Raw genomic sequence first — 57,671 nt, forward strand, 5'->3', positions numbered from 1 at the left:
ATTGACCGTGGACGGAAAAACGATCATCACATCCGATCACGCGATCGACATTCGTAAACTTCCGAAAAAGATGATCATCATCGGAGCCGGTGTGATCGGACTCGAGCTTGGTTCCGTTTGGTCTCGACTCGGAACCGCAGTTACCGTGGTGGAATTTCTTCCCGGACTCATTTCCAACGTGGATCGTCAGATGGGTTCTTTACTCGAACGTTCTTTGACTTCTCAAGGTATGGAATTCTTATTTGAACACAAGGTCAAAGGCGCCAGCGTTTCTAAGACCGGAGCGAAAGTCACGATCGAAGATTCTAAGGGAGAATCCAAAGAACTCGAAGCGGACGTCGTTCTTGTCGCGGTCGGTCGTCGTCCTTTTATCGAAGGTGTGGGTCTGGAAGAAGCGGGCGTTGCACTGACTCCGCGAAAACGGATTCAAATCGATAGTCATTATAGAACTTCTGTCCCTGGGATTTATGCGATTGGAGACGCGGTCGACGGACCGATGCTCGCGCACAAAGCGGAAGAAGAAGGTGTGGCTCTTGCGGAACTCATCGCGGGTCAATCCGGACACGTCAATTATGATGCGGTTCCTTACGTCATATATACTTGGCCCGAAATGGCCTGGGTCGGAAAGGGCGAAGAAGAACTCAAGGCCGCGGGAATCGAATACAAAACCGGAAAATCCTTATTCCGTCCGAACGCTCGCGCGAAAGCGATGAACGAAGCGGAAGGACAAGTTAAAATACTAGCGGATAAAAAAACAGATAAGATCCTCGGAGCCTTTGTATTTGGACCGAGAGCTTCCGATATGATCGCCGAGTTGGCGGTCGCTGTGGAATTCGGCGCGTCTGCAGAAGACGTTGCGAGAAGTTTTCACGCGCATCCAACCCTTGCGGAAGTAATCAAGGAAGCGGCGATGGCGGTGGATAAGTGGGCGATTCACGCGTGAATCGATTAGGTAGGTTTCAAGAATGAAAATAGAAAAACTCATGGCACTTTACGGAGAGAACGGCGCTCTCCTCGAAGAACTTTACGATCAATATAAGATCAATCCGGATTCGGTGGATAAAGAATGGAAACTCTTCTTTCAAGAAGTGGACACCACCGGATTCTCCAATGGAAACGGTTATGCAAACGGTAATGGAAATGGGAACGGTAAATCAGCGGTCGCAACATCCTTTACGGACGCCCAAGCCGGATCGATTCGAGAGATGGGGATCATCAACCTTCTCAACGCTTATAGAAGACAAGGTCACTTAGCCGCACAACTCGACCCACTTGGAATTCAAAAACCGAATCGTACTTTTATAGATTCTAAACTCCAAAGTATTTCTCGAGCGGATTTAGAAACCGTCGTGGACAGCGATACTCTGGGAAGAGTGAAACTTGCCGAGATCGTCGATCTATATGAGAAGGTCTATTGCAACACGATCGGTGCGGAACATTTCTACCTCGTCGACGACGTGGAAAGAGAATGGCTTCAGAAGAAGATGGAGTCTCCCGAATTCTTAGCTCCGATTCCGAAGAGCACCAAACTCAGATTGTACGAAAAATTATTCCAAGCGGATTATTTCGAAACCTTCCTCGCAAAAAAATACGTGGGTAAAAAAAGATTCTCTCTCGAGGGAGGAGAATCTTTTATTCCACTTTTAGACACGATCGTGGAAGAAGCCGGACATCATCAAATGGACGGACTTGTGATCGGAATGGCTCATAGAGGAAGACTCAACGTTCTCGTGAACATCATCGAGAAACCGGCTTCTCTCATCTTTGCGGAATTCGAAGAGAAGACCGATAAAGATAATCTGAGTTATGCGGACGTAAAATATCACCTCGGATATTCCAATAGCAGAATGACAAAAGCGGGAAAAGAAGTAAAACTTTCTCTCGCATTCAACCCGAGTCACTTAGAATGTGTGAATCCGGTCGTAACGGGATCCGTTCGCGCTCGTCAGGGTTTGATCGGAGACAAGGATCGTGCGAAGTATATGCCGATTCTCATCCACGGAGACGCGGCGTTCGCGGGTCAAGGTGTCGTCGCGGAAACGCTCAACCTGATGAACTTGGAAGGGTATACAACCGGAGGAAGTTTTCACGTCGTGGTTAACAACCAGATCGGATTTACAACCTTGCCTGACGAATCCAGATCCACGTTGTATGCAACCGATCTTGCCAAAGGTTTTCAGATTCCGATCATTCACGTAAACGGTGACGATCCGGAAGCGGTTTACAGAGTCGTAAAACTCGGGATGGAATACCGTCAGAAGTTCAAAAAAGATTTCATCATCGATCTCGTATGTTATAGAAGACTCGGCCACAACGAAACGGACGAGCCCGCATTCACACAACCGAAGATGTATTCCATCATTAAAAATCATCCTCCGACCGTGGTTCTTTACGAAAAGAAACTCATTGCAGAAGGTGAAATCGCTCAGGAAGACCTGGACTTTATCAAAAACGGTTCTATGCACGGATTGGAAGATTCTTTCCAAAGAGCAAAAGAACAGGACGTTAAGATCAGGGTAGATACCATGCAAGGAGTTTGGTCCAAGTTCTCCAAGGTTTCCTTGGATTCGGAACCTGCGACAAAACTTTTGAAAGAACAAATGCAAGGAATCGTTCAGGCCTTGACTTCCGTACCTCAAGGATTTACTCCGAATTCTAAACTTGTAAAACTTCTTCAGAGTAGAAAGGAGATGGCGGAAGGAAAAATTCCCGTGGACTGGGGTTTTGCGGAAGCTCTTTCTTTCGGTTCGATTTTGGAGAGTGGATTTAGAATCCGTCTTTCCGGACAAGATTCTCAGAGAGGAACGTTTTCACACCGTCACGCAGTGCTCGTGGACACGAACACAAACGAGAAATACATTCCTCTGAATCATATTTCCGCAAAACAAGCAAAGGCGGAGATCATCAATTCTTCCCTTTCCGAATTTTCGGTCTTGGGTTTTGAATACGGTTATTCTCTCGCGGATCCGAACGCTCTCGTAATGTGGGAAGCTCAGTTCGGAGATTTTGCGAACAGCGCGCAGGTGATCTTCGATCAGTTTATTTCCAGCTCGGAAGTAAAATGGCAGAGACTTTCCGGACTTACGATGCTCTTGCCTCACGGTTACGAAGGACAGGGACCGGAACATTCTTCCGCAAGATTGGAAAGATTTCTGCAACTCTGCGCGTTGAATAACATGCAGGTTTGTAATCTTACAACCGCGGCTCAGTATTTCCATTTGCTCCGGAGACAGATGCTCAGAAATTACCGCAAACCTCTCGTGATCGTAACTCCGAAAAGTTTGCTCCGTTTCCCTGCTTCTCTTTCTCCGGTGGAAGATATTCTACAAGGCGCGTTCAAAGAGATTCTTGTGGATGACAGCGGTTCCAAGGCCGACAAAATCGATAAGGTGATTTTCTCTGCCGGTAAAGTATATTATGATTTAATGAAATACCGAGACGAGAATAAAATCAAAAACGTAGCCTTAGTCCGTGTAGAACAGATTTATCCTTTCGCAAGTAAAGAAATCGAAAATGCGGTCGTGAAAACGTTCAAGAACGCGAAACAATTCGTATGGTGTCAGGAAGAACCGAAAAACCAGGGCGCCTGGTTCTTTGTAAGAGAAAGAATCGAAGACCTTCTTCCTTCCGGCATTCGACTTACATATGCGGGAAGACACGAATCACCGAGCCCCGCGGCCGGACATATGAAACTACATTTGCAAGAACAGGACCAACTCGTTCTGGATGCCTTTCAAGCGTAAGAAAGAATCAAAATTGAAAGAAGAATTTTGACGATTTTTTGAAAAAGCCCGAGAGTAAAAATCTCGGGCTTTTTTTTGAAACGTTTCGTGACCGTTTAATTTATTTTAGTACAATAGATTTCGAAATCGATCGCACCGATTACGGGAGAATTTCCGGGATTCAATTGTGCTACGACCGGGCAGTTTGAAAACCGAAGTCCGTAATTTTTTGAATCGTTTTTTGTGATCGTCGCCGCGCATTGAGTGGAAACTCTGTAAGTATCCGCCGGAAGGTTTACGTAGAAGTCGATTTGACCGGCTCCTCCCGGTCCTACGATCACTCCGGAATTCTTACTAAAATCAATCAAAGAGTTCCCCGTGTCCACGAGTAGGTTCGCGCCAGCGGAGGCCGCGATTCCGTTTTTACTGCAGAGCGTATTTCCCAGAGCATACGTCTGACCTTGCATTTTTAACTCCGCCGTATTCAGCGCTACTTTCGGTTCGACTATTTCTTTGTTAGGCGAAGATTGACCCGCCAAGGCGATCAAGAGCGAAAGATCATCATTGTTCTTCTTTCCATCGTCGCAGGATACAATCCAAAAAACGACTAAAATGAGGAACGTAAAAAATAGAATTCTCTGTGTTTGCATCGAATGTCCTCCGAAAAAGCATTCCTGCTTTTATTCTAGAAGAACATCCGCAACGGAGGGAATAGCCAAGGAATCGGAATAACCGTTCGCTGTTGATTCCGGTTATTTTACCGTTCGTTCTTTTGTGGGCAAAGGAACCTATTCATTGTTAGGCGAGTCGGCGTGAGGAGCGGAATCGGAATTCGGTTAACGTTTGTTTCTTCCGTCTCAGATTTCGAAAAACATTCTTTGTTTTAAAAGTTCTGTTCCCGGCTGAAGCCGTTGAAACACGGAAGATGTGTTTCTTTTGTCGTAACTTTTACTTTTTCTTTTCGAAGGAGGAGAGAAGGATAGAATTGATTCAAATGGCTCCAAACAATCAAAAACCGGAAGAGGTCGAACAAATCGGATTCGAAATAAGACCGTACGAAGAAAAATATCGAGAACAGATGATTTTACTCTGGGAGCGGTCGGTTCGTGCAACTCACGATTTTGTTTCCGGTGAAGACATAGAATATTTCAAATCATTGGTCCAGAATATCGATTTTAACTCGTTCCAAGTGTATTGTTGTCTTCAAAAGAATCAGATAGTCGTCGGTTTTATCGGAGTGGATGAGCATAGAATCGAAATGTTTTTTTTGGAACCGGATTTTATCGGAAAGGGAATCGGCAAACTCTTGATCGAATTCGCGCTTTCTGAATTGGGTGTCACCGAAGTAGACGTGAACGAACAGAATGTGAATGCGGTGAAATTTTATTCTAAATTCGGCTTTCGAACGTATGATAGAACTGAATTGGATCCGGAAGGAAAAAAGTATCCGATTCTGAAAATGAGACTTTCTCTTTTTTGAGGATGTTCCTTAAAACTCGGGGACGAGCGCGATTATTTTTGATCCACAGTATTCAAAATAAAAATTCATATCGAAAACGATTCATCGTTTTGTCTTTTCAAGAATTTCAATCTGAAATCGATTCCCGCAAGATTTTAAATCCGATTTCATTTTTGAGAACTGCTCCTCGTCGCTTGAAAGATCGTTTCAACGATTTCCGATTTATTCCCGAGGCTTTTGGCTTTTTTTGCGTATCGAGCGGCGGAGGACGAATTCCCTAACTTCCAGAAAATTTCAGCAATGTTCGCCGGATAAATGGATTCCTCCGGGGACAACTTCTCTGCTTTCTGAAAGAATTGGATTGATTCTTCCAGTTTTCCTGTTTCGTCTAACGCACAACCGATCAGGTTATAAAGCCTGCTTCTGCCTGCAGAATCACCTGAGGCGGCAAGGAGTAGGTTTTTTTCCGCACGTTTCATTCCCTCTTTCGGCGAACCGGATTTTAACCAATGAAGTCTCGCATCCAAAAAAAGCGCCTCCGCGTCTTCCGGATATTCCGAAAAGATTGAACTCAACATTTCCTCGACTTTCGAATATTCTTTTTTCTTAATAAGTTCCCAACCTTGAACAAGTCGGTCTACGATTTTTTGATGTCGTATTTTATGAATGTCTTGCTCAGAAAAAAATCCATCGGTCGACGAAAGGACAAATTCGTGGATCTGAATTACAAGTTTGGAAATTGTCTCCATCGCGTTTGGATTCTGTTTGAGTTTAGCCGAAAGAGGATCGTTGACTACGGTAAGAGCCCAATTTTTTGCGGTTTCGACGGAGCGTAAGACTCCGATCGTATATCTTTGTATTTTAGAAATTTCTAAAATAGACTCCCATTGATTCGGATGATAGAGCAGGAGGGCGGAGATCAGACTTGCACCGCCGGAATATTCCGGTTGCCTTTTATCCTTTTTCAGGAGATTCTGAAACGTTTTGAATCCGAAATCCGCTGAAACCCACGCGCAGATCTCCGCGGCCTCTCTTTCGTGATGAAAGGCGTCCTCGGGATAAAAATTTAGAATCCGTAGACATTTTTCTTTCCAGAGTTCTTCCTGGCTCGGATCCATTTTCCCCAGACGAAAATATACTTTTGCTAATGCGAAATACGCATGGTCTAAAGAGGAGACATTGGGATGATTGAGGATTCCCGTTTCATGCTTATTTAGAAATTCTGTAAGTTTTTCGTCGGAAATTTTATCTACTGTTTCCTTCAGGCCGTAGGTGATAAAATCAAAGGCATCCGAATATTCGTCAGGTCCTTCCAAGGTCGAACAGGCAATTTTATTTTCCCCTTTGTAACTTTCCCATTGTGCTTCGATAAAGGGGACTAAATCCGATTTCATACTTGTCCAAGTCTGATTCGGAAAAATATGAAGTTCATCGTGACTGGAGTCCCAGGTTCCATAGAGTTGCAAACGGGGAAGCCAGACGAGTATTTCGGGATCTTCGTCATAGGCTTCTGAAATTTTTATGAGACCCGCTGAGTTTGTGTAGTATTGACCGTCTTCTTCTTTTTTAAACGGTCCGATCCTTACGGAGCTAAAATGAATTTCCGGGACAGATGCAAGATCAAACCAACCTTGGGAATGAGTTTCGATTCTTCTTCCTACGCTCAAATCCTCTACGAGATCTTGTGGAAGATTTAAAAGATTTTGATTTTTTTTTTTCATAGAGAGTGTCTCCGATTCAATCGATCGGGTTCCTCTGTTCGCTGAGTACAATGATTTTTATTTTTCTTAGATTGTAGAATGGATTCTTTTGGGAGAATTATTTTCTTCTTTTATCTGAGGATATTTACGGATTCCCCGCGATAGCGATTGAAGCGGAAATTCATGCGGGTCGGAGATATGATCGGCTTTAATAGAGAATGAATCCCTTTTGTAAGATCTCGCGGCGTGAATTGGAGCGGAAAGCGCGGCCGCTCGCTTTTTTAATAGGAAATCCCCGAGCGGATCGCCCAAATTATATTTCGAATTTTGTATATTCTGAAATCTTACATTATCAGAACGAAATCCGAAGAGTCGTCGTAGTTCCGACAAGCTCTTCCGTGAAACGCGCGCGCCCCACCCTGATCTTGGGTGGAGGAGGCGGGTTCGCGGGAGAAAATCGAGCGACTTTTCTCTATCACAAAATCATAATTCTGGCAAGAATCTTTCCTGCCTTCGTTTTGTAGGAACTCCTACAAAACTGGCGAGACTTTCCTAAATCGTTTAAAGGAATTTTTGAGAGGAAACGGGGGAGGTTTTGAAAATCAAACTCGCTCTAAAGATTTAGATCGCAATTCTTAGAACGAGTTTTTCGAAATCTTAGAGAATTCCGGTCTTTCTTGCGATCGCGTAGAAGTTTACGCCGTATCCAAGGCCGAGGAAGTTTTTCGGCGGGAAAAGATCGTCCGTTTCCGGATTCCATACGTCTTTTACCAACGCTTCTACTGAAAAATCTTTTCCCACTGGGAGTCCAAGAATTCGATCGGGAAGTTGCGGAAATTCTGCCATGTTATACACCTTTTTTTGTAGTTTCAACGAGATCGTAAAATTTCTGAAAGAGATATCGGGAATCGTTCGGTCCTGGCGCGCTTTCCGGGTGATACTGCACCGTGAGTAAAGGATAACCTGATTTTAGAATTCCTTCCACTGTGTTGTCGTTTAGATTGAGAAAGGATACGGGTTCTTCCACATTGTGATCGTCGATCACCGCAAAACCGTGATTTTGCGATGTGATCTCCACTTTTCTTGTCGATAGATCCTGAACCGGTTGATTTCCGCCTCTGTGTCCGAACTTCATCTTCTCGGTTTTTTTTCCGAGAGAAAGTCCGATGATCTGATGACCGAGGCAGATCCCAAAAAGAGGATATCCTTTTTCCATGATCTTCTTCGTCGCTTCGATCGCATAATCCAAGGGTGCGGGATCTCCCGGACCGTTGGAAAGAAAGAATGCGTCCGTTCCTTCCTTCATAATATCCTCCGCTTTCGTTAGCGCAGGATAGACGGTCACCGCAAAGCCGCTCGCGTCGAGAAGGCGAAGAATATTGGTCTTCACTCCGTAGTCGTAGACCGCGAGTTTGTATTTTTTTCCCGTATGAGTTCCGAAGATATATTTGCTGGAAGTCGTTACGACCTTCGCAAGGTCGGCGTTGATGATTCCAGGAAAGGATTTAACCTTTTCCAAAAAGGAAGGAGAATATTCTGGTGCGATAAAAATTCCACCGTTCGGCGATCCGTTCGTTCTTATAAAACGGGTCAACTTTCTCGTATCGATTCCTTGGATTCCGGGAACCTTGTATTCTTTTAAGAATTGAGAGAGTGTTTTTTGGGATTTATAATTCGAAGGTCGATCGACGTATTCTTTTACGATCAAGCCGCTCGCCTGAATCTTGGAAGATTCCATATTGTCCGGATGAATTCCGTAATTTCCGATCATCGGATAGGTGAGGGTGATGATCTGATTGCAGTAGGATGGATCCGTTAGGATCTCTTGATAGCCCGCCAAGGAAGTGTTGAAGACAACCTCACCGACGGATTCCGCTTCATAACCGAAGGATTCTCCCTCGATGACCGTACCATTATCGAGAACCAAGAACGCTTTCATCTCTTACAGCGTCGATACGGGTTCGGGCATAGTCAAGGTTTTTCCCCCACAAATGCAAATCGGTTGAAAAATATGTCCGATTTTCGCGAATGGAAAAGGGGGAAACCTCAATTTAGTTCCTGGATAATAAAAGAATGTATAGGCTTACACTGCCCGATCAATCCGTTAAGGAAATCGCCGAAGGTTCTACCTTTCGTGACTTCATCGAAAAAGAATTACCGTTCTTAAAAAACAAAGCGCTCGCTGTACGACTGGGCGGCACGGATATCCAGGACTTATCCCGAACGGTAACAGCGGACGCAACGATCGAAGTATTGACTTATTCGGAAAAAGACGGATGGGAAACCTTTCAACATTCCGCCGCGCACTTATTAGGAATGGCGGTTCAGACTTTATATAAGAATGCGAAACTCACGGTCGGCCCCGTCATTGAGAGTGGTCCCGGATTTTTTTATTACGACATCGACTTCGGTGGAACCGTTCTTACTCCGGAAGACCTTCCTAAAATCGAAGCCGAGATGGAGAAGATCGTAAAAGCCGATCATACCGTTTGGAGAAAGGTCGTCTCGAAAAAAGAAGCCGTCGAAACGTTCGAAAAGCTCGGGGAAAACTATAAGATCGAACTCGTGGGACAAATTCCCGGAGAGAACGTTTCCATCTACGGAATGGGAGAATGGTTCGATCTTTGCCTTGGACCGCACGTTCCGAATTCGGGAGTATTGAAGTCGTTTAAACTGACCGCAATTTCGGGCGCGTATTGGAAGGCGAACAAAGACAATGCGATGCTCACTCGGATCTACGGGGTCGCATTTCCTTCCAAAAAAGAATTGGATCAGTATCTCTTTCAGATCGAAGAAGCGAAGAAGAGAGATCACAGAAAGATCGGAAAAGAGATGGATCTTTTTTCTTTTCAGAAAGAAGGCCCCGGATTTCCGTTCTGGCATCCGAAAGGAACGATTCTCTGGAACGCGCTTGCGGAATATCTCAGAGGAGAATGTAACAAAAGGGGTTATCAAGAAATCAAAACTCCCGCGGTTCTTTCCTCCGAGCTCTGGAAAAAATCGGGTCACTGGGATAACTTTCACGAGAACATGTATTTCACGGATATCGACGAGGAAGACTACGCTCTCAAGCCGATGAACTGTCCGGGATGTTCTCTCATCTACAAACACCATCTTCATTCTTATCGCGAACTTCCTCTTCGTTTTGCGGAATTCGGAAGTGTACATCGTCACGAGTTACACGGAGTTCTCCATGGACTTTTTAGAGTGAGGGCTTTCACACAAGACGATTCTCATATCTATGCGCCTCTCGAATTCTTAGAATCCGAAGTGATGGATATCATCGACTTTACGTTTACCGTATATAAGAAATTTGGATTTTCGGAATTTAAGACCTTCATCGCGACAAGACCCGAGAAGTCGCAAGGCAGAGACGAGGACTGGGAATATGCAACGAACAGCCTCAAAGCATCTTTAGAGAAAAAAGGAATTCCATACGCGATCAAAGAAGGAGAAGGCGCTTTTTACGGACCAAAAATCGAATTCAACATCAAGGATTCGATCGGAAGGCTCTGGCAGTGCGGAACGATCCAGGTCGATTTTTCCATGCCCGAACGATTCGATCTGGATTATACGGATAGCGACGGTCAGAAAAAAAGACCGGTTATGATTCACAGAGCGATCTACGGTTCTTTGGAAAGATTCATCGGGATTTTGATCGAACACTACGAAGGAAAATTTCCTCTCTGGATATCTCCAAACCAGGTAAGAATTTTGACGGTCACCGAAAAGGTAACCGACTACGCGAAAGAAGTCTATCGCGAGTTAGTCGATGCGGGGATCCGAGTGGAATTGGATACGAGAAACGAAAAGATCGGCGCTAAGATTCGAGATTCTATTCTGAAAAAGGCCAACTATCTTCTCGTCTTAGGAGAAAAAGAGTTGGAATCGGGAACGATCGCGGTTCGGAAACTTGGTCAGGAAGAAACCAAAACTCTAACCCGTTCCGGTTTTATTTCCAATCTCTTAGAGGAAATCAAGGCGAGCTGATTCGTAACAAGTTGTAAGGCAAGAAGTGGGGATTTCGTTTTATAGGAGATCCTCGTAATTCCGAAAGAAGTTCTTGCGATTCAGGTCATTTGGGATCGCAGAATGTTTCTGGAGAGAACAAGGATCGTTTTACAAAGCTTAGGTGGATCTTGGAAAGCGAGCTTCTAACAAAAGAATTTGCATTCAATCCATTGCAAAAAAGAAGAATGTTTTGGGACAGAGAATTCGAGAAGTCGGCCTTTCGCTGATTTTTCTAACAAAACATTTTGATGGAAGAATTCGGAGGCAGACGTTTCTAAGAATCCCTTGAATATCCGAACGGAATTCCTTTTCTAGAGAGGTTCTTACTTGAAACGGAAACGTGTGAGTTCCTACTTTTTCGTTTTCTTTTCCGTTTTGCGAGAGGAGATTCTTGGTGAAGAAAAAAGTAGGAACTCACACTTTCTAAAAGTTTCCTGCGGTCACCTCTGCCTCGAAATCGTTTCGACCCGAAGCCCGTGTGGGAACTCCCATTCTCCCAAATTACAAAGAGACAAACCTCTAAAAACTTTCCGAACGAATAAATCGGACTTCCCCAGGGGCAGTTTCCGCAGAACTCACAGGAGATCAGCCGGGAATTTTTCGTAGAATGCCTTCTTTTCGAAAATCTCCTTGAAATAAAGCCCAATTCACCCGAAATAGAGTCAAAAATCGCTTGAAAACAGGCCTAAGAATAAAATCTTGGAAATCTAGCCGGAGAATGAATGCAGAGGAAACCGAGTCAAAAGTCAGCAACTGATAAGCTTTTCAACCACAGGATCAATGAGAAGATCACTGGTGTATCCAGGGTCCGTTTGGTTTCGGATGACGGAGTCGAAATCGTCACTTTCGATGAGGCGCTTCGAAAAGCACGGGAAGAAAATTTAGATCTCGTGGAAGTTTCCGGAGATCAAGAAGTTCATGTTTGCAAGATCATCGACTACGGTAAGTATAAATTCGAGTTACTCAAAAAGAGTAAAGAAGCTAAGAAAAAACAACACGTAATCAACGTAAAAGAAATTAAGATTCGTCCTCGGATCGAAAGTCATGATTACGATATCAAAAAGAAACACGCACAAGAGTTTCTGAGCAAGGGAGACAAAGTAAAAGTAAGTCTCCGGTTTCGCGGAAGGGAGATGATGCACTCCGACCTCGGGATGAAAGTTGTTTATAGAATGGTAGAAGATCTGAAAGAATTCGGTTCCGCGGAAAGAGACCCGATTCAAGACGGTAAGCAGATCGTTGTAATTATTAATCCGAAATAATTTCCGGAAATAGGATCGAAGGTAGAGAAGATGCCCAAGTTGAAGACGAACAGAGCCGCCGCAAAGCGTTTCAAGTTCACAAAGAACAACAAAATCAAACGCAAGAGTATGAATACCCGTCACATCTTGACCAAAAAAGGACCGAAGAGAAGAAGACGTCTTCGCGGTTTGACCCTGGTCAACAATTCTGACTGGAAATCCATCGTCAGATTAATGCCTTACGGAGTAAGATAATGCCTAGAGCAGTCAACGGAACAATCCACAAAAATAGAAGAAGAAGAGTCCTGAAGGACGCCAAAGGATTCCGCGGAGCTCGTTCTAAACTTTACAGAACGGCAAAAAGTGCGGTAATGAAAGCGGGCCAGTGGGCCTATCGCGACCGCAAGGCGAAGAAAAGAGATTTTCGTAAACTCTGGATTATCAGAATTAACGCGGCCGCAAGAGAAAATGGTTTGTCTTATTCCGTATTCATGAATTCCCTTAAGAAACTGGGAATTGACATGAATCGCAAATCCCTTGCAGAGCTGGCTTTTAGCGACCGGGAAGTTTTTAACGCCCTGGTTGAGAAAATCAAAGTAGCCGGATAATCAATCCTGCTTGACCAGAATCGTCAGCCCTGTAAGTTTACAGGGCTTTTTCTGTTTTCAGAGAACGTTTTTTAAGGAGAATCAGGTATGCTCACTATTGAGACCATTGAAGAATTAGAAAGCAAGGTCATAAAGGCCCTAGAACTCATCAGTGATCTTCGTGCTGAGAATGGTCGCTTAGAATCCGAAAACGAAACTCTGCGTGCAGAAAATGACCAGATGAAACTGGCGATGGAAGAAAAGGAAAAAGAACTTTCCTCTCTCCGTGCACAACTTCAAAAAACTACCACAGAACTCAGCGAACTCAAAGAAAGAGAACAAAAACTCGAAGGAAAGATCAATCAACTCTTGGGCAGATTGGATTCCATTCCTGCGAGCGGGGGAGCGACCGCTTCTTCCTCATCGGCACCCTCTTCTTCCAGCGCGGCGCCAATTGCGGCCGCCACGACCGTAGCCGCGGCCACCGCCGCTACGGCGTCTAACGTCGTTAAGGAAAGCGCTTCCGCAGAAGACGAATTCGGCGAAGACGACGAAATCATTCTCCTCGATGAAGAAGACGACGATATTTCTCTGATTACGGAAGTTCCTGAAAAGGACGAAGACGTTATCGAAATTTCCGAAGACGACGAAGCCGTAGAGGATTTTTCTCCTCTTGCTTCCGGAGACGATGACGACGACATTATTATCGAAGATGATGACGACGCGATCAGCGTTTTTGACGCAGACGAAGACGATGACTTTCTGATCATCGAAGACGATCCTAAATCCTGAGTTGGTCCATGGAGCCCCGTAGGGTAAAAGTAAGAATCCTCGGTGAGGAATATACGATCCTCGGCGAAACGGGTGAAGACTATATCCAAAATCTTGCCGATCAGGTCGATCGCAAACTGAGAGAATTGGGAGCAGGGATGCCCGGTGCATCTCGGCAGAAATTAGCAATCTTAGCCGCACTCAATTTTGCGGATGAGCTCCAACAAGTGAAAGAAACCAAAAACGATTCCTCTTCTCCGCTTCCTACGGGGACGGGCGAAATCGAAGAGAAAACTCGCAAGCTGATTACGATGTTGGAAGAAGGAATCATCGGCGATCTTTGATTCTTCCCTCTTGGAAAATTGACCTTTTAGAAACTCTCCTTTGAAACTACAGTCCCGAAACGCACTTCGAACACTTCTTACCCTCATGGAAGAAAGGGAACAGAAAGATCGAGAAATCCTTCTGCTCTTGAAGGAAATCACCGCCGACGCAAAAAAGATCATCGCGTATTCTCCCGATAAATGGGAGGTCAAAGTGGATCCGAACGAGCTCGGATGGAATTCTCCGGATAAGGAAATTTATTTCCCGAAGATGATGGATCAAAAATTAGAGTTTCTTCTCCCGGAAACTTGGGAATCCGGTCCTTTCGGAATTTCTGAACCGAAGGGAACGAAAACATTGGATTTCCACGAAGCCGACTTAATTGTCGTACCGGCGTTAGGTTATGATGATCTCGGCTACCGTCTTGGACGTGGGGCGGGGTTTTATGACAGAACTCTTTACGAAGTGGATCCGAAAAAATTGATCGGACTTACCTACGAGGAACTCTTTCCGGCGCACTTTGAAAAGGAAGAGCACGACATAAGAGTGGGTCGCGTCATAACGGAGAAAAAAATCTATCAAATCGTCTGAAAAAACGGTAAAATACTGTCTATTTCCAAATACGGTGAAGAATTTTTAGGTTTAGAGATTTCATTCTTTCGAAATTTCTTGAAAAACAAATCGCAGTCTGTTTTATATATTGATCCTGGATTTTGCATGGAGAACCATCTGGTAAACAATCATGGCCTCATTTGATAACCGACAATACATAGAATCCTTGGAAGCGGAAAAAACCACGGAGACCCAAAAAGAATATTTAACGTTCAACGTGGAACAGGAGATTTTCGGAATCGATATTTTAAAGATTCACGAGATCTTAAAACCGGTTCCGATCACAAGAATTCCGAACGGGGAAGATTATATTTTGGGAGTGATTAATCTTAGGGGAGAGATCATTCCGATATTAGATCTGAAACAAGTTTTCGGAATCGGTTACAGTGAAATCATTCCTTCTACTCGGATCATCGTCGTCGTGCACGAAGAAAAACGCGCGGGAATTCTCGTAGATACTGTGAAACAAGTAGTGAAAATTCAACAGGAAAAAATCAGCCAAGCGACCGACGACTTGACTCTCAATTATAGTTCCTTGATCGAATCTGTCAGCCAGGCGGACAACACTCTGATCCTCAATTTGAACCTTTCCGTCCTGATCCACTTTGAACAGGAGGCAAACTAATGGCTGGAATTCTCGGTGAATACACGGAACTCTTCTTAGAGGAATCCGAAGATCAAATCGAAGAACTAAACGCGAATCTTCTCCGATTAGAAGCGGATCATAAGAATCTTTCGATCATCAACGATATTTTCCGCGCGGCCCATTCTTTGAAAAGTTCCGCCGCCTTCGTCGGTCTTTATAATCTTTCCGATCTTTCTCATAAAATGGAGAATCTTCTTCAACTTGCGAGAGACGGTAAAATAGACGTTAAACTTCCTCTCGTAAATCTTCTCTTTCAGTGTTTTGATTTGATCAAGTTCGTGATTCGTAACGTCGCGGAAGGAAAAAAAATCGATACTCCGTTTACGGAGATGATTCAAAAATTGGACGTCTACGAAAAAGATCCCGCGTCTTTCAATAGCGTTTCCAAACCACCGGCGACTCCTTCTCCGGTTGAAGAAACAAAACAACCGACTCCGGTTTCGGAAACTCCCGCTCCCGCAGTTGCTCCGACTTCGGCGCCCGTTGCGAAAGGAAATTCTCTCCATACTCTCGACATTCAGTTGGAGGCGGAAGAAGCCAGAGAACTCGAAGACGAGATTCGCAAATCGGGAAAATGTCTGAAGATTTCCGTATCCTTGGGAAAAGATTCTCCGATGAAAGGGCTTCGTTTTTCTTTGATTCTTCAGAACTTAAAAAATTTAGGAGTCGTCTACAAATCCGTTCCCGATTTAGAAGAATTGGAGAAAGGAATCGACGTTACTTCGATCGCAATTTTATTCTTAACCTCCGAATCGATCGAACAGGTCCGTCATGCGGCTAACGTCGATATGGTGGAATTCCTCGACGTTCAGGAATACGTTCCGGACGTTCAGGAAGAAACCGCGGTTTCTAGTTTCAAGATGGACGACGACATGGCGGCGTCCGAATCCAGAGTTACATTAAAAAGTATTAAGGTCTCTTCCGATAAACTGGATCAACTCATGAACAACGTAGGGGAGTTGATCATCACAAACTCCGGTTTTCAGAGGATCTACGACGACCTGGTTCGTATCTTCGGTGAAGATCAGTTGTTCAGCGATCTCAAATCCAGAATCGATCTGATCAATCGTATTTCCAAAGAACTTCAATCGGGAATCATGAACATTCGTATGGTTCAGATTTCGACCGTCTTCAGAAGATTCTCCAGACTCGTCAGGGATCTTTCTCTGGAGACCGGTAAAAAAGTGAACCTGGTTCTGAACGGAGAATCCACCGAACTCGACAAAAAAGTCATCGACGCGTTAGGCGAACCCTTGCTCCACCTTCTTCGTAATTCCGTGGATCATGGGATCGAAACTCCTGCGGAACGATTGGCCGCCGGTAAGTCCGAGGTCGGTACGGTGGAACTCAATGCCTACCAAGGTGGTAGCAATATTATGGTCGAGATCCGAGACGATGGACGCGGTCTGGACTCCGACAAAATTCTTCGCAAGGCGATCGAAAAAGGTCTGATCGGTGCCACCGAAGCCGGCAATCTTACGGAACAGGATATCTTTCAGTTCATCTTCCAAGCCGGATTCTCCACCGCCGATAAGATCACGGACATCTCCGGTCGCGGCGTCGGTATGAACGTCGTCAACAATCTCATTCAGGAATTCAAAGGTAAGATTCTTATCAACAGCGCGAAAGGACAGGGGACTTCCTTTGTTCTTTCTTTCCCGCAAGCGCTCGCGATCATTCCTTCCATCCTCGTTCTTATGGAAGAAGAAGTTTATGCGTTTCCTCTTTCGGAAGTCAACGAGACGATCAAGATTCACAACGATCAGATCACGACTCTCGAAGGAAACGAGATCATCAACCTTCGCGGTGAAGTCCTTCCGATTTACAGACTCAATCGAATCATCGGACTTCAGGATAAAACCGATCGTGAAGAATTTCCAGTGGTCATCGTTCAATACAAGGGAAGAAAGCTGGGCTTTATGGTCGATGAACTTGTCGGCAAACACGAGACCGTCATCAAATCCCTCGAGAAGAATTTTAAAAACGTCCACGGCCTTACGGGCGCTTCCATCATGGGTGACGGAACGATCATCATGGTCCTGGACATTCCTGGGATCGTGGAAATCGCTTCCGAACTCGAAGATTCGGACGCGGTCGTTCACTACCATCTCGAGACGATGCAAAGAATCAGTTCGATTCATTCCGCGGATCGGGAAGAAGAACTTTATATTCAAAAAACGACGAATCCTACGAACGTCTACAATCACAAACTTCACGAGATTACGAATCGGGAACGTCTGAAAAAGAAAAAGACCGAAAGATCGCGCGATACCAAACGTGTCGTCGTGGAAAAAGAAGAAGTCTATCGCGAAGAGAAAGAATTGGCCGCGGCTCTCAGCGTGGAAATGAAAGCCCCGATCGAAAGACAGATCCCGCCTTCGAGTAGTCCGGATTCTCCTTCGACTCCGACGCCACCTACGATCACTTCGTATTCTTCCGATCCTCCGTCCGCTCCGAAAAAACCGTTCGTTTCTTCGGAAGACGAATACCGTTCTCATATCACGGACATCGCCCTCGATCAGTCTGCGAGTGCGGAAGAACAAAAACGCGCAAAAGCGATCATCGACAGTTTTTTAACCCAGAAAAAGGAAAGAACGATGTCAGTCGCTCCTTCTAAAGATTTCAAGGGCGCACTTTCCAAAGAAGAACTCAAAAAATTGGAGAATGTGGTCAACACCGGAATGATGAATGCCGGTATGGTTCTTTCCCAACTTTTGAAAAAGAACATCGATCTTTTTATTCCGGAAATCAACATGAACGATCGGGACGGTCTCGCGGAAGAGATTCGTTTTTCAGAAGATCATTTCTACGGGTTAAAAATCCGCATGAACGGCGATCTCAACGGAAACCTTCTCATGATGTTCTCTCGTGAAAACGCGGGCAATCTCGCACGGGAACTCCTCGGTTCGGAACCGATTCCCGGCGAAGGTCTGAACGACGACGCAAAGTCTGTCTTGAGCGAAATCTCAAACATCGTCTGTTCTTCCGTCATGAACTCCATCTCGAACAAAGCGAAAGCAACGGTGATGCCTTCTGTTCCTGAATTCTTAGAAGGAACCTTTATGCAGGTTTTGGACGTCGTAAAACCGGAAAGAACAAAATTCTTAAGTATGCTTACCGAGTTCAATCACGAGGGGAATGATCTTTTGGGAGTTCTCCTCTTTCTTCCGGATTTCGACGAACTGATCGAGTTGCTTCCGAGGTTCTGATTCAAATGATACCCAGCCCGGTTCGCGCGGTCATTGTGGACGATTCTCTCTTAGTGAGAAATATCATCTCCGATCAGATCCAAAAAGATTCGAAGATTGCAGTCGTCGCCACCGGTAAGACCGGTGTGGATTGTATCGAACTCGCGGAAAAATTACATCCCGATATCATCATTCTTGATGTGGAAATGCCCGTCATGGACGGACTCACTGCTCTTAGCGAACTTCAAAAAAAGAAGATCGGTATTCCCGTGATCATGCTTTCGGTTCTGACTCAGAACGGAGCCGAGGCTACGTTCAAAGCATTGGAATACGGTGCAATCGACTTTGTTCCGAAACCTTCGAGCGCGTTTCAATTCGATCCGGAAGAAATCGGAAACATTCTCAAGGCGAAGATTCTCGCGTACTTCGAAAGTAAGGTTCAAATTCCTAGTCATGCAGGACTCAAAAAAGTTCCGATCTCAACGATTCCTTCCGGCGCTACCTCCGCAAAAAAATCTCCCGTCCACGCGATTTGCATCGGAACGTCCACAGGTGGTCCTCGCGCTCTTCAGGAAGTCTTTTCGAGAATTCCGGAGGACATTTCTCTTCCCATTCTTGTCGTTCAACATATGCCCGCGGGTTTTACAAAAGCATTTGCGATGAGACTCAACGATCACGCCAAGATCAAAGTGAAAGAAGCGGAAGATGGAGAACCGATCGAAGCGGGAACCGGTTACGTCGCACCGGGAGACTCGCATCTTTCGATTCAATCGCGCGCTGGGAGGAAATGGATTGCCCTGAACAGGGAAGCTCCTGTAAATGGACACAGACCTTCCATTGAAGTTCTCCTAAACAGCGCGGTTGAAGAATACAAGAGCGGCCTCATCGGTGTGATCATGACCGGAATGGGCAAGGACGGATCTGCGGCTATGGTAAAAGTCCGAGAAGCCGGAGGTTCTACGATCGCGCAGGACGAACAAACTTCCGTAATTTATGGAATGAACCGTCAGGCTGTTGAAATGGGAGGCGTCGAATATATCGAGCCTGTTACTGAAATCATCAATAGGATCCAAATCATTTTGAAAGAGAGAGGAATTTAATATGGCCAGAATTCTCGTTGTGGATGATGCCAAATTCATGAGAACCATGGTAAAGGATGCGCTCACCCAAACAGGTCACGAGATCGTTGGGGAAGCTGAAAACGGAAATATTGCAGTCGAGCAGTATAAGTCTTTGAAACCGGATTTAGTAACGATGGACATTACCATGCGTGAAAAAGACGGAATCGAAGCCGCTCAGGAAATATTCAAGTTGGATGCGAAAGCGAGAATCATCATGGTTACCGCACTCGGACAAGAAGACCTTTTAGCCAAAGCCATTAAGATGGGAGTAAAGGACTTCGTTGTAAAACCGTTTTCACCCGAAAGACTTCAACAGGCGGCGGACAAAGCTCTCAATTCCTAAGGAACTGTCTTTGAATGGAGAATGAAGAATCCGGTAAGTCCTTTGTAGTTCAATGGAACAATTCCGAGGGAGGCTTGTCAGAAGGTCCTCTGTCAGTCCTTTGGAATTTGATTGAAAGTTACAAAGTGGACATCTTTGATGTTTCTCTCTCTCGCATCACCCGGGATTTTTTAAGTTTCCTGCGAATTTCAGAGACTCTTTCCTTGGAACTCAGCGCGGAATACGCGCTGATGGCGGCCAATCTGATTTATCTTAAATCCAAGGCGCTTTTGCCGGATCCAGGATTTGAAGAAGAAGACTACGAACCTCCGCTTCCCCCCGAACTTGTAGAAAAACTTTTAGAACATAAAAAATTCCAACTCACCGCCAAAAGACTTTCGGACATCGATCTGACTCAGGCGGGAGTTTTTAGAAGAGAATCGAACGTTACATTGGATGACGACGAGAACTGGCTCGACGTTTCTCTTTTGGAATTGATTTCCGCATTCAACGAAATCTTAGAATCGAAAGTGGACGAAGCGGAAATTCCCGCACTCCTGACGACTCCTCATCGATTTACCGTTGAAGAAAAAATGGAAAAAATTCTCGCTTCCCTTCGTGAAAAAAAGGAAGTCTCTTTCCCGGAATTATTCGAGAAGGAACATCCGGAAAAAGCAGAAATCGTTGCCACTTTTCTGGCATTGCTGGAACTAAGTAAGCAGAGGATTCTCCGGGCAAAGCAACATAAGCTTTTCGGTGAAATCCGTTTATTTCTGATAGAGGGACAGTGGAACGGGACAGAGCAACACTCAAAGGATTGATTGAAGCATTACTTTTTGTTTCCGGTGAACCTTTAAAACTGGCGAGCGTCGCCAAGTCAGCAGGAATCGAAAAAACGGAAGCCAGAGAAATCCTAGACGAACTCGTTCTGGATTATTCCGAAAAGAACGGCGGTTTTCTTTTGAAAGAAATCGGTGGCGCCTATCAGTTCGTGACAAACGAAAACTTTTCGGAAATCTTAGGAAACATCTTCAAAGAAAAAAGAAGAGAGCAACTTTCCCGTTCCAGTTTGGATACTCTCGCCATCATCGCATACAAACAACCGATCACACTTCCTGAGATCGACGAGATCCGAGGAGTTTCTTCTCGGGCTATGGTAACCTCCCTCATTTCCAAAAAACTCATCAAACCGATCGGTAACAAAGAAGTCCCCGGAAGACCGGCGCTTTACGGAACCACGAAAGAATTCTTGATTCATTTTGGATTGAATAAACTATCGGATCTTCCGGCTCCCGTGGAAGTCAAAGAGCTGAAATTCGAAAACTTGGATGATCTACTCGAAAATGAGTGACCTGGATCAAAAACTAAAAACCTTTCGGGATCAGATCGATTCCTTAGACAAAGAGATCGTAAAAGCGATTCAAGCCCGGGCGGAATTTGCGTCCAAGATCGGCGAGATCAAAAAAGAGAGAAACGAACCCGTCTTTCGTCCTGATCGTGAGAAAGAAGTTTACGAAAAGATAAAGTCTCTGAGCGGAGGACCTCTTCCGGACAAGGTTCTTGTCGCGATCTATCGCGAGATCATGTCCGGTTCCATCTCGGTCGAGAAAGGATTGGAAGTCGGATATCTCGGACCTGCGGGTTCTTTTTCGAATCAAGCCGTTCGCACCCGTTTTGGAGCTTCGATCAAAGCATTAGAATTCAATTCGATTCCCGACGTCTTTCGCGCGGTGGAAACCGATAAGATCGACTACGGAGTGGTTCCTGTGGAAAACTCGAGCGAAGGTCTTGTCAACTCCACGCTCGATCAGTTTTTGGTTTCGGATCTTCTCATCTACTCGGAACATTATTTAAGAATCAGCATCAGCCTTCTCGGATTCGAACACGATCTTTCCAAGATCAAAACTCTCTACGGAATCAAGATCGCAAACTCTCAGTGTAAGAACTGGATCGCCGCAAATCTTCCTCACGTGGAAATTGTGGAAACTTCTTCCACTGCAAAAGCCGCACAGATCGTCGCCGAAAAAAAAGAAGGATGCGCCGCAATCGCGTCCTCGATCGCCGCGGAAATCTACGGCCTCAGTTTGATTCGAGAATCCATAGAGGATCTCGCGGACAACACGACCCGCTTTTTGATCATCGGAAAAAATCAGTGTCCCCCGACAGGAAACGACAAAACATCCGTTGTATTTTCTTGTCCCGATAAGCCGGGAGCTTTGTACCGTGTTTTAAAACCTTTCTTTGATCATCAGCTGAATTTGACTAAGATAGAATCCAGACCTACGAGAAGAAATTCTTGGGAATACAATTTCTTTATCGATTTTAACGGTCATCAGAAGGACGAATCCATTCAAAAAGTTCTTTCGAGTCTGAAGGAAAATACCATCTTTCTAAGGGTGCTCGGTTCGTATCCGATGTCTCCTCAAATCCTGTGAAAACAGAATATTCTAATATTCTTATCTACGGTTTGGGACTAATGGGCGCTTCTCTGTCCCTTGCTCTCAAAAAAAAAGGAGTCTCCATTAACGTAACCGGCGTAGTCAGCTCTCTCAAGAGCAAAAAGCTGGGGGAGCTCCTGAAATCCGCAGATACGGTTTTGACTTCGGAGGAGTTTCATTCTTCCAAACAATGGAAAGATTATGATTTTATCATATTCGGAGTTCCGGTCGATCTTACGGTAAAGTTGATCTCCGAACTTCCTCTGGATTATTCCGGAATTATTACCGACGTCGGATCGACAAAAAAAGAAATCATCCACGCTGTGGAAGCGCGTTTTCAAAGTTCCCATAATTATGTTTCTTCGCATCCAATGTGCGGCTCAGAAGAATCAGGACTCGAGTCCGCGAACGTATCCCTTTACGAAGGAAGACTTTGTATTCTTACTTCTCCCAAAAATGCAAGACCAGAGACTAAAGAAAAACTGGAGTTTTTTTGGAGGTCGATCGGAATGGATGTGATCGAAATTCCCGCCGTCGAACACGATTCGATTCTTTCCTATTTATCCCATTCTCCCCATATACTTTCTTCGATCATGTCCGACTGGGCGGCCAATCAAAAGATCGTAAAACAATACACCGATCTTTCTCCGATCCCGTTGAACGGAGGAGGGTTTCGCGATATGACGAGGATTGCGGGTTCCAATCCGAAAATGTGGGCGGCCATTTTTAATTCCAATCAGGAAGAGATTTATCGTTCCCTTTTGGATTTTCGCGATCGACTCGATATTATATTAGAAAAATTGAATCCAAAAAACACACTGAATCCGCAGGAATGGGAAAAGTTTATGGAGACCTCCCGCAAATCCAGAGATTATATTTTGAAGAACCAGGATGATCCCAAGAAACGCTAAACTCAAGTCCAAGGAAATTCGAGTTCCCGGAGACAAATCCCTTTCCCATCGTTCCGTCTTGTTCGCGGCCCTTTCCAAAGGGAAATCCAAGGTCACCGGTTTTTTAGAAGCGGAAGATCCTTTGAATACGATGTCCGCCTTCAACAAACTCGGTCTTGTCGTAAAAAAGGTCAAAGCGGGCGAATACGAGTTCGAAAGTCCAGGCAAGGATCGGCTCGTTTCGCCTAACGTAGGGCTGGACTTCGGAAACGCGGGAACAGGGATTCGTCTTTCTGCAGGTTTGATCTGCGGCCTCCCGGGCGTGGATGCGATCCTTACGGGGGACGATTCTCTAAAAAAACGTCCTATGGGAAGAATCATTAAACCTCTCACTGCCATGGGAGCTTCCATCGTAGGACTCGGAGAAAAGGAAACCGCGCCGCTCAAAATCCAGGGAAGAAAACTCGCCTCCTTTCGATACGAAAGTCCGATCGCGAGCGCGCAGATCAAATCCTGTCTGATGCTCGCGGCGATTGCATCTGAAACGGAATTGGAATATTCAGAAAACATACTATCTCGAGACCACACGGAAAATATGTTTCGGTTTCTGGGAAATAAGATCGAATATCTTTCTTCACTGCATTTTAAAATTTCTCCTCCCTATCTTTTGAACGGGGGAGAATTTAAGGTGCCGGGTGATATTTCCTCAGCGGCGTTCTTTTTAGTCCTCGGAGTATTGGCAAAAGAAGGAACTCTTCTGATTCAAAATATCGGGCTCAATCCTGCGAGAACGGGGATCTTGACCGCGCTCAAGCTGATGGGCGCAAAAATAGAAATCGAAAATCAAAGAATCGAATGCGGGGAACCGGTAGGCGATCTGAGAACCTATCCATCTACTTTAAAAAAAGCGAATATTCCGGAAGAGTTGATTCCTTCGATCATCGACGAGATTCCGATTCTTTCGGTCGCCGGTCTTTTTGCGGAAGGCGGTTTTGAAATCAACCACGCAGAGGAATTACGAGCAAAGGAATCGGACCGAATTCATACGATGGTTTCCAATTTCCGCGCGCTCGGAATCGATGTGGAAGAATTTCAGGACGGATACGCGTTAGACGGAACCTCTAAGAAATCGCACGAGGTTTGGAATACATTGTCGTCCGGAAAAAAAGTCCCCATTCTTTCCTTTATGGATCATCGAATCGCGATGAGCTTTCTGATTCTAAAAGCTCTTTCCGGTTTCGCTCTGGAGATCGACGAAACCTCATGGATCGAAACTTCCTTTCCCGGATTTGAAACCCTTCTCAAGGATTGTTTGTATGAATGAGAACGTGATCGCACTCGACGGTCCCGCCGGTTCCGGAAAAAGCACCGTCGCCAGACAAATCGCCGAAAAGATCGGATTCAATTACTTGGATACCGGCGCCTTTTACCGGGCGCTTACTCTTTATTTGGTTCGTCTCCACGAAAAGACGCCTAACGCAGGAGAATTCTCCGAATGGGTGAAAACGAATGAGGCGGAAACTTCGATCACTCACGCGCATATTCTCTGTGAATTCTCCGCAGGAAACGAAAATCGAATTCTGTTAAACGGAGAAGACGTTTCTCTTGCGATCCGAACTCCGGAAATCACGAGAGAAATCAAACACATCGCGAACAAACGGATCTATCGGGATTTTGTGAACAAGGAACTCCATTCTCTAGCAAAACTTCATAAACTTCTCATGGACGGAAGAGATATCGGGACCGAAGTTTTTCCGGACGCAAAGTTTAAATTCTACCTTACCGCTTCTTCGAAAGTTCGCGCCGAAAGACGAACTCTTCAATTGAAAGAACAGGGAATTTCTGCCGATCAAAATGAGATCGAAAGAGAGATCATTCTTCGTGATAAATCGGATATGGAAAGGGATATCGCACCTCTCTATCAGGCAAAGGACGCAATCCTGATTGACACTGATATACTCTCCAAAAATAGTGTAATTAGCAAGATCCTCGAGATTCTGGATCGATGACCCCCGACATCCAGCGGATCCCAGACTACCATTTTAGCCGAGTAACCTACGCCCCATGACAAACAAGGAAGAGAAGTCCACTTTTGCAGAAGTATTCAAACAGTGGGAACAATCAATACACGAAGAACCGGAACTCCGGAAAGATCAAGTCGTTGAAGGAAAAATCGTCTCTGTTGACAACGACTACGTTTATGTGGCAATCGAAGGGCTCAAACAAGAAGGCCGTATTCCAAGAGGAGATTTCGATGAAACTCCGGAACGCGGAAATTATGTCTCTGCAATCGTAAAAAGAAAGGAATCCCAGGATTCCGGATGTATTCTTTCCAAGAAAGAAGCCGACCAAAGAAAGGGTTGGGAAATCGTCAAAGAAGCTTTTAAAAACAGCTATCAAGTTACCGGCCGTTTGGTAAATGAAATCAAAGGCAAAGGTTATATCGTCAATGTGGAAGGTGTGGATCTTTTTCTTCCCGCTTCTCAACTCAGCTATAAATTCAAAGAAGGGGAAACCTTCAAAAACAAGGAACTTGAGTTCAAAATCATCGAACTCAATGACCGCACTCGTTCCGGGGTAGTCTCCAGAAAGAAACTTCTGGATGAAGTGAACGAGGAAAAATGGGACGCTCTTCTTCTCAAACTCAAAGTTGGCGATAAAGTTACTTCCACAGTAAGCAAGATCGCTTCTTTCGGAGTTTTCTGCGAAGTGGACGGAGTAACCGGACTTCTTCGTCAGAGAGATATCTCTTACAAAAAATACGCACCGTTCAAACAATACTTTCAGATCGGACAAGAAGTGGAACTCGTCGTTCTCGAACTCGACAAGGAAAACAACAAACTCGCGTTAGGTCTGAAACAACTCTACGAAGATCCTTGGGTCTGGGCGGAACGTTCTTTGGAAAAAGAAATGGTCATCCGCGGAACGGTAACTTCTCTTACGAAGTTCGGAGCGTTCGTAGAATTGAAAGAAGGTTTGGAAGGTCTGATTCACACTTCAGAACTTGCCTGGGCTAAAAAACCTCCTCAACCAAAAGACATCTTAAAAAAAGGCCAAGAAGTAGAAGCTCTGATTTTGGATATCGATTTCAAAAGCAGAAGACTTTCTCTCGGACTGAAACAACTTCAACCGAATCCTTGGGATCAACTCGGTCCTGAAATTCGCAGAGGAAATATCCTCGAAGGTGTAATCACCGGAATCACTAAATACGGAGCTTTCGTAGAAGTGGAAAACGGTATCGAAGGTTTGATCCACATCAGTGATATCACTTGGGACGAAAAGGCTTCCAACCCGACTTCGCAACTGAAGAAAGGCGACACCGTGAAGTATATGATCCTGGACGTGAATTTAGATGCGCAAAGAATCTCTTGTGGTCTGAAACAACTCCTGGAAAACCCATACGAAATTTTCCGCAACGAACATCCGATCGGAACCATCGTAGAAGGAAAGATCAAGTCCATCAAAGAATTCGGAATCTTTGTGGAAGTGGCTCCCGGTATCGAAGGACTCGTTCATATCTCTGAAGTTCCGAACGGAAGAGAAACGAACATACTGGAAGTTTACAAGCCGGATGAAATCGTAAAAACCGCAGTCATCAAAGTGGATGTGAAGAATAAGAAAATCTCCTTATCCATCAAGGATTTCGACAAAGCGCTCGAAAGAGAAGAGATGTCAAAATACCTCAAAACTTCCGATACTCCTTCTCGTGAAAGTTTAGGAAGTTTCCTAAACACTTCTCTGAGATAAGAATCCAAAGTTAAGGACGAAAGGATGAAACGGTACGAAGTCGGTCAGACCGCAAAAGAAGTCAAAGTAGATCCTTATGCGGACTTCCAAGGAAGTAAGCTCGAGCTGGTTCTGATAAAATTTTTCAGATCTGTCGCGACTCATATCAAAGAAGTTCTGATCGGGGCAGGGGTGATTCTCGCAATCATCCTTGCGATCGTTACTTACGTTCAATACCAGGAATCCCAATTCGAGAAAGGAACCATCGCCCTCGAAGCGTTAGACAAAAAATTTCGTCTCAATCCTGCGATCGATTTGAAAGAAAAGATTCAGGCTTACGAAGAAGTTTCCTCTCAGTATTCTTCCAAAAAACTCGAACTCAGACTTGCAAAAATTCTTTCCGACCTTTATGCGAGGAACGGAGAATTTCAAAAAGCCGCAGACAAATTAGAATGGGCCGGTAAGAAGATCGACGAACCGACTGAAGTAAAGGCGTATTACTTCTATTTGGCGGGAAATCTTCGTGAGAGAGAAGGGAATCTCGTTTCGGCGGAAACGAATTACAGCACAGCCGCAAATCTCCTCGCGAACACAAGAGAAGCGAACGGCTTTCTTGCATGGAGTTTGTATCAAACCGGAAGACTCCAAGCTAAGAACGGTAAAAAACCGGAGGCGATTCAATCTTTAAAAAAAGTTTTGGATCAAGATATCAAAACCCCCGCTTCGGATTACAACACCGTAAAACAATACGCAACTTTTCTACTCGTTCAACTCAACCAGAAAGGCTAATGCTTACTCTGGCCTTGCCAAAAGGAAGACTCGCTGAGGAGAGCATCGATCTGATGATCTCCAGAGGCTGGCTTTCTTCGAAACCCGATCCCAACTCCAAAGAACTGATTTACAACGATCCATTGGGAAGAATCCGAATTCTTCTCGTGCGATCGCAAGACGTGGCGACTTACGTGGAACAATGTGCCGCGGACGCGGGTATCAGCGGCTGGGACGTCTTAAAAGAAGGCGGCTACGACCTCGCGACCCCACTGGATTTAAAAATCGGAAAGTGTAGACTTTCTCTTGCGGCGCCTGAGGGTTTTACCTTGGAAGCCCGTCATCGAAAAATTCGAGTCGCCACGAAATATCCGAACCTCGCGAGAGAATTTTTCTTTCATAAAGGTTTGTCCTGCGAGATTTTCAAACTCTACGGTAGTATCGAATTGGCGCCGTTAGTCGGTCTTTCCGATTGTATCGTGGATCTCGTTTCGACAGGCGGAACTCTAAAGGCAAACGGACTCAAGGAATTGGACATAATTTTAGAATCTTCCGCTCGACTCGTTTTCAATCGTTCTTCGTTGTACGGAAAAAGGAAAGAAGCGGTGGAATTCATGGATTCTCTTTCGGCTTCCTAAAATCTGATTCGCAACGAGACCGGTCTTAGGTTTCTGATTGGAATCTGCGGTCCATTTCAAAACGTTTTTTGAAAGGTGGTCGGATTTTACCGCTAAAAGAGTCTTCATTCTTATCGATGGAATGAAATAATGGTTGAGGAATACCAGCCTCAAAAAATTATAGTTTAACAATTCATTTTCCCAAGAGGAAATCAATGGCAGTTCCCAAAAGACGCAAATCGAAATCAAAAGTAAGGACAAAACGGGCCCATCATGCCATCGGAAAACCAAATTTGGTTCCTTGTCCTAATTGTAATTCTTACAGACTCCCTCATAGAATTTGCCCAACATGCGGGTTCTATAAAACCGGAATCGTTTTAGAGCCGAAAGTCAAGAAGGCGAAAGAAGATAATTAACTCCTATGATGTGGGTCGCCGTCGATGTAATGAGCGGCGATTACGGGCCGGAGAAGATTATTGAAGGCGCCGTAAATGCCGTTAACCAGGATGGGGCTCATGTCGTCTTGGTCGGCAGAGAAGAAGAGATTGGGGAGATCCTCCTCAAGTTCGATTACGATACAAACAAAGTAAGAATCCAACACGCATCGGAAATCATCGATATGAATGATTCTCCGTCCATTGCCGTGCGCACACTTCAGGATTCTTCCGTCGTTCAAGCCACACAACTCGTTGCTGATAAAACCTGCGTTGGAATGTTCTCTCCCGGAAACACGGGCGCTACGATGGCGTCTGCGCTTTTGTATCTGGGAAGAGTCCCTGGTGTTTTACGTCCTCCGATCGCCGCGCCGATTCCACAAGAAAACGGCCCCCCGATGCTTTTGTTGGACGCGGGAGCTAACGTGGATTGTAAGCCAGATTATCTCGCGCAGTTCGCCGTGATGGGTGAAATTTATTCTAAACTTATATTCAATATTTCTAATCCGAAAGTGGGAATTCTTTCCAATGGGGAAGAGGACAAAAAAGGGAATACGGTTTCCTTAAAAGCTTTTGAAATGATTAAAAAACTTCCTTTGAATTTCGTAGGTAACGTGGAAGGAAGGGATCTCTATGGAAGCGGTAAGGACGTGGACGTTGTCGTCTGCGACGGCTTTACGGGAAACATCGTTCTCAAAGCGACGGAAGGTCTTTCCAAGTCCATCTTCAACGTTTTAAGGGAAAGTATCAAACAATCCAGCCTCGCCCAGACCGGCGCTTTACTGCTCAAGCCGACTTTTGCCGCGATTAAAAAACGTCTCGACTACGCCGAATACGGCGGCGCGCTTTTGTTGGGAGTGGACGGAGTATGTCTGATCGGACATGGATCGTCTAACGCGTTGGCGGTTCAAAGTGCGATTCGCGTTGTGATTGAATGTGCAAAGCACCAAATCAACGATCGGATCGCCACCGATATTAAAAAATACAATATCTAATTCGAAAAAGAATCAAAAAATAGATCGTTGCTTGTAGAGAAGATAAGACTTTATAAGCAGGATTGAATCTAATGTTTGATGTGCAGAGATTGGCCAATTTTGCCCTTACCGAAATTGAAAAATTCTCCAAAGAACACCCGAACGAAACCTTCTATACGTTTGCGATCGACTCCAGTTTGCTTTGTCTCAATTCCATAGAGCACTTTGAGAAATCCTTGAAGGAATTTGCCTCCAAGTCTCCAAGATACTATGATTCTCCCGATCAAATTCGTAAACTGAGGGAAAGCCCGTCCACTTGGGCATACAACGGCTTTGTTTGTTTCCGGAGTTTGAACTCCTCTGAAAAGGGTTCTTCCGATTCGGGGCCGTTCGATGAACACCTTTACAAAGAACATTGTGATTTAGACAAAGAAGCTCAAAAAGAAAGCGCTTACGCCATTGCGATGAATCAGGTCCTGGATATTCTAAGACAAAAAGATGCGTTTCGAGTTTTAAAAAAGATCAGTGATTTTAGAATTCTGAGTGTGAATCATTCCGGTTGAAAGTGGGCGTCCATTCGTTTGAATGTTTTTCGATGAATGGTTTCGAAATTGAGAAGTTCTTTTTCTATTCTGAAAAAAGTTTCGCGTTAGAAAAACTTCGGATTCGAATCGAAGATCAAGTTTTGAGGGGTACGATCCTCGAAAGAAGCTTTGTAGGAATTCCTACGAAAGGGGAAGGAAACTTTTTCCTTGCTAAATGCCGGTTTTATGATATAGAAAAGTCCGCCGAGTTTTTCCGCCTCCCACCCCTCCACCCGAAATTAAGGGCGGGGCGCGCAACTTTCACGAACGCCTCGTCGTATTTCCGACAGGTTCTTCTGGAGATTCTAAGAACGAAAAGAAAAAGGGATGGCTCCTCGTGACAACGGACTTCTTACTTCAAGGAGAAATTTCATTCTCCAATTTCTTTTGGTACCTTTCTTTGAATGCATTTCACGTCAGTAAGTTGATTCGTTTTCAGCAATGCGATCGAGGTGGAGTGGTTTTCAAGCTTCGGATTTTAGTTTTTCTAAAAGGGTATTCGACAAGGTTTTCGAACTCCGGCGAAGAAAATCGTATTCACTTTTCGATAACCTCCTTTTGCGGAGAAGATCATCACCGTTTTTAACTTCGTGTAATACGGCAAAGAAAGAATAACGTGCTTCTTAGGATCATTGGGTTTTGTAAGAATGGAAAGAGATGTACTGCGCATTTTCTTTTAGGATTTGTTTCGCCCTCGACCAAAAGTCTGTCCGACTGGCCTGAATTTATTTTTTCCGAAATTCAATCGTATTTCGAATCAAGTAAACGAATTCGAAGAAGTTTTGATTTATAGGAATGGAATACAAGAAAGGTCTGGCAGTAATGATTCCAAGTCGTAGATTTTCACAATTCAATATCTTAAGGCCGCAATTCGATTTGTTGTCTATAGATTCGATAAATGGAATATTCATTCTAGATATAGGAATCAATAAAAAGATTCCTTGTAGTGTGAGGGATTCGATTTTCGTTTTCGATGAAAAAATTCGATGTTTTGAGACTCCCAGAATTTGCAATTCTGGGAATCGAAGTTTTTTCAAAAAAACTCCTGATAGAGGCGTTCTTGGTCTATGAAATCGAATTCACTTTGCTCTCTATGAATTCTTCCGATTTTTTTTAAGGGTCGGTAAGGAAACTCATACGAATGGAAGAATAAGTGTGTGAGAGGAATAGATTGGACGAGACAAACCGCAACCTGGGGATTGGTTATATCCAGGTCGCTATAGTTTTCACGATGAAACTTGGAAGACAAAGGATTCTTTCAATGGGCCATCGGCCGACGACTTGGTGTCGTTCCTTGCGGGTTACCGTTCGGAGAGTGAAAGGAAAAAATAACGCTACACAAACGCGCCGGATGGGATTCCTAAGTATTCAAAAAAAAGTCGTCTGTCTTCTATCGAAGAGCAAAGTAGGAAAAAAAATAGAGTAAAATTGCGGAACGTATGAGTATGAATCACGAAACAAACGAAGAAGAAAACGGCCTTCAGAAAAATGCCGACAAAATCATCGCCTTAGATTTAGTTTTTGCCTTTCTGACTTATCTGATCGGGCTTTCTATGAATCGCCTTCTAGGAATCATTGGTGCTTCCGGGAATACGGAAGGACCATGGAATTTAAATCTCGCTCTGATCCTTTCGACTTCCATCTTTTTTTACTTTGTATTGATTGATGGACTCCTGATTTTAAATAAGAACTTGGATCGTAGGATTCTCTTCTTTTCCGGAATTTTGATTTTTCTCCTTCTTGCTATGGAACTCGTCTCGATTTCGAGTTGGTTTCTTTTCTTTTACAAGAATTCCTTGAAAACAGCCGCTGACTTAGAAGCAGATCGAATCTATGGTCTGGAAAGAATGGGATCTGGAATGTATGGAATTTTTCCGGGTGTTTTGTTTGCCTTTCAGATCGGAAAAATCATTGTTCGAGTGATCTGGAATTCTTTTTGGGTAAGGGCCATACTTGCGAAGCAGAAAGTTTCGGATTCTTCTTTGAACTGATAACTTTCGTTTATAGTATTTTCATAAGAATCGAAGAGCTCGTTGGACAAAGCGTAGTAAACTCTTCGGTTCTTTTGATTTCGCTCGGAAGAGAATCTCTTTCAATCTCCTGATATCCCAGTCGTATAAAAAAATTTCGAGCCGTCGCGGTTAAGAGAAATATTTTTTTTACTCGAAGAAGACGGGCCCGCTCTTCGATTTTATGCACCAGTTGAGTTCCGATTCCTTGTTTTCGAATCGAATCCTTTAATACTAAAGAGCGCAACAACGCGGATTCCCCGTGTAGTTCCAGTCCGATGACCGCACCAAGTTCGGATTGGTCTCCGTAGCCGATAAAATTATTTAGATCCTGAGTTTTGAGATCTTCTATTGGAAGAGCATTGTCTTGAAGAAGGTTCAAAACATTCTCAAAATTTGGATGAAAGAAATATTCCAACTTAGGCACGGAGTTCCCTTTTTCTAAAATTCAAAAGAAGATTCTTGACTTCTTTATCGTATAATTACGATAAAGAATATGGTTGTCAACAAAAAAGGGAAGTTTACGAAAAGCACGATTCTTCTCTCGGAATTTTCAAAAGCATTCTCCCATCCGGCGCGCTTGTCGATTCTGCAAACGATCGCCGAAAGAAACGAATGTATCTGCGGTGAAATTGTGGAAGTTCTACCTTTAGCACAGGCGACGGTCTCTCAACATCTCAAGGAACTCAAAGAGATCGGACTTATCAAGGGAGAAGTGGAAGGAAATAAATCCTGTTATTGTATCGATTGGTCCAGAGTGAAGGAGTTCCGGAAAGAATTGAATTCCTTTTTTGAGAATCTGGAACATTTAAGAAAATCACAAAGTGAGAATTGTTGCCCATGAAAAAGCCGAATATACTCGTGCTCTGCACGGGAAATAGTTGTAGAAGTCAAATCGCAGAAGGCTGGTTGCGCCATTTTGCCGGCGATCGTGCGACGATCTTTAGCGCAGGAATCGAAACGCATGGGGTCAATCCAAGAGCCGTTCAAACGATGAAAGAAGTCGGAATCGATATCGGAAATCATACTTCCAATCATATCAACGAATACAAGGACATCGAGTTTGATTATATTCTCACCGTCTGCGACCACGCGAAAGAGAACTGTCCTTACTTCCCTTCCAAGGCTTTGCGGTTTCATCATAACTTTCCGGATCCCGCAAAAGCAAAAGGAAACGAAGAGGAAATCCGAGAAGAATTTAGAAAGGTTCGTGAAATGATCCGTGAATATTCTCAAAACTGGATCCAAGAACTGAAATTAAACTCTGCGGCTTTTAGCGACTGAGGCAAAAATGAATTCAAAATTAAATTTTGTGGATCGTTATCTCACTCTATGGATTTTTCTCGCGATGGGCGGAGGAGTTCTTTTCGGTAAATTGGTTCCCAGCGTCGAGGAAGATTTAAGCGGCCTTTCGATCGGAACCACGAATCTTCCTTTGGCGTTCGGTCTTATCTTGATGATGTATCCCCCTCTCGCAAAAGTTCAGTTTGAAAGAATGAAGGAAGTTTTTTCAAACGTAAGAGTTCTTGCAATTTCCCTTTTTCTAAACTGGATCGTAGGACCTTTGTTGATGTTCGGTTTAGCCGTGTTCTTTTTAAAAGATTATCCCGAATACAGAATCGGACTCATTTTAATCGGGCTTGCTCGGTGCATCGCGATGGTGATAGTTTGGAACGAATTGAGCGAAGGGAATCGAGATTATGCGGCGGGTCTTGTCGCTCTGAATAGCATCTTTCAGATATTCTTTTATAGTATTTATGCATATTTTTTCATTTCCGTTTTACCTCCTTACTTGGGTTTTTCGGGTGCGGAAATCAATCTTACGATCGGACAAATCGCTGAAAGTGTTTTCCTATATCTCGGGATTCCTTTTTTGGCCGCGATTTTTAGCCGCGTGATTTTGATTCGTTCCAAGGGAAACGTTTGGTATGAGGAAAAATTCCTCCCTGCGATATCCCCGATTACCCTTTTTTCGCTTTTGTTTACTATATTTTTTATGTTCAGTCTCAAAGGGAATTTGATCTTTAAGATTCCATTCGATGTTCTAATTATTAGCGTTCCGTTGCTGATTTACTTTATTATTATGTTTTTTATCAGTTATTGGATCGGAAAAATTATGAAAGTTGAATATTCTAAAACCACATCGATTGCTTTTACTTCTGCCGGAAATAATTTCGAGCTCGCGATCGCGGTCTCCATAGGAGTTTTCGGTATTTCGAGCGGTCAGGCATTTGCGGGAGTGATCGGTCCTCTTGTGGAGGTTCCGGCCTTAATTCTTCTTGTAAGAGTCGCTCTTGGAGTGCGGAAACGATGGTTTCAAAGTCCAGTCGTAAAGGAGGCCTAAGATGACGACGATTTCAAAAGTATTCAATCGAGAATGTCAGTGTATAACGATCGAAAAAGAAGTTTTGGACCGGAGTTTTCTTAAAAAAATTAAAGCTTCCATGAGCGAAGAGAATTCCGATCTTGATTCCTTGACGGATCGTTTTTTTGCATCCAGCGCCTCCTTTTTGGATCCGAGCGATTTTCTTAAAATTCGCAAGACGATCCAAGTAATTCAGAAAATTCTTAAAAACGAAAAGGTGAGAAAGGAGATTCTCAAAGAATTTCCCGAGAACTTGAGAGGTCGTTTTTCAGAAGGTGGTGTTTTTTTAAGTTTTGATTTTCATCTCTCCGAGGAAGGTCCGAAATTGATCGAGATCAACACGAACGCGGGAGGCGCCTTTTTACAGACGAAGTTGGTGGAAGCTCAGAAAGAATGTTGTCCCGAAGTGAGGGACGCGCTCGCGAGTGCGGAAGAAATTTTGGCCATCGAAAATCGATTCTTTGATTCCTTTTTGGAAGAATGGAAGGCCGCGGGAAAAGATGGAGTTCCTACTTTCGTTGCAATCGTAGACAAAAGCCCGAAGGAGCAGTTTCTTTATCCCGAATTTCTTTTGTTCCAAGAAATGTTTTTATCGAAGGGAATTGCCTGCGAGATCGTAGAACCAAATTCTTTGACTTTGGATGAAGGAGGATCCATTTTCTTCAAAGGAAAGAAAGTGGATCTTATTTATAACCGTCTCACTGATTTTTATCTTTCGGAATTGGAAAATCAGAAGATCCGGTCTTCCTGGGAAAAGGAAATGACGGTCGTAACTCCGAACCCGCTCGACTACGAACTCTACGCAAAGAAGACGAATTTGGTTTTTTGGAAGAACGAGGAGTTCCTACGCGATGCCGGCGTCGAAGAATCCGATCTTGAAGTTTTGGAAAAATTCATTCCTTTCACCGGGGTTGTGAAAAAAGAGAATGCCGAAGAACTCTGGAAAGAGAGAAAGAAATTTTTCTTTAAACCTGCCTCCGGAGGATATGGAAGTAAAGCCGCCTATAGAGGAGATAAACTTACCAAAGGAACCTTTGATGAAATTCTTCAAGGGGAGAATATCTTTCAAGAGATCGTTCTTCCTTCCGAGAGAATTCTTTTCAAGGACGGAGAAAAAGTTCCATATAAGATGGATTTGAGAACGTATGTATTCCGAGAGGAGATCCTACTTTTAGCGGCGCGTTTGTATCAAGGTCAGACCACGAATTTTAGAACTCCAGGGGGTGGCTTCTCCCCGGTTTACGTTCTTGGAATGGAATCCTCTGCGGTTGGAGGCTGATCTCAAAAGTAGAATCGTATGTGCGATTCGAAAAGTTTTCCTGTGGGAGTTCCGACAAGAGTGAGAGAAGAATTCTTACTTGCAAAATAAGAATTTTATGATATAGGAAAGTCTCTCGCTTTTTTCCCACGGACCCGCCTCCACCACCCAATTCAGGGTGGGGCGCGCCGCTTTTCACGGTGTGTCGTAGTTCCTACAGAATGGATCAGGGCTGATTCTTTTTCGGAGGAAAGAGGGGAGTTCCCACACTTCAAAGATTTAGAATCGTTCTTCGATCTCTTGTAGAACGTTTTCCGGGAGCAGGAAAGAACTTTGGAAAATGCTCTGAGGAACAGGATTCCTTTCTTTTCAAGAAGGACGGAAAGTGTGAGTTCCCACTTTACAAGGTGATTCAAACGTCTCGTAGTTTTTCCCTTGTAAAAGTATGAGTTCCTACTTTTCACCGATTTCACAAAAAACTTCCCTTTCAAAAACGTTTTCCAACGGAATAAATAGAAAAGCAGAACGTTCGTTCTGTCACATCGCCTCAAAACCGGGAAAACTCCCTTGACCCGGTATTTGACCGAAATACTTTAGCCGCAGAGCACCCGAAAGGAAAGAATTATGATCGATTTAAAAGGAAAAAACGCTGTTATCACCGGAGCCGCACGCGGTATCGGAAAATCCACAGCCCTCGTTCTTGCAAAAGCAGGAGCCAATATTGTTATCGCAGACCTTAACGAAGAATCAAGCAAGGCGACTGCGGAAGAAATCGCAAAACAAACCGGAGTAAAAGCCATCGGAATCGGAACCAACGTAGCCGATTCTGAATCTTCTGCAAAAGCAATCCATGCTTGTGTGGAAGAATTCGGTTCCGTCGACATTCTCGTAAACAACGCGGGAATCACAAAAGACACTCTTCTTATGAGAATGAAAAAAGAGCAGTGGGACGCGGTCATCGCAGTAAACTTAACCGGAACTTTTAACTGCACCCAAGCCGCTGTTAAATACATGATGAAAAATCCAAACGGCGGATCGATCATCAATCTTTCTTCGATTGCAGGAGTAAACGGTAACGTTGGACAGACTAACTACTCGGCTTCCAAAGCGGGTGTGATCGGTTTTACAAAAGCCGTTGCTCTCGAGATGGCTTCTCGTAAGGTCCGTTGTAATGCGATCGCACCGGGTTTTATCGCAACGGAAATGACCGACGCGATTCCGGAAAAAATCAGACACGCAATGGTTGCGGCGATTCCTCTAAAAAGAGCCGGACTTCCGGAAGACATTGCGAACACCATCGCATTCTTAGCTTCCGACATCTCTTCTTTCATTACCGGTCAGGTAATAGAAGTGAACGGCGGAGGATTTCTTCCGGGCGTTACCGAATAATTCGTTTCGAAATCTTCTTCCATTCCGAAATCGGAGTGGAAGAAGATTCCAATTTTCTTTATTTCCTTTAATTCGTTCGAAAAAAAGAATTCTCACTCAATTCTTCTTACCCTCTCCTGGTTAAATTCATCTTTTTTACTTTCTTAGAATTCATTTTAGAATAGAATCCGGAACAAGGAACGGTTTTTATTTTAAATCGTTTCTAATGAGACAAACTCTTATCAAAAAACCAAAATTCTCTCTCTTCGTAGAATCCATTCCAAGAAGGACTCGAGGCATTCTAGGAGAATCATCGTTCATTCCTTCTTGAAGAATTTTTCTCTCCGAATGAGACGCATTCTTATGTGTTCTTTCTTGCAACGCATCAGATCGTTTTTGAATGATAAAAATCGAATTGAAGAACAAAAACTTCGGAACAATTTAAGGGAGTTTTTTTCTGAAAAAAAGTATATTGGCTTGCCAAATATTTTCGGAATTAAATCTATAAAATTCGGTGGATTTTATATCCACCTGACTAAATCTAACAAAAAATCATCATACCACAAAATGTGGTACGGAGGAAACAATGGCAGACTTTGAAAAAGTTAAATCTATCATCGTAGAACAACTTGGAGTGGATGAATCTGAAGTTACACCTGAGGCTCACTTTATAGATGACCTCGGTGCAGATTCTCTGGACACAGTTGAATTAGTAATGGCTCTCGAAGAAGAATTCGGAATCGAAATCTCTGACGAAGACGCTGAGAAAATTCAAACTGTTGGTGACGTTACAAAGTTCATCGACAACCTCAAGTCCTAATCGTTTGAGACTTTCCGGGTTCTTCACGGAACTCGGAATTCTTTTTTCCCTCCTTTGATCTTTAAAAAATCACAATCTTCTTCTTCTCTCAAAAACCCGGAGCGGGTCAAAACTCTACAGAAGCTTTCCAAAAAAATCGGAATCAAATTTTCCAATATTGAATTTTATAATACCGCATTCATTCATAGTTCCTATAAAAATGAGAATCTCGAAATCCCGGAAGACAACGAACGGATGGAGTTCCTCGGAGATTCCGTCTTAGGTCTCGTAGCCGCGCGTTATCTCTTTCAAAACTATCCCAGGGCCAGTGAAGGCGAATTGTCCCGGATTAAGTCGAGAATCGTCTCTACGCCCATTCTAAACACCATCTCGGAGAAGCTAGGTCTTTCCGAGTATCTTCTCTTAGGCAAAGGGGAGGCGAGTTCTCAGGGAAAAGGAAGACGCAAACTCTCCGCGAATCTTTTTGAATCCTTGGTCGGAGCGATCTACTTGGATCTCGGATTCGAAGCCTCCGAAAAATTCATCTTAAAACACTTAATAGAATTTGCGGAAAATCCGGAAAAAGAGGAATCTGTCAGAGACTACAAAACTCAACTCCAAGAATACTCTCAGAAAAATTTCAAGGTTCTTCCGGTCTATCGCTTGAAAGGAGAATCTGGTCCCGATCACGCGAAAGTTTTTCAAGTTTCCGTTCGGATTCGCGATCAATGGGAAGCGAGCGGGAGCGGAGTGAGTAAAAAAGCCGCGGAACAAAACGCCGCGAGAGAACTTTACAATCGGATTAAAAGAGGGTCTTAGAAGAAAACGTCCCTCGCCAAATCAAGATTCAACGAATCAAAGGACGACAATCAAGTTAGTATGGATTTTTTCTTTAAAAAGAAGGGAATGCGAGTCAGGGTAGCGGCTCTTATATTCAATTCCCAAAACGAAATCCTTCTCATCCAACAAAAGAAAAAAGATTCTTATTATTGGCTTTTACCGGGCGGCGGAATCGAATTCGGCGAAAGCGCAGAGGACGCGCTTCGAAGAGAATTGAAAGAAGAACTTTCTCTTGAAATGAAAACGGCTTCGTTCCTTCTCTTAAACGAATCCATTGAACCCGGCGGAAAAAGACATCTCATTCAACTCGTATTTTTAGTGAACGTAAAAAAGGAAGTTCCGGAACTCAATCTCAACGAAAAGGCAATTACCGGCTTCGGATATTTTAGTCCGGCCGCCGTTCGGGAAATGGATCTTAGACCCGATATCAAGTCTTTTCTTTTGGAAGGAAATTTGAGTCCGGCGCCCTTTATCAAAAGCATCTGGGTATCAGAAAAAAAATGAGTCATATCGAAACCATACAAGTAAACACGGAACACAAATCGGTCCCGGTGCAAATTCATACGGACCTCACCGGATTATCGGAAGAACTCGCGAAACTTTCCGGTGTCACATCGATTTTTTTGATCACGGAAAGATCGATTCATTCCATCTACGCGAAATATTTGGAAAAGGAACTCTCCGCTTTGGGAATTCGTTTTCAAGAGATTTATATCAAGGGTGGAGAGAAGGCAAAACATATCGAAAAGACGGGTGACGTCTACAACCAACTCATCAAACACGGGGCTGATCGTAAGTCTTTGATCTTGGCCTTCGGAGGCGGGGTGGTCGGTGATTTCGCGGGTTTTATCGCTTCGACATATTTGCGGGGAATTCGTTTTGTTCAGATTCCCACCACTCTTCTTGCTTGTGTGGATTCGTCAGTCGGCGGAAAGGTCGCGGTGAACGCGGATCTTGGGAAGAATATGATCGGTTCCTTCTACCAACCCGAATTCGTCTTTGCTCCGTTATTCGCTCTTTCCACGCTTCCAGATCGGGAATGGCGATGCGGTCAGGCCGAGATCATCAAACATTCTCTTCTTTCCGGAGGAGAATACTGGGAAAAAGTAAAACAACATTCATTCCAAGATTTGAATGTAGAATCTTCCGTTCTTCCTTATATGATCGCCGAGTCGGTTCGATTTAAGGCTTCCGTCGTTTCGAGCGACGAAAAGGAAACGGGTCTTCGAAAAATTCTCAACCTGGGACATACGACCGCACACGCGATCGAGTCGGTTACGAAGTATAAGAAATATTCCCATGGAGAAGCGGTCGCGATCGGCCTTGTCACTGCGCTCCTGATCAGCGAGGAGAAATCCGGTTTGGATCCTTCTACAACGAAAGAAACGATCGAGTCGCTGAAGAGTTATCGACTTCCGTTTCAGACGAAGTTGAAATCGAAGGAACTCGCCAAACACATGCTCCACGATAAAAAGAACGTCGGCGGTTCGATCCGTTTTGTGCTTCTGGAAAAACCGGGTTCGCCTGTTTACGATATTCCGGTCGATTCTCGCGATATCATCTTGAGCATTCGAAAACAAAAAGGTCTTCTATGAATTTTGAAGTCGATTTTTTAAAAGCCATCAATCCTTTCATTCTTCTTAGAATGAAGGAAAGAAGTCTTGCGGAAGAATTGATTCTCATCGTTTATTTTATTCTCTTTCTGATCTTTTCGTATCGAGTGATTCTTTTTGTTTTGGATTTTTTTCGCCCGACTGTGGACGTCACCGCGCGTTACAATAGAAGAAAGATGGCGCGGATGTCCTTCGTAATCTTGGGTTTGATTATTCTTCTTCCCGTGGCTTTTTCCGGACTTTCCTATTTGCCCACCGTTATGGGACTTGCCGGAGCAGGGATCGTAATTTCTTTGAAGGATATCACACTCAATTACGTCGGTTGGTTTTTTATTCACGGAAGCAACGGCTTTGAGGTCGGAGATCGAATCGAAATCGAAAGTGTTCGAGGAGACGTGATCAACATAGGAATGAATCGTTTTACTCTTATGGAAATTTCCTCCGATCCGAAATCCGATCAATCCACGAATCGTCTCGTTCACTTTCCGAATCACTACGTAATCTTAAAGCCGATCGTCGTCGTAAAGGACAAGATGAATTACGTTTGGGACGAGATGAGAATCAAAATTCCTTACGATTCCGATTTTGAAAAAGCGGAAGAACTCCTGAACGGAATCATTCAAAACAACGCCGTGATCGATCAGGAAGAGATCGAATATACATTACAAGAGCTTTCTAAAAATTATTTGGTACGTCTCGGAAAAACGTCTCCGATCGTTTATCTTTCCCTGGAAGAAGGCGGGATTCTTTTTTCGCTTCGTTATCTTACGCACGTTCGTGAAAGAAGGGATATGAAAACGAAAATTGCGCACACGATCTTGAAAGAATTTAAACTTTTTCCGGGTATTCGAATTTTATAATATTCTTGGTATCATATTTATGATCGATCCGGAGAAAATCATCCAATTTACTTTTTCAAAAGGAGAGGAGGTCCGTTACGTCGCAATTCGATGGAACGGCGTCATCACAAAAAAACAACGATCCGGAGTCGAAAATTCGTCTTCTTCGGACAGCGATTTTTACGAGGAGCAGATCGTAAATCCGGCTTTGTTACTTCTCGCAAAACAAAGGGGTGATATCGATTGTGGTGGTTTGGATCATCTCGTCGTTTCCTACGGAAATTTTTTCCAGATCGTTGCTCATTTGGCGAGCGGTCACATTTCCATATGCATCGAAAAATACGCGTCTCCGGACGAATTTTCCAAGCGGATTTTCGCCGACTTGAAGACCAGTTTTCCGGATCTTTATAAATGAATCCATAGGTCGGGAAAATACTTTACGAAGATCGAATATTCTACAAAACAAAAGTTCTGTAAGTCATGTTGGATCGGTCCAGCTTTTCTTTTTAAATATCAGAGTAGGGAAGGTCTTCGTTTATCTTTTTTTGCAAACAATCAAACCCGACCTTTTCCGATTCATTTTTTATGGCAATGGTTATTCCAAACTCATGTATAGAACCAGATTTCAAAAAGATATCGTAGCGGAATTCCTTCCGCCGAAAAGAAAAACAAAAACGCAGAGGTTGATTCTCCTCTGCGACGGAATGCCTTCGATCCCTAAAAAACAAGGTCTCGTGGAATTCCTTTCCGCCAAGGGTTATTGGGTGATTTATCCGAGATATCGTGGAGCGTGGGAAAGCGACGGAGAGTTTTTGAAACATTCTCCTCACTTGGATATCAAGGAAATCATCGACGAAGTTCTGGATCTCAAAACAATTCGAGAGAATTCCTTTTACAAAAGTTTCGAGGTCATGCCGGACGAGATTTTCGTGATCGGAGGAAGTTTCGGAGGTGCGACAGCGCTTCTTTCTTCTTTGGATTCTCGAGTAAAAAAAGTGATCGCGAATTGTCCCGTCGTTGATTGGAAAATCTTAAAGGAAGAGCAAGCCGCAGAAACAGCAAATCCAAATTACGTTTCTTATTTGAAGGAAACGTTCGGGAACGCGTATCGACTTCCGGAAAAGAATTGGAAAAAACTTTACGAAGGCGAATTTTTCAACCCTGCGTTTCACATAAAGGAATTGAATCCGCTTAAGATCCGAATGTTTCATGCGGTGGACGATCCTTATGTCCCAGCAACGGTCGTGAAAGACTTTGCAGATCGTACGAAGATCAGGCTGAAACTCCTCAAAAAGGGTGGTCACCTCAGTACGGATTTGATCGTAAGAAAATATTGGGATGAGATCCATCGTTTTTTCCTGTCGCATTAAAAAGATATCGATCTCGTTTTTGTTTTATGATTTCCCTATTTTTCCCGTAGTGTTTTTTTAAACCGACAATGACTCGGAAGTAACGAAGAATGCAACGAAAAGTGATCGGCCTATTTTTAAACTTAATCTTTCCTCCCTTCGGTTTTTATTTTTTAAAAGATCGTCTTTTGTTTTGGATTTTCTACGGTTACGCCCTGTTTGCCGGCTTGTTCGTTACCGTTTTTACTTATATACTTTTCGAGAATCGCTCCGGAAAGGCCGCGTTATCCTTTTTGATTTTTTGTCTTCTTTTGAGTTGGGGAATTTTAATTTTCGCCACCCTTGTCTCGATTAAGAAGACAAGATCGACGGCTACGCGAAGTTTTCCTTCTCCCTATTGGTTCTTGCCGGTTACGATTTTCTTTTTGCTCTTGTTTGGCATCGCCCTTGACGAACTCGTAAAGGATAGGATCCTAAAAGCCAAGGTTCAACTTTCTTCCGGGATGGCACCCGATATTAACGTAAACGACGCCTTTTATATTACGGAATTATTTTATAAGAAGGAATTAAAACGAGGGGATATCATCGCGTATCAAAATGAAGAATCGGGCACTCAGTCGCTCGGTAGAATCGTCGGTCTTCCGGGGGAAACGGTTTTGATAAGCGAAGAAGAAACTCCGGATCATTTTTCGATAACTCGACTGAGTGTGAACGGTGAAAAAATTCCACAGGAAAGTTCGGAGAAAAAGGTTACCGACTTCCAATCCGGTTTGGATCCTCAGGAACGAATCGTCTTGTTGGAGGTCCTCGGTAATCGTTTGGTTACGATTCTGGAATCGAAATCGAATTCGGGGCTTTTACTTTTTCCAAAGGTTCAACTGGCGGAAAACGAATTCTATGTGTTAGCGGACAATCGGGACGGTTCTGTCGATTCCCGAGTGCTTGGGCCGATATCTTTTGACAAGGTGGTCGGCAAATTTGCCTTTACGTATCTTTCTTCCAATCAGGATCGAGTTCCCGTAAAGATCTGCGAGGGAAATTCCGATTATTTTTGTTCCGTAAAAAGGCTTTATAAAATTCTAATGCTCGGGAATGTCCGTTGGAATTATCTCGGTTTTGATAATTCCGCTTTGAGGAAATGAATTTTCGTTTATCAAGACCTTTTGGACTCCAGTAGACAACAAACTCCTGGTGTAACAAAAATGTAGGAGCTTCAGAGTTCGAGCGTGAATGATTTTTTTAGAATGTTTCGGGTTCGGGTTTCGCAAAAAAAGTGGGAACTCCTTCTGTATTTTAGAAGACCTAGTTTTTCAGATTGTGAGAAGGCTTCGTCCGGTTCCAGGCGGTCTTGTTTCATTATTTTGAGAATTAAAATGTATTTTTGTAGGAATTCCTAGATAGATAGTTTTTTAGAAAAAAGCCTGAAAACGGACTTAAAGTCCGTTCGAGGTACACTCACGGCAAAAACAGTCTTTACGAATCTTCCCCAATGCCCGCGCAATGTGGGGACTCGCACGGAATCTGGACTTGAAAGATGAGTTAAAAATCGCACAAAAAGTCGATTGGGTCTATTTCGTTGAATTTTACCAATAAAATGAGAAAATATTAATATTCTAATTTATTATCGTCTGACGTCCTAATGCAGAATCTGTAAGAAAAAACCAAGACGAGTATGTTTTACTCTCTTCACGAAAGATTTTAGTGAAGAAGTGATTTTCAGAATCCTACAAATTCAATGAATCTTATAGATCTGTAGAAAGTCCACGCTTCGAACGCTCGCCCCCGGAGCTCCGGAAAGAATCACGACCTTGTCGCCAGGAAACAGAAATTCGTCTTCTTTGAGTTTTTGATTCATATAAGCGATCATATCTTCCAGTCTTGTAAAAAACGGCATCACAAACGGAATCACGCCTCTGTAGAGTTTCATCTTCCTCGCCGTTGTCGCAAATGGTGTAAAAGAATAGATCGGAACCTTCGGACGCATCTCCGAAGTGATCAAAGCGGAGTAACCGCTTCTCGTAAAGTTGACGATGGCTTTTGCATGAATTCCGTGAGCGATTTCCCTCGCCGCGTTTCCAAGCGCCGTTCTTTCGGATTCCAAAAACGTTTTTTTGATGTTCCAGTGAATTTCATAGATATGATCGATCGTTTCCGTTTCCTGGATGATCTTTGCCATGATCTCAACGGATTCGACCGGATAATGTCCGCTCGCGGATTCCGCAGACAACATCACCGCGTCCGTTCCGTCCATCACTGCGTTTGCAACGTCGCTTGCTTCTGCTCGCGTGGGTCTCGGATTTTCAATCATCGATTCCAACATCTGTGTGGCGGTGATCACCGGTTTTCCGGCTTGGTTGAGTTTGTAGATCAATTCTTTTTGAAGGATCGGAACCTTCTCCGTTTCGATCTCGACTCCGAGATCTCCTCTCGCGATCATGATTCCGTCCGCGCGTTCGATGATCTCTTCTATGTTCCCGATCGCTTCGGGTCTTTCGATCTTTGCGATGAGTCCCGTATACGTCCCAGCTAACAGAGATCTTGCTAATTCCAAATCGGCTCCGGTTCTTACAAAGCTGAGAGCGACGTAATCGACTCCCAGAGCGAGCGCGAACTTCAGATCTTCAATGTCTTTCTCTGATAAAGCGGGCGCGGAGATCGGAGTTCCCGGAAGATTGATCCCTTTGTTGCTCCAGAGAATTCCTCCCACGACGACTTTTAACATCGCGGAATCCGAAGTTTTGGAAAGGACCTTGAGAACGAGTTTCCCGTCATCGATGAGAATCTTGTCTCCTTCCTTGATATCTTGGATCAGATTCGGATATGTACAACCGATCGTTTCCTCGTCTCCTTGGAGTTCCGCGTCCGGAACGATTTTGATTTCCTGGTCCTTATGGAGTAGAATGGAGTTTAACTTTAATTTTCCGGTTCTAATTTTTGGACCTTGGAGATCCGCCATGATTCCGAGCGGAAACCCGGAGATTTGCTCACATTTTCGAAGAGTCTCGTAGACTCTCTTATGCGATTCGTGAGTCCCGTGTGAAAAATTCATTCGAGCGATGTCCATTCCGGCCTTGAGAATGGAAAATATGGTCTCTTCCGATGAGGAAGCGGGGCCGATGGTGCAAACGATTTTGGTTTTTTTCCCGTTTAGGGTTTTCATGAACGGCAATTGTAAAGAAATGCCTTCCGTTGTTCCAGCGAATATTTCCTCTTTACGAACGGAAAGAGGAAAATAGAATGAACCAAAAATAGGCGTCCTCTCCTTGGAGAAGCAGTTAGAACGAATTGGTTTAGTATATCATCCGGATTATAATATGGATCTGGGTCCCCACGTATTTCCTGCTAGGAAGTACCAGATGGTTTACAATCTCGTAAAACAAGATCCTAAACTCGCGGATCTCTATGTGCACAAACCGGATCCGGCCAAAGAGAAAGAGTTGGCCTTGGTTCACACGAAAGAATTCTTAAAAGATTTTTTTTCCCTGAAACTCACAGAAAGAACCCAATATTCCGAGCTTCCTCTTACAAAACAAATCGTCCAAAGTTTCGTACTCGCTGTAGGAGGAACGATTCTCTCGATGGAACTTACGAAGAAGTATCGATTTGTCTATCATATCGGCGGCGGCTTTCATCACAGTATGCCGGATCGCGCGGAAGGATTTTGTTATCTCAACGACGCCGCGATCGCAGGAAAATTATTTCTAAAAGAGAATCCCGGCAAAAAAGTATTATTCATCGATTTGGATCTTCATCAGGGAAACGGAAACTCCATCGTCTTCCAGAACGAACCGAACGTGTTTACCTTCTCCATGCATCAAGAGAATCTTTATCCTAAAAAAGAAAGATCGGGAATGGATATCGCCTTAGACGAGGGAACCGATGATAAGAAATACCACGATCTTTTGGAAGAATCTCTTGAGAAAATCCATTCTTCCTTTCAACCCGATCTTATCTTTTACATCGCCGGTGCCGATCCTTTTGAAGGAGATTCTTTAGGAGATTTGAAACTCACCTTTCAGGGATTGAGAAAGAGAGATAAGATCGTAAGAGACTTCGCTCTTCGCGTCGATGCTCCGGTCGTGATTCTTCCCGCAGGAGGTTACGCGAAGGACTTTCACGATACGGTCACAATCCACTACAATACGATCAAGGTATTCGCGGCCGATTAACGTTATGGGAATCTTCTCCGATTCGGATAAAAACAAGGGAAATCCCGGTTTTTTGGACGGTCAAGAGCTCGGGATGATCGACATCTCCCGTGAATTTCAGACTTCTCTCGGAATCGAAAACAGCCTCTTCAATCGTTTCACGATCGATGAAGTCCGAGTGATGATGGAAGAAGCAGGAATGTTTCGAATTCTTCAAGCGAGGGGATACTCCGATTTTCAGATCACCTTGGATGGAATTTCCGAAATGGACAATCGGATTTATATCAAGGATCCCTCAGGTGGAATTCTGGTTCATATGCGTTTAAAATTTTCAGACTTTCAGTTTAAAAAGCTGGATCAATCCTACAAGCTCGTTTATATTGACTGGCTCCTGACCCAGAATCTAAAAGCGAAAACGATGAAAGTAAAAAAGAAACTCCATCAAGGTCAAGAATTCCCCGGCTTGAGTGTGATGAATGAAATCACAAGTTTTATCCGAATTCTTGCAACCAAAATGGGAGCATACGGAGCCTTTAATATTCCGGAATACTTTCACGATGCGGTTCTTTTTCATAAATCATTTCAATTCGTCGATCCCGAAAAGGAAGGGAAGTTTCGAGCGATTCTTCAGTCTTTTAGTAGAACAAATCTAAGAGAACTCAGCAATGAAATTCACGGCGAAAAAATATGCGATTCGACAACGGGTGAAGCGTACGTCTGGAAATACGGCGAGATGGTTTCCTGTATCAATAACTATCTGGAGTCGGCTCTTTTCGATGAGGACTATTATAAAAAAGTGAAAAAGATCGTTTCAGGGACTCATTACATAAGGAAAGTCTAATATGGCAGAATTTTCCCTAAGACCGGAAATTATCATTCTCGACGACGACAGAGACGTGGGCGAGACCCTGGAACTCATTCTTACAAAACTGGGTTACCAGAGCGTATTTTTTGATTCCGTAGAACAGGGAAAACAGTATTTCGAAAAAGAACTCAATCCGATCGTATTTCTCGATATTCATATGCCGGGAAGCAGTGGATTAGAAATACTTCCATACTTTAAGAATTTAGAATCCAAAACTCAGGTCATCATGATGACCGGAGAACGCGATATCAACAACGTAGTAACTTCCTTGACCCACAAGGCGAGCGACTTTCTTCTCAAACCATTCTCCATTCAAACCGTACAGATCGCGATTCAGAGGGCTTACGATTATTATACGATCCTAAAGGAAAGAGATCTTCGAGATGAAGTGATCATGAGAGATCTTCGTCTCGCATCCAGAGTTCAAGGGAAAATCTTTTCGATTCCGGATCTTTCACCGTTTCGAGTGGAAGCGGATATCACGCCGGTTTCCTTTGTGAGCGGAGATTTTAATGTCATCCTGAAAAAGGAAAAATCGATTCTTCTTTTGTTAGGCGACGTGGAGGACCACGGAGTCACATCGGGTCTGATCGCGCTGTTGATGACTACGCTCGCGAGGGAAGAATTTAAGAATTCGGACAATCCTTCGGAGATTCTAAAAAAGATGAATCAGGAACTTTGTCTGAATATCGGAACTCACAGTATGACTGCGGCTTGTGTGATTCTTTTTCCGGATCAAAAAAAGCTTGTCTACGCAAGAGGCGGGCATCCGTTTCCGGTTCATTTTCACAAGGAAGGTTTTTCTTTCTTGAAGGAAAAATCGGGGCAATTGATGGGAATTTTGGAAGACGTCGAATATCCCAATCACGAAGTGCTTGTAAACTCGGGAGACGTCGTTTTTCTTTTTACGGACGGAATCATCAACAATCTCAACCATCCCTTGATTGAAGAATTGAACCAGATTCACAAGTCGGGTCAGGAGCCGATTAAAAAGATGAAGAATGCGTTAGACACCTATGTCCGTTCCGCGATTCCCGCGAAAGAATATAGGGACGACGCGTCTTACGTTTTACTCGAAATCCCTTAGGCTCTTTCCCCAATGCATTTTCCGATTTGAGAAATGGACCACGGCCTTCGAGCAAGGAAGGACTTCGCAAAATTGTTTTTCGAAAGGAGAACTTGTTCCAAACCCTGAAACCAGAATCTCAGGAAGAATCGGTAGGAACAACGACAACTCTCCTGTGAAAGCGGCGCGCCCCTCCCAAATTTCGGGTGGAGGGGTGGGGGGCGGAAAAATTCCGGAAGACTTTCCTATATCACAAAATTCTAATTTTGCAAGAAAAAATTCCCGTGTAGGAACTCCTAAAAAATCCTACTTGCGGGAGTTTTTAAGCTCGAAAAAGTTTTTTTAGGGAGCAAATTCTTTGTCGGACCAAATGTTCGCAGGAAATTTCGATTTACGAAAAAGTGAGGGTATCATTACGGAACGATTTGATTTGGATCGGAATCGATCAATCTTCTTCTTGAAACAGAAAAAGCTTCTTTGGAAGATCCTTCATCGGAACAAAAGGAAATGTTCCTTTTCGAATATTAAAAAAAACGAATTCTGGTAAACTGAAAAAAGCCGATTGAAACCCTTTTTGAAGGCCTTCCCCTTTGTCAAAGGGGAGACTCAAAAGGCCGGCGGCAGTAAGACCGACTCCTGTTCCGAAATTTACGATTCCATAGAGCGGTCTTTTCCAGAAGACGTCGTCCGTGAAAAGAGGAAAGAAATGATCTTCTCGATTTTTCTTGTAAAGTGAAGAAGTGAACGTAAAGGATTCCCTCACTTGAGTTTCCAGGGAAGCTTCTTTTCCCAAAATTTCCTTGAGCTTTTGTCTCCGATAAGATAGAAAAACCGTTTCACCGGAAGTCTTCCATTCTTTTGAGATTGAATGAGACGCGTAGAATGGAATGATCGTCGGCGATAGGCTCGTAACGATTCTTACGCCTGGAAAGATTCTTTCTTGCGAATCGAAGGTTTTCTGGACGCTCCGGATGATCTCGGTCGTGCAGTTTTGGGAGAGGAGATGAAACGGATAGAGCTTTTTCAAGCGGGAGTGATATTCAAGTTCTCTGTTTTTGGAAATTTCGGCGTATTCTCTGAGTCGAGAATTTTCGGGTAAGGACATCGGAATCAAAAAAAAGTTCTCCCTTTGCGGAATCAATTTTCCGGAATACATTCGAACGGGAATCGCCTGAGCAATCCCTTCCTGTAACTCGAATGCGCGGTTGGTCGCATCCTCCCAGATTTGATATTCTTTTTCCGTAATGGAGTTTAGAGTCGATATTCTTTGACGCGCGAGAGAAACAATCGAAGACATTTCTCCTTCGACGTGACGGACCGCTTCTTGATCTCTTGCGGCCTCTTTTTGGATGAGCGGAGAATCTTCCGGAAAACTGGAAAGAAAGACTGGAAAACCCGATTCTAAACTTTGTTGAATCGCCTGCATCCTTCCAAGAGCGACTAACGCGCTAAACGCCCAACCCGGATCTTGTTCCTCGAGAATCTGCAAAAGACTTTCTTTTTGTCTTTGAAAGAATGTTTTTAAGAGTTCGATTTCTTTTTCGGAAAGAACGTCTTTCGAATCGTCGATCAGAAGTTCAGAGTTTAAACCCCATTCTTCTTTTAAGATCTGACAGAGCAAAATTCCTTCGAGCGTATCACGAATTTTTAAATACGGTCCTTGCGAAAAAAAAGGGAACCGATCGGCGCTCATTCTTTCCGGCAGAGAAGGAAAACGAATCTCGGAAAGTCCGTTCTCCGGAGAAAGAACTTCTTCTTTGAGGCGATTCTCCAATTCAAAAAGGAAAAGTTTTCCGAATCGGGATTCCAATTCTTTTTTTAGATCCTTTGTAATTTTAGAATTTTGTTCTTTTGTAAAGTATGCTGTCGCCCGGAGTCCGATTTTTTTTTCGGGAGAATTCAATTCCTCGAAGAACTTAGATTCTTTTTTGAGAATTTCCCAGTTCTGTAAATGTTTGAACTGAACGAGATAGAGGTGGTTGAGTCCAGATTCTAAGATTGAAATTTCTTTTGAGTTCCAATCCAGTCGAGTGAGGACGCTCGTTCGATTGGAAAGAATATTATAACTGAAGGCGAAGTCATCGTACGATTCTCTCACCAGATGAAAGATATCGTCCGGAAAATATTGATAGTGATAGACTTTGTTTCCGACTCGGATTCCGGTATGTCCTCCGCTGGATTGTCCCGTGTTTGCGTCGACGTAGATAAAATCGGCTGTGGTCGGTGTGGAATTCAGCCCTGCCGGTAAGAGCAGGGCAAAGGAGAAAAGAAAGGAAAAAAATCTCAGAGCTGAGTGAATCCTTTTTGAATGGACTCTACGATTTCCGGTTTGGATGTTCCCAATCCTTGTACGAAGGTTTGGAATTTCTCTTCGCTCACTCCCGCTTTTTTCAATCCGCTTCCGATTCCGAGATACGTTACGCGCAACGACTTCCAGTTTGTAAGTCCGTTTTGAAGAGCGAGGGTCGTAAGATCGTTTTTGAATTCGATTTCTTGAAATCCGTTTTCGACGTGCATCGCCGTAAGATCGCGAACGTCTTTTAAATAGGCTTTTTCTTTTTTCTCATCGTCGCTGGAAGAAGAAGAGAAGATGGAACTTACGGACCCGGAGATCGACTTGATCGAACCGGAAAGGCTTTGTAAAGAATCGGAAGATTTACTCAGAGAGTTTACTCCCGCTGAAATCGATTCCGAAATAAAGCAGTGATTGAGACTGAGTATGAAAAGTCCTAATACCAAAGCCATGAGTTGTTTTTGAGTGCGTTTCATCAGATTGGAGTCTCCGTGTGATTGTTTTTCGGTTGGAATTTTATCCGGGATTGAATTCCAGTCAAACAACTTTTCCCGTTTGTAAAATTACGGATCCGAACGCAGGAAGTTTCAATTTAAGAATTCCTGTTTTTGGAGAAAACTCCAGAGACTCCGGAACCTTACCCGTCCAGAAATCGGGAAACTGTTTTTGTTTGGTCGCGAAGGGAACTTGGATTTCGATCGTGTTTTCTTCTTCGGTTGGATTCCAAATTCCTAAAAAGCCTGCCGGATTATAAAGTGCCGGAGGAAATAGACCGGAAGTGATTCCGACTGGAATCGGAGTTTTGCTTCTACACTTCGCTCCGAGTTCTAAGGTTTTTTTCAATAAGGAAAGTCTTTCTTCTCCGATCAACGCGAGGTCGTCGCTCACAAGAATCATTCCTCCGCTCACGGCCATCACACTCGCCATAAACTGAGTTTGTGCCGGAGTCATCTGATTTTTACTTTCTCTTACGAGAAGACAATCCGGATCGTTGTACCATAAATTTCTGTGCATGGAAGCGCGCGTGATGTCGTTGATCAAGGCTCTTTCCGTGCAGAGTGCGTGTTTATCGTTTACGAGAATTCTTTTCTTTTCTCTTCCCCAGAACGGAGCGACGTCGCAACTGATTCTCATCGCGTCAAAAAGTCCGATCGAAGGATACGTAGGAGCCCCACAACCCAAAAGAAAAACATCCTTTCCTACGACCTTTCGGATAAAACGGATCGTATCCGCATAACGCTTGTGAGGCGACACGCCTCGGTCATAGGTCCAGCCCGGAAGCAAGGCCGCGTATAAAAAGTCGAGTTTGAGATAGGGATATCCGTATTCTTTTACGAGGGTGGAAAAGACATTTTCTAAAAAGTCCCGGGAAGTGGGATGGGTAACGTCGATACAATACGTGTAGTCCATTCCCCAGAGAGGATTCCAAAGTGCGGGAACCGGTTTTCCGTCTCGATCTTTCAAGACCGCTTCCGGATATTTCTGGAAGAATTCTGATTTTTTTCTCACTAAGAAGGGTGCGAGCCAAAGCCCGGGAGTGAGTTTTTCTCTCCGGATTTCTTCGGCTATAAGACGCATTCCTCCGGGGAATTTGTCGTTCGTAGTAAGCCAATCTCCGATTTCCTTTTGATAGCCGTCGTCGATCTGGAAGAATTGAATCGGAAGTTTTTTCTCCTTCACGAGCGTCAGATTCTTCAAGATGATCTTTTCCGAAATTTTGGTGTAGTAGTGATACCAAGAACACCAACCGGTAGGAACCTGAGTCGAGGAGAGTTTTACTTTATGAGCTTTTCCTAATTCGCTAAAATACTTTTTGAGAAAGGCTTCCGGGCCTGTGCTAAAACGAACGACGCTGATCGGAGTCAAGGAAAGTTTGTTTCCTCTGAAATCTTCGTAGCGATAAAAATCGTAGATCAAGGAAATTCCCGAAGATGGGAACCAGGATTTTTTCTTTTCGTTTGCGAGTTCCTCTTTTCTTTCCGAAGAAATCGCTCGGAACTTGACTCCTTGTTCTCCGGGACCGGTCGCTCCGGCGAAGTAATGTGGATCATTGGAAGAAGAGATAAGAAGAATCATTCCTTCGCTGTGCCAGTCTCCGCCGACCCCGGAATGTTTTGTATAGATATTCTCCTCGGTGTATTGAAGGAAGTCGAGGCGTGGAGATTGGTCTGCTTCGCTCAAAGAATGAACTCCGGTGAGACTCCAAGACTGATATCCGTGTTGAAAGAGTTTCGGATTTACGAGGGAATGCGGAGGAAGTTCGATTTCCAAGGTAAGAATTTCGGTTCCTGCCTTGGGTCTGAGTTCTCCGATCCATTCTAAGGTCGGTTTGTAAACGTTGTTCTTTCCCGTTTTTTTATAACCGAGGGCAAGGGAGAAATTTCCGCAATCGCTCTTGCTCTTCAGTTCTTTTCCTGAAAATTCAAAAGAGGAAACGAACGCGTCCTCATAGACTTTGTAGTTTAATATGGCTCTCATTCTTTTGTTCTATCGCTTTGGATCGCTTTTCGTTTTTTCAAACGGGAACTTTTCTAAAATTCCAGCGGCCTTGTTTTGTATTTTTGGTTCCCGAAACCACGCAGTACGGATTATTATGAAATTATGCCTCCAAAACGTTCAACTATAAAACCGGAGCTTTTTCCCGGGGATCTGACACAAAAAAGATTCGAAGAATATCTGGCCGACGACCGTTTGGCCGTAGACTGCGAGATGATGGGACTCAACCCGAGAAGGGACAGACTCTGCGTCGTTCAGATCTGCGATTCTTCCAATAACGTGAGTTTGGTTCAGATTCTTCCGGATCAAAAAGAAGCTCCTCATCTCAAGTCTTTATTCGAAAATCCCGAGATCGTAAAAATTTTTCACTTCGCAAGAATGGATACTCTCTTCCTACGTTATCGTTTAGGAATCGCGATGCAAAATGTTTTTTGCACAAAAATCGCGAGTAAACTTGCAAGGACGTATACGGACAAACACGGACTCAAGGATTTGATTCGGGAATTCTACGACGAGACCTTGGATAAGAAGAATCAATCCTCGGACTGGGGAAAAAAAATTCTTACCAAAGACCAAGTCGACTACGCAAGCGGGGACGTGAAGTATTTGATTTCTCTCGAACAGAAACTCACAGAAATTCTTGTGAGGGAAGGAAGAGAATCTTTGGCAAGAGACGCGTTTCGTTGTCTTCCCGTATTCAACCAAATCGATTGGCTTGAGATGCCCGCGCTCTTCGAACATTGAAAAAGAAACTCACTCGAAACTTTGTTTGTCAGTCTTGTGGTCAGGACTACGCTCGCTGGGCCGGAAAGTGCGAGTCCTGCGGAAACTGGAATACGATCGTGGAAGAGGTCGGCGGGGAAAGGTTCGCCGCCTCGAACGGAAATTCTCAGAAGAATAAATCGTATAAGGAACCCATTCCTCTCGATAAGGTGGAAGAAGAATCTCTCAAAAGAATGGGAACGGGTTTGAAAGAACTTGATCTCGTTTTGGGAGGAGGACTCGTTCCCGGTTCCTTAACCTTGATCGGAGGAGAACCCGGAGTCGGGAAGTCCACGTTGGTTCTGGAAGTCTCTCGCAAACTGACAAGCGCAAACAAAAAAGTTCTTTATATTTCGGGAGAAGAATCTCCATCTCAGATTCGGATGCGCGCCGAAAGAATGGGGATTCGTTCTTCTCACTTGTTTCTTACTTCGGAAACCTACGCGGAAAATATTTCTGCGATGATCGAAGGAGAAAGACCCGCCGTTGTTTTTGTGGATTCGATTCAGACGATTGCAAGAGAAGCCCTTCCGAACCAAGCAGGAACCGTAACACAACTCAGAGAATGTACACAAGTGTTGCTTGAAACCGCGAAAAGATCGGGGATTCCGATTTTGATGACGGGTCATATCACAAAGGAAGGTGCGATTGCAGGTCCGAAAGTTTTAGAACATCTCGTGGACACGGTTCTTTATTTCGAAGGAGATCGTCTCAATTACTATCGTCTGTTGCGTGCCGTGAAAAATCGTTTCGGCGCGGTCGGAGATCTCGCGATCTTTGAAATGTTTTCCGGTGGTCTCCGGGAAGTCGGAGATCGAAATCAGGTTTTTATCAGCACGGGAGCCGAAGAAAGAAGCGGTTCCGTTATCAGCGCGGTCCTAGAAGGAAGTCGAGCTCTGACCGTGGAAGTGCAGGCTCTTGTGAGCAAGTCCGGTTTTTCGCAAGCGAGAAGAATGGCGGAAGGTCCGGATACGCGCCGTTTGATTTTGCTCGCGGCAGTGATCGAGAAATACATCAAACTCAAATTAGGAGAATGTGATATATTCAGCAATCTCGCGGGAGGCCTCGACGCAGACGAACCCGCGCTCGATCTCGCGATCTGCACTTCCATCATCTCGAGTTATCTGGATCAACCTCTTCCGAAAGGAACCTGTGTTTTGGGAGAAGTGGGTCTTTCCGGTGAAGTCCGGAGCATCGGTCAAGCCAGCTTAAGAATCAAGGAACTCGCCGGAGTCGGTATGAAGAAGGTGATCGTTCCCGAAGGAAACGTAAGCGAGATCGATAAGAGTTTGGACATTCAAATCCAAGGGATTCGTTCCTTGAACGATTTGCGTTCTCTATTCCCCGGTGCGAATTGACTTCCCTGTGAGAGAAGCTTTGTAATGAAGGCGGATTTTGCCGAGCATCTTTGATGCGGACTTGAAGTCCGATTTCAAGTAAAAAAAAATCAAGGCCCGTTTGTCGTAATTACTACAAACGAAGGATTTGGATTCTTTTTATTTTTGGAATGAGGTTGTTTCGAAAAAACGATGTAGGAACTCTCACGAAAGTTGCTTCGAAAAAGTAACGTAGGAACTCTCACGAAGATTGTCTCGACAAAACAACGTTGGAACTCTTACGAAGATTGTCTCGACAAAACGATGTTGGAACTCTCACGAAGATTGTCTCGACAAAACAACGTTGGAACTCTCACGAAGATTGTCTCGAAAAACAACGTTGGAACTCTTACGAAGATTGTCTCGACAAAACAACGTTGGAACTCTTACGAAGATTGTCTCGACAAAACAACGTTGGAACTCTCACGAAGATTGTCTCGACAAAACGATGTGGGAACTCTCACGAAGATTGTCTCGAAAAAACAGTGTGGGAACTTTCACGAAGATTGTCTCGAAAAAACAACGTTGGAACTCTTACGAAGATTGTCTCGAAAAAACAACGTTGGAACTCTTACGAAGATTGTCTCGAAAAAACAGTGTGGGAACTTTCACGAAGATTGTCTCGAAAAAACAGTGTGGGAACTCTTGCAAAGATTGTCTCGACAAAACAACGTTGGAACTCTTACGAAGATTGTCTCGACAAAACAACGTTGGAACTCTTACGAAGATTGTCTCGACAAAACAACGTTGGAACTCTCACGAAGATTGTCTCGACAAAACGATGTGGGAACTCTCACGAAGATTGTCTCGAAAAAACAGTGTGGGAACTTTCACGAAGATTGTCTCGAAAAAACAACGTTGGAACTCTTACGAAGATTGTCTCGAAAAAACAACGTTGGAACTCTTACGAAGATTGTCTCGAAAAAACAGTGTGGGAACTTTCACGAAGATTGTCTCGAAAAAACAGTGTGGGAACTCTTGCAAAGATTGTCTCGACAAAACAACGTTGGAACTCTTACGAAGATTGTCTCGACAAAACGATGTTGGAACTCTCACGAAGATTGTCTCGACAAAACGATGTTGGAACTCTCACGAAGATTGTCTCGACAAAACGATGTTGGAACTCTCACGAAGATTGTCTCGACAAAATAAAGCGGGACCTTTTGCAAAAAGAATTCTTTTAGAATGTCTTACAAAGAAGATAGCAAGGATACAAAATGTTGAGCCAAGGAGCCGAAGGACTTATGAAAAAAAATATCTGGATTCTTTTATTGTCATTACAGATTGGTTGTGCGAGCACAGGATACGATCGAGGTTCTCTGCCGCCTGTGGATCCGAATAAAATCGTGATCGATTCCGAAGAAATCAAACACTATCTTTCCCTCAAACCTCAGCTTCGTCTTCCGTTTCGAGTCGGTGTTTACTTTTTGGAAACGGACGGATCGTATTATCGAATTGATGCGAAGAATAAATCCACGATCCTCACGATCGAAGAAACATTAAAAGCGGAGAAAATCGTATCTCAAATGTTTCTCATTTCCGCTTCCGTCTATGCCTTGGATTCGGAAAGAGAAGGAAGCGGATTTAAGAATTATTATCCGAATAGAACCAAATCATTGGACGGAATCAAAAAAATAAGAATTCTTGCATCCCGATACGGAGCGGATGCGGTTTTGGTTATCAAATCGACTTCTCACTACAAACAAAACCCGAATCTTCTCAGTTTGCTCTATGCGACAATCGTCGGAATTTGGATCGTCCCAGGCACTCGTGGAGAATCTACGTTCACGTTGGAAGGGACGCTCTGGGACGTAAAAAACGAATATCTCTATCTCACCACAGAATCCGAAGCGTCCTCGTCCTCCACGAGCCCTTACGGATGGATCAACGAAACATCGATCGTATCGGAAAGCAAGGAAAAAGCGCTTCAAGAATTTTCATCGGAACTTTTGAAACGATTCAAGAGTATGAAATAGATTGAAAAAGCTCTTCGGCTTTATTTTCGAATACTTTCAAGATGACGTTCGATACGGTCACCTTTTCTTTTCGATCGTCTTTGTCTTCCTTTGTCTTCTTCTGAATTATACGTT

General features: G+C 43.9%; 58 protein-coding genes (2 of these 58 running past the window's edge). 48 read left to right on the top strand and 10 right to left on the bottom strand.

The features are described 5' to 3' along the window. A protein-coding gene (gene lpdA, locus DLM75_RS17160) for a dihydrolipoyl dehydrogenase (RefSeq protein ID WP_118969737.1) crosses the window boundary here: on the top strand, positions 1 to 943 show its 3' portion. The gene continues 461 nt to the left of window position 1, outside the view; 943 of the gene's 1,404 nt are visible here — the last part of the coding sequence; its start codon lies beyond the left edge, outside the window; it ends in the stop codon at positions 941 to 943. Between the two features lie 22 nt (positions 944 to 965). Further along, positions 966 to 3,743 (top strand): 2-oxoglutarate dehydrogenase E1 component, encoded by a 2,778-nt coding sequence (locus DLM75_RS17165; protein WP_118969738.1) that lies wholly within the window; start codon positions 966 to 968, stop codon positions 3,741 to 3,743. A 95-nt stretch (positions 3,744 to 3,838) separates the two neighbouring features. Here the strand turns inward: DLM75_RS17165 and DLM75_RS17170 are convergent, their stop codons facing one another. After that, positions 3,839 to 4,372, bottom strand: coding sequence for a hypothetical protein (locus tag DLM75_RS17170; RefSeq protein ID WP_118969739.1), 534 nt, complete (start codon positions 4,370 to 4,372; stop codon positions 3,839 to 3,841). A gap of 344 nt (positions 4,373 to 4,716) precedes the next feature. On the opposite strand from DLM75_RS17170, the gene DLM75_RS17175 reads away from it, so the two are divergent. Continuing rightward, positions 4,717 to 5,202 carry a GNAT family N-acetyltransferase gene (locus DLM75_RS17175; RefSeq protein ID WP_118969740.1) on the top strand — a complete coding sequence of 162 codons (486 nt, stop codon included), beginning with the start codon at positions 4,717 to 4,719 and terminating at the stop codon, positions 5,200 to 5,202. A 146-nt stretch (positions 5,203 to 5,348) separates the two neighbouring features. Here the strand turns inward: DLM75_RS17175 and DLM75_RS17180 are convergent, their stop codons facing one another. The 3 genes from DLM75_RS17180 to carA form a co-directional block, all read right to left on the bottom strand. Further along, positions 5,349 to 6,902, bottom strand: a complete 1,554-nt coding sequence (locus tag DLM75_RS17180; protein WP_118969741.1) for a tetratricopeptide repeat protein — start codon at positions 6,900 to 6,902, stop codon at positions 5,349 to 5,351. A gap of 636 nt (positions 6,903 to 7,538) precedes the next feature. Continuing rightward, entirely contained in the window at positions 7,539 to 7,727 is a 189-nt protein-coding gene (locus tag DLM75_RS17190) for a hypothetical protein (protein WP_069606587.1), read from the bottom strand. Between the two features lies 1 nt (position 7,728). Then, complete coding sequence (gene carA / locus DLM75_RS17195) at positions 7,729 to 8,820, bottom strand: glutamine-hydrolyzing carbamoyl-phosphate synthase small subunit (protein ID WP_118969743.1); 1,092 nt, start codon at positions 8,818 to 8,820, stop codon at positions 7,729 to 7,731. Positions 8,821 to 8,954: 134 nt separating this feature from the next. Between carA and thrS the strand changes: the two genes are divergently transcribed. The 23 genes from thrS (at position 8,955) to DLM75_RS17320 (ending at position 30,114) form a co-directional block, all read left to right on the top strand. Further along, positions 8,955 to 10,871 (top strand): threonine--tRNA ligase, encoded by a 1,917-nt coding sequence (gene thrS, locus DLM75_RS17200; RefSeq protein WP_118969744.1) that lies wholly within the window; start codon positions 8,955 to 8,957, stop codon positions 10,869 to 10,871. A 743-nt stretch (positions 10,872 to 11,614) separates the two neighbouring features. Further along, complete coding sequence (infC, locus tag DLM75_RS17210) at positions 11,615 to 12,154, top strand: translation initiation factor IF-3 (protein WP_118969746.1); 540 nt, start codon at positions 11,615 to 11,617, stop codon at positions 12,152 to 12,154. Between the two features lie 30 nt (positions 12,155 to 12,184). Next, positions 12,185 to 12,388, top strand: coding sequence for a 50S ribosomal protein L35 (gene rpmI, locus DLM75_RS17215; protein ID WP_002765180.1), 204 nt, complete (start codon positions 12,185 to 12,187; stop codon positions 12,386 to 12,388). Further along, the gene (gene rplT / locus DLM75_RS17220) at positions 12,388 to 12,741 is read left to right on the top strand and encodes a 50S ribosomal protein L20 (RefSeq protein ID WP_069606590.1); all 354 of its coding nucleotides are present in this window, start codon (positions 12,388 to 12,390) and stop codon (positions 12,739 to 12,741) included. The genes rpmI and rplT overlap by 1 nt, the downstream gene beginning before the upstream one ends. Positions 12,742 to 12,828: 87 nt before the next feature. Next, positions 12,829 to 13,512, top strand: coding sequence for a coiled-coil domain-containing protein (locus DLM75_RS17225; RefSeq protein WP_118969747.1), 684 nt, complete (start codon positions 12,829 to 12,831; stop codon positions 13,510 to 13,512). 8 nt (positions 13,513 to 13,520) lie between these two features. Next, a complete protein-coding gene (locus DLM75_RS17230) occupies positions 13,521 to 13,835 on the top strand; it encodes a cell division protein ZapA (protein WP_118969748.1) in 315 nt (104 codons plus the stop codon). Positions 13,836 to 13,875: 40 nt separating this feature from the next. Next, entirely contained in the window at positions 13,876 to 14,406 is a 531-nt protein-coding gene (locus DLM75_RS17235) for a 5-formyltetrahydrofolate cyclo-ligase (protein WP_118969749.1), read from the top strand. Positions 14,407 to 14,557: 151 nt separating this feature from the next. After that, positions 14,558 to 15,052 carry a chemotaxis protein CheW gene (locus DLM75_RS17240; protein ID WP_118969750.1) on the top strand — a complete coding sequence of 165 codons (495 nt, stop codon included), beginning with the start codon at positions 14,558 to 14,560 and terminating at the stop codon, positions 15,050 to 15,052. Then, on the top strand, positions 15,052 to 18,282 hold the full coding sequence (locus DLM75_RS17245) for a chemotaxis protein CheW (protein WP_118969751.1): 3,231 nt from the start codon (positions 15,052 to 15,054) through the stop codon (positions 18,280 to 18,282). The genes DLM75_RS17240 and DLM75_RS17245 overlap by 1 nt, the downstream gene beginning before the upstream one ends. Before the next feature lie 5 nt (positions 18,283 to 18,287). Further along, entirely contained in the window at positions 18,288 to 19,361 is a 1,074-nt protein-coding gene (locus tag DLM75_RS17250; protein WP_118969752.1) for a protein-glutamate methylesterase/protein-glutamine glutaminase, read from the top strand. 1 nt (position 19,362) lies between these two features. Continuing rightward, positions 19,363 to 19,725 (top strand): response regulator, encoded by a 363-nt coding sequence (locus DLM75_RS17255; RefSeq protein ID WP_004458304.1) that lies wholly within the window; start codon positions 19,363 to 19,365, stop codon positions 19,723 to 19,725. A gap of 14 nt (positions 19,726 to 19,739) precedes the next feature. Continuing rightward, a complete protein-coding gene (locus DLM75_RS17260; RefSeq protein ID WP_118969753.1) occupies positions 19,740 to 20,525 on the top strand; it encodes a segregation and condensation protein A in 786 nt (261 codons plus the stop codon). Beyond that, positions 20,492 to 21,055: an SMC-Scp complex subunit ScpB gene (gene scpB / locus DLM75_RS17265; RefSeq protein WP_118969754.1), complete on the top strand. Its 564-nt coding sequence runs from the start codon at positions 20,492 to 20,494 to the stop codon at positions 21,053 to 21,055. The genes DLM75_RS17260 and scpB overlap by 34 nt, the downstream gene beginning before the upstream one ends. After that, complete coding sequence (gene pheA / locus DLM75_RS17270; protein WP_118969918.1) at positions 21,048 to 22,139, top strand: prephenate dehydratase; 1,092 nt, start codon at positions 21,048 to 21,050, stop codon at positions 22,137 to 22,139. The genes scpB and pheA overlap by 8 nt, the downstream gene beginning before the upstream one ends. Beyond that, on the top strand, positions 22,136 to 23,053 hold the full coding sequence (locus DLM75_RS17275) for a prephenate dehydrogenase (RefSeq protein ID WP_118969755.1): 918 nt from the start codon (positions 22,136 to 22,138) through the stop codon (positions 23,051 to 23,053). The genes pheA and DLM75_RS17275 overlap by 4 nt, the downstream gene beginning before the upstream one ends. Further along, positions 23,034 to 24,356 carry a 3-phosphoshikimate 1-carboxyvinyltransferase gene (aroA, locus tag DLM75_RS17280; protein ID WP_118969756.1) on the top strand — a complete coding sequence of 441 codons (1,323 nt, stop codon included), beginning with the start codon at positions 23,034 to 23,036 and terminating at the stop codon, positions 24,354 to 24,356. The genes DLM75_RS17275 and aroA overlap by 20 nt, the downstream gene beginning before the upstream one ends. After that, on the top strand, positions 24,349 to 25,041 hold the full coding sequence (cmk, locus tag DLM75_RS17285; protein ID WP_118969757.1) for a (d)CMP kinase: 693 nt from the start codon (positions 24,349 to 24,351) through the stop codon (positions 25,039 to 25,041). Before aroA ends, cmk begins: the two co-directional genes overlap by 8 nt. A gap of 55 nt (positions 25,042 to 25,096) precedes the next feature. Continuing rightward, on the top strand, positions 25,097 to 26,779 hold the full coding sequence (locus DLM75_RS17290) for a 30S ribosomal protein S1 (protein ID WP_118969758.1): 1,683 nt from the start codon (positions 25,097 to 25,099) through the stop codon (positions 26,777 to 26,779). A gap of 24 nt (positions 26,780 to 26,803) precedes the next feature. Then, positions 26,804 to 27,547: a tetratricopeptide repeat protein gene (locus DLM75_RS17295; protein ID WP_118969759.1), complete on the top strand. Its 744-nt coding sequence runs from the start codon at positions 26,804 to 26,806 to the stop codon at positions 27,545 to 27,547. Next, positions 27,547 to 28,164: an ATP phosphoribosyltransferase gene (hisG, locus tag DLM75_RS17300; RefSeq protein ID WP_118969760.1), complete on the top strand. Its 618-nt coding sequence runs from the start codon at positions 27,547 to 27,549 to the stop codon at positions 28,162 to 28,164. The genes DLM75_RS17295 and hisG overlap by 1 nt, the downstream gene beginning before the upstream one ends. Positions 28,165 to 28,358: 194 nt before the next feature. Next, a complete protein-coding gene (rpmF, locus tag DLM75_RS17310; protein WP_069606605.1) occupies positions 28,359 to 28,559 on the top strand; it encodes a 50S ribosomal protein L32 in 201 nt (66 codons plus the stop codon). A 5-nt stretch (positions 28,560 to 28,564) separates the two neighbouring features. Continuing rightward, complete coding sequence (gene plsX, locus DLM75_RS17315) at positions 28,565 to 29,572, top strand: phosphate acyltransferase PlsX (protein WP_118969762.1); 1,008 nt, start codon at positions 28,565 to 28,567, stop codon at positions 29,570 to 29,572. A 71-nt stretch (positions 29,573 to 29,643) separates the two neighbouring features. Beyond that, a complete protein-coding gene (locus DLM75_RS17320; RefSeq protein ID WP_118969763.1) occupies positions 29,644 to 30,114 on the top strand; it encodes a hypothetical protein in 471 nt (156 codons plus the stop codon). Positions 30,115 to 30,622: 508 nt separating this feature from the next. Here DLM75_RS17320 and DLM75_RS24140 read toward each other — a convergent pair. Continuing rightward, the gene (locus DLM75_RS24140; RefSeq protein ID WP_147456655.1) at positions 30,623 to 30,805 is read right to left on the bottom strand and encodes a hypothetical protein; all 183 of its coding nucleotides are present in this window, start codon (positions 30,803 to 30,805) and stop codon (positions 30,623 to 30,625) included. 775 nt (positions 30,806 to 31,580) lie between these two features. On the opposite strand from DLM75_RS24140, the gene DLM75_RS17340 reads away from it, so the two are divergent. Continuing rightward, on the top strand, positions 31,581 to 32,126 hold the full coding sequence (locus DLM75_RS17340; protein ID WP_118969767.1) for a hypothetical protein: 546 nt from the start codon (positions 31,581 to 31,583) through the stop codon (positions 32,124 to 32,126). 10 nt (positions 32,127 to 32,136) lie between these two features. On the opposite strand, the gene arsN2 is transcribed toward DLM75_RS17340, so the two are convergent. Continuing rightward, positions 32,137 to 32,571: an arsenic resistance N-acetyltransferase ArsN2 gene (gene arsN2, locus DLM75_RS17345; RefSeq protein WP_158586487.1), complete on the bottom strand. Its 435-nt coding sequence runs from the start codon at positions 32,569 to 32,571 to the stop codon at positions 32,137 to 32,139. 69 nt (positions 32,572 to 32,640) lie between these two features. On the opposite strand from arsN2, the gene DLM75_RS17350 reads away from it, so the two are divergent. The 13 genes from DLM75_RS17350 to lepB all read left to right on the top strand — a co-directional run bounded on the left by DLM75_RS17350 (position 32,641) and on the right by lepB (position 43,717). Continuing rightward, positions 32,641 to 32,988, top strand: a complete 348-nt coding sequence (locus DLM75_RS17350; RefSeq protein ID WP_118969769.1) for an ArsR/SmtB family transcription factor — start codon at positions 32,641 to 32,643, stop codon at positions 32,986 to 32,988. Further along, positions 32,985 to 33,428: an arsenate reductase ArsC gene (locus tag DLM75_RS17355; protein ID WP_118969770.1), complete on the top strand. Its 444-nt coding sequence runs from the start codon at positions 32,985 to 32,987 to the stop codon at positions 33,426 to 33,428. Before DLM75_RS17350 ends, DLM75_RS17355 begins: the two co-directional genes overlap by 4 nt. A gap of 7 nt (positions 33,429 to 33,435) precedes the next feature. Continuing rightward, positions 33,436 to 34,488, top strand: coding sequence for an ACR3 family arsenite efflux transporter (gene arsB, locus DLM75_RS17360; RefSeq protein WP_118969771.1), 1,053 nt, complete (start codon positions 33,436 to 33,438; stop codon positions 34,486 to 34,488). Between the two features lies 1 nt (position 34,489). Next, the gene (locus tag DLM75_RS17365; protein WP_118969772.1) at positions 34,490 to 35,788 is read left to right on the top strand and encodes a circularly permuted ATPgrasp domain protein; all 1,299 of its coding nucleotides are present in this window, start codon (positions 34,490 to 34,492) and stop codon (positions 35,786 to 35,788) included. A gap of 603 nt (positions 35,789 to 36,391) precedes the next feature. Further along, positions 36,392 to 37,156, top strand: a complete 765-nt coding sequence (gene fabG, locus DLM75_RS17375) for a 3-oxoacyl-[acyl-carrier-protein] reductase (RefSeq protein ID WP_118969774.1) — start codon at positions 36,392 to 36,394, stop codon at positions 37,154 to 37,156. 565 nt (positions 37,157 to 37,721) lie between these two features. Beyond that, entirely contained in the window at positions 37,722 to 37,955 is a 234-nt protein-coding gene (gene acpP, locus DLM75_RS17385; protein WP_000753030.1) for an acyl carrier protein, read from the top strand. 54 nt (positions 37,956 to 38,009) lie between these two features. Then, complete coding sequence (rnc, locus tag DLM75_RS17390; protein ID WP_118969775.1) at positions 38,010 to 38,753, top strand: ribonuclease III; 744 nt, start codon at positions 38,010 to 38,012, stop codon at positions 38,751 to 38,753. Positions 38,754 to 38,813: 60 nt separating this feature from the next. Further along, on the top strand, positions 38,814 to 39,278 hold the full coding sequence (locus DLM75_RS17395; protein WP_118969776.1) for an NUDIX hydrolase: 465 nt from the start codon (positions 38,814 to 38,816) through the stop codon (positions 39,276 to 39,278). Beyond that, positions 39,275 to 40,369 carry a 3-dehydroquinate synthase gene (gene aroB, locus DLM75_RS17400; RefSeq protein ID WP_118969777.1) on the top strand — a complete coding sequence of 365 codons (1,095 nt, stop codon included), beginning with the start codon at positions 39,275 to 39,277 and terminating at the stop codon, positions 40,367 to 40,369. The genes DLM75_RS17395 and aroB overlap by 4 nt, the downstream gene beginning before the upstream one ends. Continuing rightward, complete coding sequence (locus DLM75_RS17405) at positions 40,366 to 41,247, top strand: mechanosensitive ion channel domain-containing protein (RefSeq protein ID WP_118969778.1); 882 nt, start codon at positions 40,366 to 40,368, stop codon at positions 41,245 to 41,247. Before aroB ends, DLM75_RS17405 begins: the two co-directional genes overlap by 4 nt. Before the next feature lie 19 nt (positions 41,248 to 41,266). Then, positions 41,267 to 41,641: a hypothetical protein gene (locus DLM75_RS17410; RefSeq protein ID WP_118969779.1), complete on the top strand. Its 375-nt coding sequence runs from the start codon at positions 41,267 to 41,269 to the stop codon at positions 41,639 to 41,641. Positions 41,642 to 41,834: 193 nt separating this feature from the next. Next, positions 41,835 to 42,596, top strand: coding sequence for an alpha/beta hydrolase family protein (locus DLM75_RS17415; protein ID WP_147456656.1), 762 nt, complete (start codon positions 41,835 to 41,837; stop codon positions 42,594 to 42,596). An 89-nt stretch (positions 42,597 to 42,685) separates the two neighbouring features. After that, on the top strand, positions 42,686 to 43,717 hold the full coding sequence (gene lepB, locus DLM75_RS17420) for a signal peptidase I (protein ID WP_118969781.1): 1,032 nt from the start codon (positions 42,686 to 42,688) through the stop codon (positions 43,715 to 43,717). 590 nt (positions 43,718 to 44,307) lie between these two features. Here the strand turns inward: lepB and pyk are convergent. Next, positions 44,308 to 45,735, bottom strand: a complete 1,428-nt coding sequence (pyk, locus tag DLM75_RS17425; protein ID WP_118969782.1) for a pyruvate kinase — start codon at positions 45,733 to 45,735, stop codon at positions 44,308 to 44,310. 103 nt (positions 45,736 to 45,838) lie between these two features. On the opposite strand from pyk, the gene DLM75_RS17435 reads away from it, so the two are divergent. From DLM75_RS17435 to DLM75_RS17445, 3 genes are read left to right on the top strand one after another with little or no spacing between them, the layout of a single operon-like run. After that, positions 45,839 to 46,744 carry a histone deacetylase family protein gene (locus DLM75_RS17435; RefSeq protein ID WP_118969784.1) on the top strand — a complete coding sequence of 302 codons (906 nt, stop codon included), beginning with the start codon at positions 45,839 to 45,841 and terminating at the stop codon, positions 46,742 to 46,744. A 4-nt stretch (positions 46,745 to 46,748) separates the two neighbouring features. Then, positions 46,749 to 47,564 (top strand): hypothetical protein, encoded by an 816-nt coding sequence (locus tag DLM75_RS17440; protein WP_118969785.1) that lies wholly within the window; start codon positions 46,749 to 46,751, stop codon positions 47,562 to 47,564. A gap of 1 nt (position 47,565) precedes the next feature. Then, entirely contained in the window at positions 47,566 to 48,675 is a 1,110-nt protein-coding gene (locus DLM75_RS17445; RefSeq protein ID WP_118969786.1) for a SpoIIE family protein phosphatase, read from the top strand. A 424-nt stretch (positions 48,676 to 49,099) separates the two neighbouring features. On the opposite strand, the gene DLM75_RS17450 is transcribed toward DLM75_RS17445, so the two are convergent. The 3 genes from DLM75_RS17450 to DLM75_RS17460 form a co-directional block, all read right to left on the bottom strand. After that, positions 49,100 to 50,908: a hypothetical protein gene (locus DLM75_RS17450; protein WP_118969787.1), complete on the bottom strand. Its 1,809-nt coding sequence runs from the start codon at positions 50,906 to 50,908 to the stop codon at positions 49,100 to 49,102. Positions 50,909 to 50,937: 29 nt separating this feature from the next. After that, complete coding sequence (locus DLM75_RS17455) at positions 50,938 to 51,423, bottom strand: putative lipoprotein (protein WP_118969919.1); 486 nt, start codon at positions 51,421 to 51,423, stop codon at positions 50,938 to 50,940. 61 nt (positions 51,424 to 51,484) lie between these two features. Continuing rightward, positions 51,485 to 53,425, bottom strand: a complete 1,941-nt coding sequence (locus DLM75_RS17460) for a glycoside hydrolase family 36 protein (protein WP_118969788.1) — start codon at positions 53,423 to 53,425, stop codon at positions 51,485 to 51,487. A gap of 123 nt (positions 53,426 to 53,548) precedes the next feature. On the opposite strand from DLM75_RS17460, the gene DLM75_RS17465 reads away from it, so the two are divergent. From DLM75_RS17465 to DLM75_RS17485, 5 genes are all read left to right on the top strand, one after another. Continuing rightward, positions 53,549 to 54,187 carry a ribonuclease D gene (locus tag DLM75_RS17465; protein ID WP_069606629.1) on the top strand — a complete coding sequence of 213 codons (639 nt, stop codon included), beginning with the start codon at positions 53,549 to 53,551 and terminating at the stop codon, positions 54,185 to 54,187. Further along, the gene (gene radA / locus DLM75_RS17470; protein ID WP_118969789.1) at positions 54,184 to 55,563 is read left to right on the top strand and encodes a DNA repair protein RadA; all 1,380 of its coding nucleotides are present in this window, start codon (positions 54,184 to 54,186) and stop codon (positions 55,561 to 55,563) included. Before DLM75_RS17465 ends, radA begins: the two co-directional genes overlap by 4 nt. Before the next feature lie 192 nt (positions 55,564 to 55,755). Further along, positions 55,756 to 56,733: a hypothetical protein gene (locus DLM75_RS17475; protein ID WP_118969790.1), complete on the top strand. Its 978-nt coding sequence runs from the start codon at positions 55,756 to 55,758 to the stop codon at positions 56,731 to 56,733. A gap of 92 nt (positions 56,734 to 56,825) precedes the next feature. After that, entirely contained in the window at positions 56,826 to 57,557 is a 732-nt protein-coding gene (locus tag DLM75_RS17480; protein WP_118969920.1) for a hypothetical protein, read from the top strand. A gap of 1 nt (position 57,558) precedes the next feature. After that, positions 57,559 to 57,671, top strand: partial view of a hypothetical protein gene (locus tag DLM75_RS17485; RefSeq protein WP_118969791.1) — the beginning only. Its footprint extends 523 nt past the window's final position; the window shows 113 of its 636 coding nt (coding positions 1-113); its start codon is at positions 57,559 to 57,561; its stop codon lies off the right edge, out of view.

The organism is Leptospira stimsonii, from assembly GCF_003545885.1.
In the GTDB taxonomy this organism is placed as follows: domain Bacteria; phylum Spirochaetota; class Leptospiria; order Leptospirales; family Leptospiraceae; genus Leptospira; species Leptospira stimsonii.

Bases quoted from the DNA above. Each gene is read 5' to 3' on its own strand.
- acpP (WP_000753030.1), top strand. From the start codon at position 37,722: ATGGCAGACTTTGAAAAAGTTAAATCTATCATCGTAGAACAACTTGGA.
- DLM75_RS17440 (WP_118969785.1), top strand. From the start codon at position 46,749: ATGGGAATCTTCTCCGATTCGGATAAAAACAAGGGAAATCCCGGTTTT.
- aroB (WP_118969777.1), top strand. From the start codon at position 39,275: ATGAGTCATATCGAAACCATACAAGTAAACACGGAACACAAATCGGTC.
- arsB (WP_118969771.1), top strand. From the start codon at position 33,436: ATGAATTCAAAATTAAATTTTGTGGATCGTTATCTCACTCTATGGATT.
- aroA (WP_118969756.1), top strand. From the start codon at position 23,034: ATGATCCCAAGAAACGCTAAACTCAAGTCCAAGGAAATTCGAGTTCCC.
- DLM75_RS17175 (WP_118969740.1), top strand. From the start codon at position 4,717: ATGGCTCCAAACAATCAAAAACCGGAAGAGGTCGAACAAATCGGATTC.
- DLM75_RS17340 (WP_118969767.1), top strand. From the start codon at position 31,581: ATGAATCACGAAACAAACGAAGAAGAAAACGGCCTTCAGAAAAATGCC.
- cmk (WP_118969757.1), top strand. From the start codon at position 24,349: ATGAATGAGAACGTGATCGCACTCGACGGTCCCGCCGGTTCCGGAAAA.
- DLM75_RS17405 (WP_118969778.1), top strand. From the start codon at position 40,366: ATGAATTTTGAAGTCGATTTTTTAAAAGCCATCAATCCTTTCATTCTT.
- carA (WP_118969743.1), bottom strand. From the start codon at position 8,820: ATGAAAGCGTTCTTGGTTCTCGATAATGGTACGGTCATCGAGGGAGAA.
- DLM75_RS17455 (WP_118969919.1), bottom strand. From the start codon at position 51,423: ATGAAACGCACTCAAAAACAACTCATGGCTTTGGTATTAGGACTTTTC.
- hisG (WP_118969760.1), top strand. From the start codon at position 27,547: ATGCTTACTCTGGCCTTGCCAAAAGGAAGACTCGCTGAGGAGAGCATC.
- DLM75_RS17410 (WP_118969779.1), top strand. From the start codon at position 41,267: ATGATCGATCCGGAGAAAATCATCCAATTTACTTTTTCAAAAGGAGAG.
- thrS (WP_118969744.1), top strand. From the start codon at position 8,955: ATGTATAGGCTTACACTGCCCGATCAATCCGTTAAGGAAATCGCCGAA.
- DLM75_RS17225 (WP_118969747.1), top strand. From the start codon at position 12,829: ATGCTCACTATTGAGACCATTGAAGAATTAGAAAGCAAGGTCATAAAG.
- DLM75_RS17240 (WP_118969750.1), top strand. From the start codon at position 14,558: ATGGCCTCATTTGATAACCGACAATACATAGAATCCTTGGAAGCGGAA.
- DLM75_RS17255 (WP_004458304.1), top strand. From the start codon at position 19,363: ATGGCCAGAATTCTCGTTGTGGATGATGCCAAATTCATGAGAACCATG.
- fabG (WP_118969774.1), top strand. From the start codon at position 36,392: ATGATCGATTTAAAAGGAAAAAACGCTGTTATCACCGGAGCCGCACGC.
- DLM75_RS17250 (WP_118969752.1), top strand. From the start codon at position 18,288: ATGATACCCAGCCCGGTTCGCGCGGTCATTGTGGACGATTCTCTCTTA.
- DLM75_RS17165 (WP_118969738.1), top strand. From the start codon at position 966: ATGAAAATAGAAAAACTCATGGCACTTTACGGAGAGAACGGCGCTCTC.
- DLM75_RS17260 (WP_118969753.1), top strand. From the start codon at position 19,740: ATGGAGAATGAAGAATCCGGTAAGTCCTTTGTAGTTCAATGGAACAAT.
- DLM75_RS17350 (WP_118969769.1), top strand. From the start codon at position 32,641: ATGGTTGTCAACAAAAAAGGGAAGTTTACGAAAAGCACGATTCTTCTC.
- DLM75_RS17365 (WP_118969772.1), top strand. From the start codon at position 34,490: ATGACGACGATTTCAAAAGTATTCAATCGAGAATGTCAGTGTATAACG.
- DLM75_RS17180 (WP_118969741.1), bottom strand. From the start codon at position 6,902: ATGAAAAAAAAAAATCAAAATCTTTTAAATCTTCCACAAGATCTCGTA.
- DLM75_RS17460 (WP_118969788.1), bottom strand. From the start codon at position 53,425: ATGAGAGCCATATTAAACTACAAAGTCTATGAGGACGCGTTCGTTTCC.
- DLM75_RS17355 (WP_118969770.1), top strand. From the start codon at position 32,985: ATGAAAAAGCCGAATATACTCGTGCTCTGCACGGGAAATAGTTGTAGA.
- rplT (WP_069606590.1), top strand. From the start codon at position 12,388: ATGCCTAGAGCAGTCAACGGAACAATCCACAAAAATAGAAGAAGAAGA.
- pyk (WP_118969782.1), bottom strand. From the start codon at position 45,735: ATGAAAACCCTAAACGGGAAAAAAACCAAAATCGTTTGCACCATCGGC.
- DLM75_RS17170 (WP_118969739.1), bottom strand. From the start codon at position 4,372: ATGCAAACACAGAGAATTCTATTTTTTACGTTCCTCATTTTAGTCGTT.
- DLM75_RS17190 (WP_069606587.1), bottom strand. From the start codon at position 7,727: ATGGCAGAATTTCCGCAACTTCCCGATCGAATTCTTGGACTCCCAGTG.
- DLM75_RS17290 (WP_118969758.1), top strand. From the start codon at position 25,097: ATGACAAACAAGGAAGAGAAGTCCACTTTTGCAGAAGTATTCAAACAG.
- DLM75_RS17395 (WP_118969776.1), top strand. From the start codon at position 38,814: ATGGATTTTTTCTTTAAAAAGAAGGGAATGCGAGTCAGGGTAGCGGCT.
- DLM75_RS17480 (WP_118969920.1), top strand. From the start codon at position 56,826: ATGAAAAAAAATATCTGGATTCTTTTATTGTCATTACAGATTGGTTGT.
- DLM75_RS17295 (WP_118969759.1), top strand. From the start codon at position 26,804: ATGAAACGGTACGAAGTCGGTCAGACCGCAAAAGAAGTCAAAGTAGAT.
- DLM75_RS17445 (WP_118969786.1), top strand. From the start codon at position 47,566: ATGGCAGAATTTTCCCTAAGACCGGAAATTATCATTCTCGACGACGAC.
- rpmI (WP_002765180.1), top strand. From the start codon at position 12,185: ATGCCCAAGTTGAAGACGAACAGAGCCGCCGCAAAGCGTTTCAAGTTC.
- infC (WP_118969746.1), top strand. From the start codon at position 11,615: ATGCAGAGGAAACCGAGTCAAAAGTCAGCAACTGATAAGCTTTTCAAC.
- DLM75_RS17415 (WP_147456656.1), top strand. From the start codon at position 41,835: ATGTATAGAACCAGATTTCAAAAAGATATCGTAGCGGAATTCCTTCCG.
- DLM75_RS17245 (WP_118969751.1), top strand. From the start codon at position 15,052: ATGGCTGGAATTCTCGGTGAATACACGGAACTCTTCTTAGAGGAATCC.
- pheA (WP_118969918.1), top strand. From the start codon at position 21,048: ATGAGTGACCTGGATCAAAAACTAAAAACCTTTCGGGATCAGATCGAT.
- plsX (WP_118969762.1), top strand. From the start codon at position 28,565: ATGATGTGGGTCGCCGTCGATGTAATGAGCGGCGATTACGGGCCGGAG.
- rpmF (WP_069606605.1), top strand. From the start codon at position 28,359: ATGGCAGTTCCCAAAAGACGCAAATCGAAATCAAAAGTAAGGACAAAA.
- DLM75_RS17320 (WP_118969763.1), top strand. From the start codon at position 29,644: ATGTTTGATGTGCAGAGATTGGCCAATTTTGCCCTTACCGAAATTGAA.
- lepB (WP_118969781.1), top strand. From the start codon at position 42,686: ATGCAACGAAAAGTGATCGGCCTATTTTTAAACTTAATCTTTCCTCCC.
- DLM75_RS17465 (WP_069606629.1), top strand. From the start codon at position 53,549: ATGCCTCCAAAACGTTCAACTATAAAACCGGAGCTTTTTCCCGGGGAT.
- DLM75_RS17230 (WP_118969748.1), top strand. From the start codon at position 13,521: ATGGAGCCCCGTAGGGTAAAAGTAAGAATCCTCGGTGAGGAATATACG.
- DLM75_RS24140 (WP_147456655.1), bottom strand. From the start codon at position 30,805: ATGCGCAGTACATCTCTTTCCATTCTTACAAAACCCAATGATCCTAAG.